Annotated in this window: 46 protein-coding genes and 4 tRNA genes (2 of these 50 cut by a window edge); 29 read left to right on the top strand and 21 right to left on the bottom strand. The window is 32.1% G+C overall.

Annotated features, from left to right (window positions below):
- The 3 genes in view from GQS57_RS11790 to aspS are tightly spaced (at most 49 nt apart) and all read right to left on the bottom strand, a layout consistent with a single transcriptional unit that may run on beyond the window.
- On the bottom strand, positions 1-898 hold the beginning of the coding sequence (locus GQS57_RS11790) for a DUF2339 domain-containing protein (RefSeq protein WP_165733048.1). The gene continues 1,574 nt to the left of window position 1, outside the view; only the first 898 of its 2,472 coding nucleotides appear in the window; it begins with the start codon at positions 896-898; the stop codon falls past the left edge of the window.
- A 49-nt stretch (positions 899-947) separates the two neighbouring features.
- On the bottom strand, positions 948-1,655 hold the full coding sequence (locus tag GQS57_RS11785) for a DUF6503 family protein (RefSeq protein WP_165733047.1): 708 nt from the start codon (positions 1,653-1,655) through the stop codon (positions 948-950).
- 47 nt (positions 1,656-1,702) lie between these two features.
- Positions 1,703-3,457 (bottom strand): aspartate--tRNA ligase, encoded by a 1,755-nt coding sequence (gene aspS, locus GQS57_RS11780; protein WP_165733046.1) that lies wholly within the window; start codon positions 3,455-3,457, stop codon positions 1,703-1,705.
- A gap of 572 nt (positions 3,458-4,029) precedes the next feature.
- Here aspS and GQS57_RS11775 point away from each other — a divergent pair.
- The 3 genes from GQS57_RS11775 (at position 4,030) to rsmI (ending at position 6,057) form a co-directional block, all read left to right on the top strand.
- Complete coding sequence (locus GQS57_RS11775) at positions 4,030-4,341, top strand: hypothetical protein (protein WP_165733045.1); 312 nt, start codon at positions 4,030-4,032, stop codon at positions 4,339-4,341.
- 113 nt (positions 4,342-4,454) lie between these two features.
- Positions 4,455-5,228 (top strand): hypothetical protein, encoded by a 774-nt coding sequence (locus GQS57_RS11770; protein ID WP_165733044.1) that lies wholly within the window; start codon positions 4,455-4,457, stop codon positions 5,226-5,228.
- Positions 5,229-5,385: 157 nt separating this feature from the next.
- The gene (rsmI, locus tag GQS57_RS11765) at positions 5,386-6,057 is read left to right on the top strand and encodes a 16S rRNA (cytidine(1402)-2'-O)-methyltransferase (protein WP_165733043.1); all 672 of its coding nucleotides are present in this window, start codon (positions 5,386-5,388) and stop codon (positions 6,055-6,057) included.
- 298 nt (positions 6,058-6,355) lie between these two features.
- On the opposite strand, the gene GQS57_RS11760 is transcribed toward rsmI, so the two are convergent.
- Both GQS57_RS11760 and GQS57_RS11755 read right to left on the bottom strand, forming a co-directional pair.
- Positions 6,356-6,553 (bottom strand): helix-turn-helix transcriptional regulator, encoded by a 198-nt coding sequence (locus tag GQS57_RS11760; protein WP_165733042.1) that lies wholly within the window; start codon positions 6,551-6,553, stop codon positions 6,356-6,358.
- Positions 6,554-6,964 (bottom strand): hypothetical protein, encoded by a 411-nt coding sequence (locus GQS57_RS11755; protein ID WP_165733041.1) that lies wholly within the window; start codon positions 6,962-6,964, stop codon positions 6,554-6,556.
- Positions 6,965-7,205: 241 nt separating this feature from the next.
- Between GQS57_RS11755 and GQS57_RS11750 the strand changes: the two genes are divergently transcribed.
- From GQS57_RS11750 to GQS57_RS11740, 3 genes are all read left to right on the top strand, one after another.
- Complete coding sequence (locus GQS57_RS11750; protein WP_165733040.1) at positions 7,206-8,192, top strand: aldo/keto reductase; 987 nt, start codon at positions 7,206-7,208, stop codon at positions 8,190-8,192.
- A 50-nt stretch (positions 8,193-8,242) separates the two neighbouring features.
- Positions 8,243-8,584, top strand: coding sequence for a HopJ type III effector protein (locus GQS57_RS11745; RefSeq protein ID WP_165733039.1), 342 nt, complete (start codon positions 8,243-8,245; stop codon positions 8,582-8,584).
- A gap of 99 nt (positions 8,585-8,683) precedes the next feature.
- Complete coding sequence (locus tag GQS57_RS11740; protein WP_165733038.1) at positions 8,684-9,262, top strand: uracil-DNA glycosylase family protein; 579 nt, start codon at positions 8,684-8,686, stop codon at positions 9,260-9,262.
- On the opposite strand, the gene GQS57_RS11735 is transcribed toward GQS57_RS11740, so the two are convergent.
- Positions 9,224-10,234: a hypothetical protein gene (locus tag GQS57_RS11735; RefSeq protein WP_165733037.1), complete on the bottom strand. Its 1,011-nt coding sequence runs from the start codon at positions 10,232-10,234 to the stop codon at positions 9,224-9,226. The two genes, GQS57_RS11740 and GQS57_RS11735, sit on opposite strands and share 39 nt — an antisense overlap.
- Before the next feature lie 196 nt (positions 10,235-10,430).
- Positions 10,431-11,021: a carboxymuconolactone decarboxylase family protein gene (locus GQS57_RS11730; RefSeq protein WP_165733036.1), complete on the bottom strand. Its 591-nt coding sequence runs from the start codon at positions 11,019-11,021 to the stop codon at positions 10,431-10,433.
- Between the two features lie 69 nt (positions 11,022-11,090).
- Here GQS57_RS11730 and GQS57_RS11725 point away from each other — a divergent pair, with 69 nt between their 5' ends.
- From GQS57_RS11725 to GQS57_RS11715, 3 genes are read left to right on the top strand one after another with little or no spacing between them, the layout of a single operon-like run.
- A complete protein-coding gene (locus GQS57_RS11725) occupies positions 11,091-12,101 on the top strand; it encodes a dipeptide epimerase (protein WP_165733035.1) in 1,011 nt (336 codons plus the stop codon).
- A gap of 2 nt (positions 12,102-12,103) precedes the next feature.
- Positions 12,104-13,135 carry an aminotransferase class I/II-fold pyridoxal phosphate-dependent enzyme gene (locus GQS57_RS11720; RefSeq protein WP_165733034.1) on the top strand — a complete coding sequence of 344 codons (1,032 nt, stop codon included), beginning with the start codon at positions 12,104-12,106 and terminating at the stop codon, positions 13,133-13,135.
- Positions 13,136-13,141: 6 nt separating this feature from the next.
- Entirely contained in the window at positions 13,142-13,798 is a 657-nt protein-coding gene (locus GQS57_RS11715) for a peptidoglycan recognition family protein (RefSeq protein ID WP_165733033.1), read from the top strand.
- Positions 13,799-13,883: 85 nt separating this feature from the next.
- On the opposite strand, the gene GQS57_RS11710 is transcribed toward GQS57_RS11715, so the two are convergent.
- Both GQS57_RS11710 and GQS57_RS11705 read right to left on the bottom strand, forming a co-directional pair.
- Positions 13,884-15,395, bottom strand: a complete 1,512-nt coding sequence (locus GQS57_RS11710) for a SusD/RagB family nutrient-binding outer membrane lipoprotein (protein WP_165733032.1) — start codon at positions 15,393-15,395, stop codon at positions 13,884-13,886.
- Between the two features lie 10 nt (positions 15,396-15,405).
- Positions 15,406-18,444, bottom strand: coding sequence for a SusC/RagA family TonB-linked outer membrane protein (locus GQS57_RS11705; protein ID WP_205860260.1), 3,039 nt, complete (start codon positions 18,442-18,444; stop codon positions 15,406-15,408).
- Positions 18,445-18,753: 309 nt separating this feature from the next.
- Here GQS57_RS11705 and GQS57_RS11700 point away from each other — a divergent pair, with 309 nt between their 5' ends.
- The gene (locus GQS57_RS11700) at positions 18,754-19,185 is read left to right on the top strand and encodes an OsmC family protein (protein WP_165733031.1); all 432 of its coding nucleotides are present in this window, start codon (positions 18,754-18,756) and stop codon (positions 19,183-19,185) included.
- Positions 19,186-19,198: 13 nt separating this feature from the next.
- Positions 19,199-20,884 carry a single-stranded-DNA-specific exonuclease RecJ gene (gene recJ, locus GQS57_RS11695; RefSeq protein ID WP_165733030.1) on the top strand — a complete coding sequence of 562 codons (1,686 nt, stop codon included), beginning with the start codon at positions 19,199-19,201 and terminating at the stop codon, positions 20,882-20,884.
- 268 nt (positions 20,885-21,152) lie between these two features.
- On the opposite strand, the gene GQS57_RS11690 is transcribed toward recJ, so the two are convergent.
- The 5 genes from GQS57_RS11690 to GQS57_RS11670 all read right to left on the bottom strand — a co-directional run bounded on the left by GQS57_RS11690 (position 21,153) and on the right by GQS57_RS11670 (position 30,703).
- Entirely contained in the window at positions 21,153-23,555 is a 2,403-nt protein-coding gene (locus tag GQS57_RS11690) for a helix-turn-helix domain-containing protein (RefSeq protein WP_165733029.1), read from the bottom strand.
- 356 nt (positions 23,556-23,911) lie between these two features.
- Positions 23,912-24,772, bottom strand: a complete 861-nt coding sequence (locus GQS57_RS11685) for an alpha/beta hydrolase (RefSeq protein ID WP_165733028.1) — start codon at positions 24,770-24,772, stop codon at positions 23,912-23,914.
- Positions 24,773-24,805: 33 nt separating this feature from the next.
- Positions 24,806-26,191, bottom strand: a complete 1,386-nt coding sequence (locus GQS57_RS11680; protein WP_165733027.1) for an aldehyde dehydrogenase — start codon at positions 26,189-26,191, stop codon at positions 24,806-24,808.
- Positions 26,192-26,566: 375 nt separating this feature from the next.
- Positions 26,567-27,778: a 2-oxoglutarate dehydrogenase complex dihydrolipoyllysine-residue succinyltransferase gene (gene odhB, locus GQS57_RS11675; RefSeq protein WP_165733026.1), complete on the bottom strand. Its 1,212-nt coding sequence runs from the start codon at positions 27,776-27,778 to the stop codon at positions 26,567-26,569.
- A gap of 189 nt (positions 27,779-27,967) precedes the next feature.
- A complete protein-coding gene (locus GQS57_RS11670) occupies positions 27,968-30,703 on the bottom strand; it encodes a 2-oxoglutarate dehydrogenase E1 component (RefSeq protein WP_165733025.1) in 2,736 nt (911 codons plus the stop codon).
- 195 nt (positions 30,704-30,898) lie between these two features.
- Between GQS57_RS11670 and GQS57_RS11665 the strand changes: the two genes are divergently transcribed.
- The 3 genes from GQS57_RS11665 to GQS57_RS11655 all read left to right on the top strand — a co-directional run bounded on the left by GQS57_RS11665 (position 30,899) and on the right by GQS57_RS11655 (position 31,906).
- Positions 30,899-30,972: transfer RNA gene (locus GQS57_RS11665), tRNA-Asn, on the top strand.
- A 468-nt stretch (positions 30,973-31,440) separates the two neighbouring features.
- Positions 31,441-31,514: transfer RNA gene (locus GQS57_RS11660), tRNA-Asn, on the top strand.
- A 170-nt stretch (positions 31,515-31,684) separates the two neighbouring features.
- Positions 31,685-31,906, top strand: coding sequence for a hypothetical protein (locus GQS57_RS11655; RefSeq protein ID WP_165733024.1), 222 nt, complete (start codon positions 31,685-31,687; stop codon positions 31,904-31,906).
- Positions 31,907-32,219: 313 nt separating this feature from the next.
- Here GQS57_RS11655 and GQS57_RS11650 read toward each other — a convergent pair whose 3' ends face one another.
- From GQS57_RS11650 to GQS57_RS11625, 6 genes are all read right to left on the bottom strand, one after another.
- Complete coding sequence (locus GQS57_RS11650) at positions 32,220-33,683, bottom strand: glutamate synthase subunit beta (protein ID WP_165733023.1); 1,464 nt, start codon at positions 33,681-33,683, stop codon at positions 32,220-32,222.
- Positions 33,684-33,687: 4 nt separating this feature from the next.
- Positions 33,688-38,199, bottom strand: a complete 4,512-nt coding sequence (gene gltB, locus GQS57_RS11645; protein WP_165733022.1) for a glutamate synthase large subunit — start codon at positions 38,197-38,199, stop codon at positions 33,688-33,690.
- A gap of 217 nt (positions 38,200-38,416) precedes the next feature.
- Entirely contained in the window at positions 38,417-39,658 is a 1,242-nt protein-coding gene (locus tag GQS57_RS11640) for an ammonium transporter (protein WP_165733021.1), read from the bottom strand.
- Positions 39,659-39,664: 6 nt separating this feature from the next.
- Positions 39,665-40,015, bottom strand: a complete 351-nt coding sequence (locus tag GQS57_RS11635; RefSeq protein WP_165733020.1) for a P-II family nitrogen regulator — start codon at positions 40,013-40,015, stop codon at positions 39,665-39,667.
- A 123-nt stretch (positions 40,016-40,138) separates the two neighbouring features.
- Positions 40,139-41,428, bottom strand: a complete 1,290-nt coding sequence (locus GQS57_RS11630) for an ammonium transporter (RefSeq protein ID WP_165733019.1) — start codon at positions 41,426-41,428, stop codon at positions 40,139-40,141.
- Positions 41,429-41,479: 51 nt separating this feature from the next.
- On the bottom strand, positions 41,480-42,475 hold the full coding sequence (locus tag GQS57_RS11625) for an outer membrane beta-barrel protein (protein ID WP_165733018.1): 996 nt from the start codon (positions 42,473-42,475) through the stop codon (positions 41,480-41,482).
- Positions 42,476-42,751: 276 nt separating this feature from the next.
- On the opposite strand from GQS57_RS11625, the gene GQS57_RS11620 reads away from it, so the two are divergent.
- Entirely contained in the window at positions 42,752-43,534 is a 783-nt protein-coding gene (locus GQS57_RS11620) for a tRNA pseudouridine(38-40) synthase TruA (RefSeq protein ID WP_165733017.1), read from the top strand.
- A 208-nt stretch (positions 43,535-43,742) separates the two neighbouring features.
- On the opposite strand, the gene GQS57_RS11615 is transcribed toward GQS57_RS11620, so the two are convergent.
- A complete protein-coding gene (locus GQS57_RS11615; protein WP_165733016.1) occupies positions 43,743-44,885 on the bottom strand; it encodes an acyl-CoA dehydrogenase in 1,143 nt (380 codons plus the stop codon).
- A gap of 92 nt (positions 44,886-44,977) precedes the next feature.
- Between GQS57_RS11615 and GQS57_RS11610 the strand changes: the two genes are divergently transcribed.
- The 14 genes from GQS57_RS11610 to GQS57_RS11545 all read left to right on the top strand — a co-directional run.
- Positions 44,978-46,042 carry an anhydro-N-acetylmuramic acid kinase gene (locus tag GQS57_RS11610; RefSeq protein WP_165733015.1) on the top strand — a complete coding sequence of 355 codons (1,065 nt, stop codon included), beginning with the start codon at positions 44,978-44,980 and terminating at the stop codon, positions 46,040-46,042.
- A 237-nt stretch (positions 46,043-46,279) separates the two neighbouring features.
- Positions 46,280-47,512: a Glu/Leu/Phe/Val dehydrogenase dimerization domain-containing protein gene (locus tag GQS57_RS11605; protein WP_165733014.1), complete on the top strand. Its 1,233-nt coding sequence runs from the start codon at positions 46,280-46,282 to the stop codon at positions 47,510-47,512.
- 267 nt (positions 47,513-47,779) lie between these two features.
- Positions 47,780-48,469, top strand: a complete 690-nt coding sequence (locus GQS57_RS11600; protein ID WP_165733013.1) for a MotA/TolQ/ExbB proton channel family protein — start codon at positions 47,780-47,782, stop codon at positions 48,467-48,469.
- 89 nt (positions 48,470-48,558) lie between these two features.
- Positions 48,559-48,951, top strand: a complete 393-nt coding sequence (locus GQS57_RS11595) for a biopolymer transporter ExbD (protein WP_165733012.1) — start codon at positions 48,559-48,561, stop codon at positions 48,949-48,951.
- A gap of 1 nt (position 48,952) precedes the next feature.
- Complete coding sequence (locus GQS57_RS11590) at positions 48,953-49,831, top strand: energy transducer TonB (RefSeq protein ID WP_165733011.1); 879 nt, start codon at positions 48,953-48,955, stop codon at positions 49,829-49,831.
- Positions 49,832-49,848: 17 nt separating this feature from the next.
- Positions 49,849-51,057, top strand: coding sequence for a folylpolyglutamate synthase/dihydrofolate synthase family protein (locus GQS57_RS11585; protein WP_165733010.1), 1,209 nt, complete (start codon positions 49,849-49,851; stop codon positions 51,055-51,057).
- Between the two features lie 59 nt (positions 51,058-51,116).
- Positions 51,117-51,194 (top strand) — tRNA-Val (locus tag GQS57_RS11580).
- A 124-nt stretch (positions 51,195-51,318) separates the two neighbouring features.
- Positions 51,319-51,396: transfer RNA gene (locus GQS57_RS11575), tRNA-Val, on the top strand.
- A gap of 118 nt (positions 51,397-51,514) precedes the next feature.
- Complete coding sequence (locus GQS57_RS11570) at positions 51,515-52,501, top strand: SDR family oxidoreductase (RefSeq protein ID WP_165733009.1); 987 nt, start codon at positions 51,515-51,517, stop codon at positions 52,499-52,501.
- Positions 52,498-53,781 carry a nucleotide sugar dehydrogenase gene (locus tag GQS57_RS11565; protein ID WP_165733008.1) on the top strand — a complete coding sequence of 428 codons (1,284 nt, stop codon included), beginning with the start codon at positions 52,498-52,500 and terminating at the stop codon, positions 53,779-53,781. The genes GQS57_RS11570 and GQS57_RS11565 overlap by 4 nt, the downstream gene beginning before the upstream one ends.
- Positions 53,782-53,783: 2 nt before the next feature.
- Complete coding sequence (locus tag GQS57_RS11560) at positions 53,784-54,716, top strand: Gfo/Idh/MocA family protein (RefSeq protein WP_165733007.1); 933 nt, start codon at positions 53,784-53,786, stop codon at positions 54,714-54,716.
- Between the two features lie 109 nt (positions 54,717-54,825).
- On the top strand, positions 54,826-55,947 hold the full coding sequence (wecB, locus tag GQS57_RS11555) for a non-hydrolyzing UDP-N-acetylglucosamine 2-epimerase (protein WP_165733006.1): 1,122 nt from the start codon (positions 54,826-54,828) through the stop codon (positions 55,945-55,947).
- Complete coding sequence (gene wecC, locus GQS57_RS11550; RefSeq protein WP_165733005.1) at positions 55,947-57,158, top strand: UDP-N-acetyl-D-mannosamine dehydrogenase; 1,212 nt, start codon at positions 55,947-55,949, stop codon at positions 57,156-57,158. The genes wecB and wecC overlap by 1 nt, the downstream gene beginning before the upstream one ends.
- A gap of 306 nt (positions 57,159-57,464) precedes the next feature.
- Positions 57,465-57,671, top strand: partial view of an adenylyltransferase/cytidyltransferase family protein gene (locus tag GQS57_RS11545; protein ID WP_165733004.1) — the 5' end (the start) only. Its footprint extends 225 nt past the window's final position; 207 of the gene's 432 nt are visible here — the first part of the coding sequence; the start codon lies at positions 57,465-57,467; the stop codon falls past the right edge of the window.

Below are 57,671 nucleotides of genomic sequence, written 5' to 3'. Positions count from 1 at the left end.
TTTTAAAATAAGAAATAGCAAGAATACCTAAATTTAAAATAGCGATATAACTAAATAACACCACATAATTTCCTTCGCCAGTACTTAACATAAAAGGAGCTGCAAAACCACCAATTAAAGATAAGACTGCTAATTCTTGTCTGTTATAAGAAACGGAAACTAAGGCACTAAAAGCCGTAATTACTGCCATAATACAAAAAGCAACGGTCTGGCTAAATAATTGGTATTCATGGAAAGCAATATAAATAGTAAGGTAAAAGACACTTATGGCTCCAGCTACTAAAACAGAACTAAAGGAAGCGTAATTTTTCTTTAATTTATGTGCAATCATCATTATTAGTGAACCACATAAAACACCTATTCCTACTCTTGCAGGTTCGTTAATCCAGTCTTTATCAATAGCAAACTTTACAAAGAAACTAATCCCTAAAACAAGAATTAAAACACCTATTTTGTTAATTAAATTCTCTCCAATAAATTTCTCTAAATCTGGATTCTTCTCTTTAAAAGCTGCTATCCAAGATTTTTTAGGAATTGCTTTTTCTTTCTTTTTCTCTTCTTTTGTATTTGGTTTTTTATCAGTAACTATTGGTGCAATTTTAGCATCAGTATTCAGAATAGGTTTTACTACTTCTGGTACTTCAGAAACAAAAATAATAGGTTCCTCTTTTGCTACAACAATTGGTCTTGTTTTTTCTAAAGGCTCAGTTTCTTTTTGAGAAACAGGTTCGCTTTTAGTTTTTAATACTTCTTCTTTAGAAGCTGATTTTTGCTGTAAGTCTCGTAATTTATCATCTAATTGAAAAACAGAAGTCTGTAAATCTTTCAATTTAGAACTAATATTTTTGTTTGTAATTAGTAGATAAATAATGATAAAAATGAGTAATACTATTTCCATACTTAACAACATGTTTTTTCTATGATTAGAATAAAGTAAAGGGTTTCATTTATTTTTGTGAAGATAAAATATCGGTTGCTAAATAGGCATTGTTTTTATTATAATACCAAGCTCTATTTTTAGGAATCTTAATTTCATTGATGGTTTCTAAACCAGAAAGTAAAATGTATTCTCCGCTATCTTTTGCTTCTTTAAAAAACTGATACACTTCCATAGCACATGTTTCTGGGTCAAAGTAAAAGTACCAAGTATCTTTACCAACTTCTTTATTGTAGGTAGCTTTTAAAACCAAATAGTCTTTTCCTTTAAAGTTCTTTTTTTCTACTTTTTGATCAATAACGGTTCCGTTATCTTTTAACTTCATTGGTAAACCGTACAAATATGTATAGTAGTTTTTTAAAAAACTAGCACGTATAATGTCTAAATTATACTTCTTTTTAATTGCTTCAGATGGATTGTTATCACCATTAAAAGTAAAGCTAGAAGTATTTTTATCTAGAATATATTCTGTAGTAATTGTATCTCTAGTAGCTATTACAGAAAAATATTCTTCGGGTAAATTAATTTTGATAACACTTTTTCTTGGAGATTTTTTAGGAACATTCATGGTAACAAATAATTCACCATTAAAAGTAGCCCAATTTCCATTAGGATCATGAAACTGAATTGCTTTTTCTAACAATTCATCACCTGTAATTTCTTGAGAAAAAGAAGCGATAGAAATAAAAAGGAGTAAAAATATAATTCGTCTTTTCATAGCGGAAAGGATTAAAAAAATCCCGCAAAAGCGGGATTTTAAATTATTTATTTTTGGATGTTTAATTTCAAGCTTAATTCTTTTAATTGATCATCATCTATAAATGCAGGTGCATCTATCATAACATCACGTCCAGAATTGTTTTTTGGAAATGCAATAAAATCACGAATTGTTTCTTGTCCGCCTAAAATAGCAACCAATCTATCCAATCCAAAAGCCAATCCACCGTGAGGAGGCGCTCCGTATTCAAAAGCATCCATTAAGAAACCAAACTGCGCTCTAGCATCTTCTTCAGAAAAACCTAAATGTTTTAACATAGTTGCTTGCATTTGCTTGTCGTGAATTCTAATAGAACCACCACCAATTTCATTTCCGTTTAATACTAAATCGTAAGCGTTTGCTTTTACAGCACCAGGATCTGTGTCTAACAATTCCATTTGCCCAGGTTTAGGCGATGTAAATGGGTGATGCATTGCATGGTAATGCCCAGTTTCTTCATCTAATTCTAATAAAGGAAAGTCGATTACCCAAAGCGGAGCAAATACTTTAGGATCTCTTAACCCTAAACGTGTTGCCAATTCCATACGTAAAGCAGATAATTGTGCTCTTACTTTATTTGTTTCACCAGATAAAACACACACTAAATCACCAGGTTTTGCACCTGTAATTTCTGCCCATTTAGCTAAATCTTCTTGGTCGTAGAATTTATCTACAGAAGATTTAAAAGATCCATCTTCGTTTACACGCGCGTAAATCATTCCTAAAGCACCAACTTGCGGACGCTTAACCCACTTAATAATATTGTCTATTTCTTTTCTTGTGTATGCATTTCCACCAGGTACAGCAATACCAACTACTAATTCTGCGCTATTAAAAACGCCAAAATCTTTATGTTGTGTAACTGTGTTTAACTCGCCAAACTCCATTCCAAAACGGATATCTGGTTTGTCATTTCCATACAATTTCATTGCATCGTCATATAACATTCTCGGGAATTTCTCCACCTCAACATTATTTACTTCTTTAAGTAAGTGACGCGTTAATCCTTCAAAAATATTTAAAATATCTTCTTGCTCCACAAATGCCATTTCACAGTCAATCTGTGTAAATTCTGGCTGTCTGTCTGCACGTAAATCTTCATCTCTAAAGCATTTTACAATCTGAAAATATTTATCCATTCCACCAACCATCAACAGTTGTTTAAAGGTTTGTGGAGATTGAGGTAACGCATAAAATTGACCTTCATTCATACGAGAAGGAACCACAAAATCTCTTGCGCCTTCTGGCGTAGATTTTATTAAATAAGGTGTTTCAACTTCAATAAATTCAGCATCAGATAAATACTTTCTAACTTCCATTGCCACTTTATGACGGAAAATTAAACTGTCTTTTACCGGATTTCTACGGATATCTAAATATCTGTATTTCATTCTAATATCTTCACCACCGTCCGTTTTATCTTCAATTGTAAAAGGAGGCGTAACAGATGCGTTTAAAATTTCTAACTTAGAAACCAACACTTCTACAGCACCCGTATCCATTTTAGAATTCTTAGCTTCACGCTCAATAACAGTACCAGTAACTTGTATTACAAACTCTCTACCTAAAGACTTTGCTTTTTCAATCATTTCTTTTGGCGTACGCTCTTCATCAAAAATAAGTTGCGTAATTCCGTATCTATCACGTAAATCTACCCAAACCATAAACCCTTTATCACGGCTTTTTTGTACCCAACCTGCTAAGGTTACCTCTGTATTTATATGCGATGCTCTTAACTCGCCACAAGAATGACTTCTATACATTTCTTTATTTTTATATTCTTATCTGCCATTTTCTAAAAGGCAGAAGTCTCATTAATTGAAGCTGTAAAAATAATCATTTTCTATTGAATATGAGTTTTTTGGGCGTTCATTTCTAAAGAGAAATATCCCGCTTTCCGCACTCGCTTTTTTTATTCCGAAAAAGAATAAAAAAGAGCTCAAACATTATTTTATACTGAGCGTAGTCGAAGTACTGCAATCGGTAACGCAAAATCCGTCTAATGCTCTTTATTTATGTAACGTATTGGTGCCTTTTTTTATAGATAAAGCTATTACACGTATCAATTTTTTTTATGAAATAAGAATTTTAAAAAGGACAATATTACGTGTAAAGCAACTTAATCTAAAATTATGAAATTAAATTTAAAATATTGATAATGAGTATTTAAGTTTAAAATGATGTGGCAGTATGACGAAAAAATGTTATCTTAAGGAATTGGAAAAATGAAAAGTTCAGACTAAAATAAATGTTTCCTATTTATTGAGATTACAAATATGCATTAGAAGGTCTGTATTAGTCATATAGAAAGTATAATCTTTTAAAATAGCATCTCATGAAAAAATTAGTCATCACACTTATAATTATTCTGTGTAGTTTTTCTATAAAGGCACAAAATCCGAATCTTGTTGGCAGCTGGCTTATAACCAAAGTAGAATCAGCTAACAATACGGAACATCCATTTAAGATTATAGAGTTTGCAAAAGGCGGAAAAACATTGATGAAAGGTAAATTGGTTGCAATTTGGCGTTACAATAGTAAAAGGAATGAAATTAAAATGAGATCTAATGTTGAGGTAGATTTTAATGGCATCAGTAAAATTGTAAGCAGTACCAACAAAGAGCTTGTATTAGAAAAAGAGGCATAAGTACAACCTATTTAAAGCTGAATTTTAATGAGATTGCTAAAGAAAATGCAGAGTCTAAATTCATCGGAACATGGACCATAGTAAATGATTTTGAGGATACTCAATTGCTAAAAATGGAACTACCAGATACTTTTTCATTTTCTACAATTTCTTCAATAGGAAAATTAAAATCAACAATAAATGGTACTTGGATGTACAACTCTAAAGAAAAAGCAATCACTTTTATAGGCGAATCTAAATTGTTAAGGGGGAAAAGTTTTCTAAAAGAACAATCAGAAAATACATTTATACTAAATAAAAGCGGAAAAGAAATCACAGCTAAAAAAGAAAAAATTGCTGCAAAAGATATTTCATCCACTAGTTTAGAACGTTTAACTTTTAATATTAATAATTTTCCAGCAAGATCAAACGAAAGTTCTCCTTGGTCAGATTTTGATTCTTTATTAGTCAAATTAGAACATGTAAACTATTTAAAGTATAAACGAAGTATGTTAATACCAAGCACAAAAAGTTTTAAAGAAGATATTTTACTGTCTAAAATCACTATTAATAAAGAAAGAAAAAGTATCACCTTAGATAATTTAATCATTACCGAAAAGGACACTCTAAAAGATACTGAAAGTTTTAAAGGAGGTCTATTAAATATGAAAAATGATTTTTTTCCTCAAGAAGATCTAGGCCCGTTTAGAGTAATAGCCACAGAAACGATAAAAGTGTTTGCAGGAGAATTTAAATGTAAAGTTGTGGAAGGTTTTTACGGAGAAGCAAAACTTAAATATTGGATGATTATAGACAAACCAGGTGTTTACGCTAAGGTAATTCGTGAAAACATAAACATTTTTGATAAGTTAGATTATCAAATACTAGAGTTGATAGAATTAAAATAAGAGTAATAAATAGTTTATGTTTTTGTCGTTTAAATCACTTTCTAAAAAAGAGACAACTTATGTAAGTGCCACTATTTCTGTAAAAGTCTATTTAAATTCAACTATTTGTTTTTGAGTCCAATTTGAAACCTTAAATTTGAAACTTGAAACCGAAACAATGAGCAAATTATATTTAGTGCCTACTCCAATAGGTAATTTAGAAGACATGACTTTTAGAGCAATAAGAATTCTAAAAGAAGTAGATTTTATTTTAGCAGAAGATACACGTACAAGTGGTAAACTTTTAAAACACTTTGAGATTGCTACACAAATGCACAGTCACCACATGCATAACGAGCACAAGTCTTTAAAAGGAGTTGTACAAAGAATACAAAACGGAGAAACTTGTGCCTTAATATCAGATGCCGGAACACCTGCAATTTCAGATCCTGGTTTCTTACTAACCAGAGCTTGTGTAGAAAATAATATAGAGGTAGATTGTTTACCTGGAGCAACTGCTTTTGTACCCGCTTTAGTAAATTCTGGTTTGCCAAATGACAAGTTTGTGTTCGAAGGTTTTTTACCAGTAAAAAAAGGAAGACTAACACGTTTTTTACTATTGGCAGAAGAAACAAGAACCATGATTTTTTACGAATCTCCACATAAATTAGTAAAAACGTTAGGGCATTTTGTAGAGTATTTTGGTGCTGACAGACAGGTTTCTGTAAGTAGAGAATTAACAAAAATGTTCGAAGAAACGATTAGAGGAACTGCAACTGAAGTTTTAGCACATTATACTGCAAAACCACCAAAAGGTGAAATTGTGGTTATTGTAGAAGGGAAGAAGTAGATATTTTACTTACCTCAGGCCTCACAGGTTTTTAAAACCTGTGAGGTCTTTGAACAACATTTATCCATTTTTTATTGAAATCAAAAATGTCATTTCGAAATGAGTTTTTTAACGATTGAGAAATCTATAGATTCATTTTTGTAATATTACCTTTATCCTAAAAGGGTGTACCTATTTCTAAAGAATCAACCAAATTATTTCTAGAAACCAAATAATGAAAAGTAAAATAAGCTTTATCATTTTATTAAATTATCAGCCAAAGGCTGAGGTTTTTATTATTGTTTAAATAAAAAAGAAATTAATCTTCTTCAATATCAAACAAATACTCTACAGTTACCTCAAAAAGACGCGCCATTTTAATTGCTAAAGTTACAGACGGATTAAATTTATTATTTTCTATTGCATAAATAGTTTGTCTAGAAACATCAACCTTTTTTGCTAAATCAGCTTGAGTTAAATTATGTCTTGCACGCTCTACTTTTATTAAGTTTTTCATTTAGTAAATACGTTTTTTAAGTGCGAAAATTATGAGATAAAACCAAAGAAAAAGAATAATAAAATAATCTAAGGTTAACTTTATCTCTTCTGAAATTGAATAAGAAATTATAGTTATTGCTAATCCAATGAAAGACGTTAATTGAAATGATTCTAGTCGTAATTTATTGATATAATCATCTTCTATTTTTTCCCTAGACATTAAATATATAACCATACCTAGAATTGAGCCAATCTCTAATAGGTGAATAACTGAATTGGAAAATAAGTTTTCAAAATAATTAAATTTTGTGGCATCTAGTGCTCTAGTAAATCCCATCATAAAATCCTTATAGCCAGAAATTATAAAACCAACAGTAAATATTAATAATCCTAACTTTTTACACCAATTGGGTAACATTTTAATTTTCATAATGCTATTATTTTTATACAAATGTAAACAATACTTTACATTAAAATAATAAAAGTTGTCTTTTTTTGTTGTTTATGTTTGACGAATTAAAAAAAATAAGTGACCATCCAACAACTCAAAACAAAACTAAAAGTAAGTCCAATAGAAAATAATTTCACAGAAATACTGTAAAAAATTAAGAATTTCTATAATTTTACGACAAACACTTTTACAGGTATAATTATCAAAAAATATAATAAGAATGAATTACAGGAAATTAGGAAAAACGAACTTAAACATCTCAGAAATAAGTTTAGGAACCTGGCAAGTTGGTGGAAAATGGGGAAGTGACTTTAGTTTCTCGAATGCAGAAAAAATTATTAATACAGCCATTGATAATGGAATTAATTTTATTGATACTGCAGATGTTTATAGTGATAGATTAAGTGAAAAAGTGGTCGGTGAAATTGTACGTGCAAGTTCTGAAGAAGTATTTATTGCTACAAAATGTGGTCGTCAATTAAATCCTCATGTAAATGCATCATACACAACTGCTGCTTTAAGAAAATTTGTGGAAGATAGTTTATCTAATTTAGGCGTTGATAGAATTGATTTAATTCAATTACATTGTCCTCCAACAGAAGTATACAGTCGTCCAGAAATTTTTGGTTTATTTGATGATTTAACTACAGAAGGTAAAATTAGAAATTACGGAGTAAGTGTAGAGAAAGTTGAGGAAGCTTTAAAAGCAATAGAATTTGAAGGAGTAAGTACTGTTCAACTTGTCTTTAATATGTTTCGTCAAAAACCGAGTGAAATATTTTTTGAAGAAGCAAAGAAAAAAAATGTTGGACTTATAGCTCGTGTTCCATTGGCTAGTGGTTTGTTAACAGGGAAATTCACTAAAACAACAACGTTTAACAAAGAAGATCATAGATTCTTTAACCGTGACGGAGCTGCCTTTGATAAAGGAGAAACGTTTTCTGGTATAGATTATAATTTAGGTTTACAGGCTGTAGAAGAGTTAAAAACAATTTTTAATGAAGACGAAAGTCTTGTGCATAAAGCATTACAATGGATTTTGTCTTTTAATGAAATAAGTTGTGTAATTCCTGGAGCTTCTAGCGTAGAGCAATTAGTTTCTAACTTAAATACAAGTAGTATAAGTCCGATTTCGGATACCCAATTAGCGCAAACAAAAAGTATTTACGATAAATATATTAAAGCAGAAGTGCAAGATTTATGGTAAAATAGTTAGAACAAACCTAAATAGAATTAAACATTTTACAATCTTTAGATATGATAATACAAGAGTTTAAAACAAAACTAAAAGCAAATCCAACTTCAATCTTATTTGTAGAAACCATGCAAGTAATTGAGGATAACTATAATTTTACTCCGACTACTTTTACAAACGGAGATATTAAAAACAAAGCAGGAGAAAATTCTGGTTCATGTAAGTTATTTGCATTTGCTAAAATTCAAAAAATGACAAAAGAAGAAGCTTTATTTTGTTTTGGAGAACACTATAAAAATGTTTTAGAAGATGAAAATGGAGACTCCCACCAAAATATCAGAAATTTTATGAAGTCTGGTTTTGATGGTTTGTCTTTTGAAAGTGAAGCTTTAGAGTTAAAGTAAGATTTTTTTAGAGTTCGATTGTCATTTCGAAATGAGTTTTTCAACGATTGAGAAATCTCACTACTCATTTAAAAAGATAATTTTGACTATTTTTAGAGAATGCAATGCCTTTTATCAGAAATAAAAAAATGCACTATTTGCGAATCACATTTAGATTTGGGGGCAAACCCTGTAGTTACAGGTCATAAAAAATCTAAAATTGTAATTATTGGTCAAGCACCCGGAACAAAGGTTCATAAATCGAGCATTCCTTGGGACGATGCTAGTGGTAAGCAATTAAGAAAATGGCTCAATGTTTCTGATGAAGATTTTTACAATGTAGAAAACTTTGCCATTGTACCCATGGGTTTTTGTTATCCTGGAAAAGGAAAAAGTGGAGACAAACCTCCTAGAAAAGAATGTGCTCCTCAATGGCATCAACAAATATTTGAGTTAATGCCAAATTTAGAACTGATTATTCTAATTGGAATGTACGCTCAGAATTATTATTTAAAAGATAAAGCGAAACGTACGCTCACAGAAACGGTAGATAATTATCCGGAGTATTTGCCTAAATACTTTACATTACCACATCCTTCTCCCAGAAATCGGTTTTGGTTGACTAAAAATCCTTGGTTTGAGAAAAATGTAATTCCGGAATTAGAAAATAGGGTTCAAAACATCATTAGGAGAAAATGAAAGAGAAAGTCTTGTTTTTCGATTTTCAATCTTTTGATATAAAGTATTAAAAAACTTTTGTCTTTCTACAGAGGCATCACCAGAAAGGTTGTTAGAAAACTCTATTTGCGTTTTAAAATGTTGTTCAATCTGGTTTGTTGTATTTTCATCACTTATTCTAAAATAACTTAAATTAGTATAGGGCACAAAAATCTTTTTTTGGGTTTCAGATTTCATAATTACCGTATTTAAAAGTGGAACTAAATTGTTGTGGTATAATTGGTAACTACTTTCACTATGGTTTCTTTTTTGATTTTTAGCTTGTTCTTCAATTACCTTTAAAGATTCTACCAAACTATCAGCAATCATTATTGACTCTGGTTTTGTGGTAAGACCTATGTCAAAAAAATATTGAATTTGATTTAAAATATTATCTATCGTAGAATCACTCCATATTTCTGTTAATGATATTTTATTGTATCCTTTTAAAAAAGTCTTGTGTTTTTTTAAAATTTCAGAAGAGGGCGTAAATTCCGAAAAAGGCATTTTTTTAATATTAGAATCCTTAGTAGATATATTAATTAAAGCAAATATTCTAAACATAGAAAAAAAACCACTGCCCGCATGATATAGAGGATAGTCTTTAAGAGAGTTTATTAATAATGCTTCTCCCGATTCCTGTAATTTTTCAATTTCATTAGATGATTTATCTAAAAAAGTTTGTAAATAATCATCTTCAATTAAATGATGAGTTTTCTCTACAATAATCCTTTTACTATTATTGGTGGATAATAATAAGGTGTTTAAATCTATATTGTAATGATTTGCGAGTTTTAAAGTTTCAGCTAAATTTAAGGCTGTTTTTCTGTTAACCCTTCTATATGCAGCATCATAACTTAAGTCTAAAACCTCTGCAATTTTATCTATAAAAGAAACGTTTTTAGGGAGTTTCTGTTTAATGTAATTAAATAATTTTTCTTCTGAGCTTTTCATTTAGGCCTTTTTTTCGTACTTAAAAATCACAAAAAAAACATTTATTTTTTGTGAAATACACAATTTTAAAACTAATGTTTTCTTTACTTTTGTGTACTAAATTTGAAAAGGTTGGGGGACCTTAATAATTTATTTTGAATCTCCTCACTTTTATAGTGAGGAGTTCTTTTTTTTTGAAAAATAAATGTACTGCTTTTTATTGATGTTTACCAACTTCAAAACCATGTTTTCCTAAATATTGATCTCCGCTTTCAATAGCATCTTTTTCTAAAGTTGTTCCCATAGAATCATTCCAACGATTTAAGTATCCAAAAAGGGAAATAACACCTAACATTTCTACAATTTCACCTTCATCCCAATACTTATATAATTCATTTTTAATTTTTGCATCCACTGCATTTGGCACCATAGAAGCAGCTAAAGAAAAATCTAATGCAGCGCGTTCAGCATCAGAAAAAGCAGGGTGTGTTTTGTATTCCCAAATATTATCTAATTGCTCTTGTTCTGCTCCGTAACGTTCTGCAGCTCTAATGGCGTGCGCTTGGCAATATCTACAACCGGTAGCATTACTAGAAACCCAAGCAATCATTCTTTTTAATGCAGATGTTACCCTGCCTTCATTTGCCATAACAGCCTTATTTAAGTTGATGAAAGCTTTAGAAATTGCGGGTCTGCGCTGCATTGTTAAAACAGAATTTGGGCAAAAACCTAAGGTCTCATTAAAGAATAGTGCTAATTCTTTTGTTTCTATATCGTGTTCTGAAGATAATGGGGTTACTAATGGCATATTTATGATTTTAAATTTATTTATGGAATTCTATTTTTATAACTTTACGATAAATATAACTGTAAAAAAATGGAAATAAAACTGCATTCTTATAATCTTCAATTAAAACACACTTTTACAATCTCTAGAGAGTCTCATGACTTTCAGCCAAGTTTAGTTGTAGAGTTAATTTCAGATGGATTTTCTGGTTTTGGAGAAGCAACTTCAAATCCTTATTATAATATTACTGTCGAAAACATGATGGCTACTATTCAGCAAAACTTACCTTTTATTAAGTCTTTGTCGGGAGAAGAACCTGCTGATTTTTGGCAAAAGTTACAACCTTTATTTGCTAAAAATATGTTTGCATTATGTGCTTTAGATATTGCTTTTAATGACTTAAATGCGCGTAAACAAGGAAAAAAACTATATGATGTTTGGGGTTTTAATACCGATAAAAACCCAATGACAGATTATACCATTGGTATCGATTCTGTAGAGAAAATGTTAGCGAAGATGAAAGAACTTCCTTGGCCAATTTATAAAATAAAATTAGGGACTAAAAATGATATTGAAATAGTAACTGAATTAAGAAAACATTCTGATGCAATTTTTAGAATTGATGCAAATTGTGGTTGGACTGCAGATCAAGCAATAGAGAATTCTTTTAAATTAAAAGAATTAGGTGTAGAGTTTTTAGAGCAACCTTTAAAAGCGGATGATATTGAAGGTGCTAAAAAATTATTCGAAAATTCTGCTTTACCAATTATTGCAGATGAAAGCTGTATTGTAGAAAGTGATGTAGAAAAATGTTTTGGTTTGTTTCATGGTGTAAACGTAAAGTTGACAAAATGTGGTGGGGTAACGCCTGGTAAAAGAATGTTAGAAAAAGCCAAAGAATTAGGCTTAAAAACAATGGTTGGTTGTATGACAGAGTCTACCGTAGGTATTTCTGCAATAGCACATTTATTACCGCTTTTAGATTATGTAGATATGGATGGTGGTTTGCTATTGAAAAAAGACATTGCTAATGGAGTTACCATAGATAATGGTGTAATTTCTTATGCTGATGAAAATGGAACTGGAGCTTCATTGTTATAAATATGCAATTAGAAAAAGTACCAACTACAACAGCTTTTTTAAACGGAAAAGAATACTTGTATTTTAGTGGCACTTCTTATTTAGGAGCTGCTGCTTTACCTGAGTTTCAAGAATTACTTTTTAAAGCTATTCAGAAGTGGGGAGTTTCTTACGGAAGCTCTAGAAGTGCAAATATAAAATTAGCTGTTTATGAAAGAGGTGAAACTTACTTGGCTAATTTTTTACAAACAGAAGCTGCTGTAACAGTTTCATCAGGTACTTTAGCAGGTCAATTTGCTATAAAAACATTAGGGACGTTTGTAGATGCTTTTTATTTTATGCCAAAAACGCATCCGGCAATTTTGCCAGAAAATGCGTTGTCTGTTTTTAGTGATTCAGAATTACACTCATCTTTAAAATCAATAAAAAATAAAAAAATAAGCATTGTTTTAGACGGAATTGCAGCATTTGAAACAACACCGTTTTCTTTCGGTTTTTTAGATGAAATTGATATTTCTAATACTATTTATTTGGTGATTGATGAATCTCATAGTTTAGGGGTTTTAGGCAAGAATGGAAACGGAATTTCAGAACTTGTACCAAAAAGAAAAAATATAAAAGTGATTATTAGTTCTTCTTTAGGAAAATCTTTTGGAGTTAATGGAGGTATAATTGCAGGAGATTTAAGTTTTATCAATCTTATCAAAAAAGACAATCTTTTTATTGGTTGCGCAGGTATGAGTCCTGCTTTTTTGGAGGTTTTTATAAATGCACAAGAAATTTATAAAAAGCAATTGGTAAAACTGAAAAGTAACATGGAGTATGTGTATCATCAATTAAAAGATAATACTGCCGTTACTATTGATAACTCTTATCCTGTTTTCTTTCATTCTGATGAAAAAATAGAACAAATTCTATTGGATAAAAATATTTTAATAACCTCTTTTTATTATGCTACAAGCACAAAAAAGTTTAATAGAATTGTTATCAATGCAAATCATACGAAAGCGCAATTAGATTTTTTAATTAACTCAATTAATATTAAAGTAAAATAATTAGCAATGAAAAAAATATACCTTTTATTACTGTTTATTAGTGTTGTTTCTTGTAAAGATGATCTTAAAATTATAGACAAGCCAATTGAGTTTGGAGAGTTAAGAGAGCAGTTAACTTTAGAGTACATGGAATCTCATTATGGGATTGTTCAAGATTCCCCAACAATTGAACCTAAAATGGTTGTGATCCATTGGACTGCAATACCAACATTAGAAAAATCTTTTGGTGCATTTGTAAATACCAAAATAGGGGACCACAGAACAAAAATTAATACAGCTAGCCAATTAAATGTTTCTTCTCAGTTTTTAGTTGATTTAGATGGAACTATTTATAGGTTAATGCCAGAAAACTTTATGGCAAGGCATGTAATTGGTTTAAATCATTGTGCTATTGGTATAGAAAATGTTGGAGGCACGGCATCAAAACCTTTAACCGAAAAACAATTAGAAGCGAATATTAAGCTTGTTACTTATTTAAAAAATAAATACGAAATTGATTACGTTATTGGTCATTATGAATATACTAATTTTGAAAACCATGAGTTATGGTTGGAAAAAGATAATGGTTATAGAACAGTAAAAACAGATCCAGGAAAAGATTTTTTAACGAAAGTTAAAAATGCTACAAAGAGCTTAGGGTTTAGAGAAGTTCCTGTTAAATAATATTTAGCAAAACAAATAGAAGAAAAAAAAGCATCAGAAATTATTTCTGATGCTTTTTCTATTTTACTTAATAAATTATAGTCGATTACTCAGCTACATTCCACCATACAGGTGTTGTTAATCGAACACTAGCTGTGTTGTCTGGCATGTTTTCGTAATTTCTATCCTCTTCATTATATTCATATACCATTGCTTGAATCCAATCATTTTCACCAGGGAAAATAGCTAAATTTACATTTATTGGTCTTTCTAAACCAGGATAAATTGTGTTACTATAATCCATTCTTCTTAAATCAACCCAAGTTTCTGGATCAAACAACAATGTAATGTATTTCTGAATCATAATATGTGATAATGTAACACCAGATTCTCCTACTTCAGCATCCATCTTAGCTAAATAATCAGTTGTTTCAGTAGCAGTTGCTTCTGCTTTTTCAAAATCTGCCTGAATTCCAGCTTTCAGAGCTGTATAAGCACCAGAATTATCTCCTTTTCTTAATCTAGCTTCCGCTTCTATGTATTTTACTTCACTATAAGTCATCATGTAAGTTGGTGCAGTAGGACTGGTGTAAAAACCACCATTTCCAACAGAATAATCATCACCACCATCTTCATTATTAGGTAAAGGTCCTTCTCCAGTTCTAACACCTTGGTAACCTCCATTTACAGCTTCTGGCACAATGATTTTAAGACGAGGATCTTCAAAAGGAACATCTAAATCTAATGAGTTTTTTAATAACTCTACAAAAAAGTGAGAAAAATAATCTACCCTAGAGCTTCCGTAACCTCCTGTAGCATATGGTTGTCGATCATTTTCTGCTTCTCCACCACCATAACTTCTCATTGCATTATCTGCATTAGATTGTAAAGCTTTAGAACACGCTTCTATAATTGCATCTGCGTCATATGCCATGTCTCCAGAATTTTTCTTAGATAAATGGTTTAAATAACGAGCTTTTAAAGCGTAGGCTAATCTAATCCATTGTTCTTTATTTCCATTATAAAAAACATCACCACCATTGGAATTTAATTCAATGTCACTTGGTTGATTAATTTGTACAATTGCTTCATCTAACATTGTGATGATTCCTTGATACACCGCTTTTTGAGTTTCAAATTTAGGAGTTAAGTTTAATGAAGATTTTCCGTCATAAGTTTCTGTAAAAACAATATCTCCATATTGGTCTGTTGTTGTACCAAAACCATACGATCGTAAAATTTTACCAACAGCGATAAAGTTTGGAGAATTATGCTTTTCACCTAAAACTATTAAATCTGCAGTATTTGGTAAAGAATACACATATGCATTTTGCCATAAAAAGTAACTTCCTGTAGTCATAAAACTACTCCAAGTCTCTGAATAATAGTTGGGAACGTTTTGTGCACCGTGTTGAGTGATGCCTAAAACTTCTCTACTACCTCTATAGATAACACCAGTAAACATGTTTTCTATAGCACCTTTTATACGGTATTGAGGTTCTAATGATTCTGTTGTTGGTGCTGTTACAGAGCTATTTACATCGAAATAATCTTCTGAACATGATAAAAAGACCACACTAACTAATAGTATAAAAATTGTATATTTTAAATGTTTCATTTTTTATATTTTAAAAAGTTAATTTAAGACCAAGATCAAAACCTTTAGTATTTGGGGTACCAAGATTATCTACACCAACAGAACCAGCTCCAGGAACTCCTCCTCCAAATGCATTTATTTCAGGATCTACACCACTATAATTAGTAAAGGTTAATAAGTTTCTACCTGTTAAAGAAAATTCTAAGTTAGAAACAGGTAAACGCTCTAACAATTTTTTGCTTAACTTATAATTTAAACTTACATATCTTAAACGTGTATAAGAACCGTCTTCAACAAAGTTCTCTGAGTTTAAAGCATAATAATTTTGATAATACTCTTGGTTTTTTGTTACCGAAATATCATTTGCTGTTCCATCTGCTTTTACTCCAGAAATAATTGTTGTTTGCCCTCTATCTAAAGTACTTGTACCTACACCATAATAAGCCAATGCAGATGCAGTAGCATTATAAACAGTATTGCCTTCTACAATGTCTAATAAAAATGATAACCCAAAGTTTTTATATCTTAAAGTACTTGAAATACCTAATGTAAAATCTGGTTGTCTATCAACATCCGCATAGGTTTCGTCTGTTAAAGTTGGGTAACCGTCAGTTCCTATTAAAACTTCACCATTTTCGTTTTTGATAGCTCTCTTTCCTCTAAGCGAGAATAAAGACGCATCTAAAACACCTGCACCTGCAGCAGAGTTTAAAAATGTCCAAGAATCAGATAAATAAACCTCGTTTAGTTCTCCTGGTAAATCAATAACTGTTGTTACGTTACTACCAAAATTAAAATTCATGTCCCATTGAAATTCAGATGTAGATGGCATTAATTTTACAGATAATAACGCTTCTATACCCTTATTTTCTATTTCTCCACCGTTTAAGGTTGCGTAAAAAGTACCTGCTGTTGGAGGAACACGTATATCTGACAATATTTGATTATCTGAAATACTCTTATAATACGTTGCATTAAAACTTAATCTATTATTTAAGAAACTAGAATCGAAACCAAATTCCCAACTATTGGTAAACTCTGGTTCTAAAGCAGCATTACCAACATCTACTCCGTTGTATGCGTAACCTGTACTACCAAGTCCATTAATCTGAGTTACCAAGTAACTTTCTAATTGACCAATTGGTGCATCTTTACCTACTTGAGCCCAAGTACTTCTTAATTTTAAATAATTTAATCCATTACCTTCAGATTTAATATCAAATAAATCTGTAAGAACAGCAGATGCTCCTACGGAAGGGTAAAAGAAAGATCTACTCTTTGATGGTAGTGTAGAAGACCAGTCATTTCTACCAGTAACATTTAAAAATAATGCATCTTTATATCCTAATTTTATTTCTCCGAAAACTCCCACATTTCTTTTTCTAGCAATACGCTCTAATATGGTTTGATTTTCTGTTGAAACATTACTGATATTATAAATACCTGGAGCTAAAAAACCATTACCAGTTAAGTAGTCTGTTTTTACATTACTATCTTCTATAGTATTACCCGCTAATAAGTTCAATTCAAATTTCTCTGATAACTTTTTAGTATACGTTGCTATAAAATTTGAAGTATATTTTTTATACAATCTTTCGTATTGAGAAATATAACCTTCATCTCTAGATTCGTTTAAAGAACCATTTGCGGTTATTCTTCTACTGTGTTGATCGTAAATATCTGCTCCAAACTTATAAGATAGATTTAAATTTTCGTTAATAGCATAATCTAGTCCTATAGAACCAATAAATCTGTTTAACTCATTTGTATTTGGGCTGTTATCTAAACTCCAATAAACATTGTCAGATTGTTGACCTGTATAAAAACCTTTTTGAGTACCGTTTGCATTTGTGTAATCATTAATATCTACATTAGAAGGATAATTTAATAAACTAGTAATACTACCACCAGTTGCATTTCCTTGTAGGGTACTTTTAATATTTGTTCTAACATAGTTACCTAAAACAGATAAAGTAAGTTTCTCTGAAATTTTCGAATTTTGATTAATTCTAAAAGTAGTTTTATTGTAAGAAGTAGATGGTATAATTCCTTGATTATCTAAATTACCTATAGAAAAATACGTATTTCCTTTAGCATTACCTCCTGTATAACTTGCAAAGTAATTTTGCGAAATTCCTGTTTTATAAAAGTCTTTTATATGGTTATATGTTTTTGTACCAGGAGATATTGCTTCTCCCCAAGAAAGTGGACTTTCTAAATTATAATTAACACTACCATCGGTCTGAACAATTTGTTCACCTTGACCATACATTTGTTGAATGTCTGGAGTTCCCATAACATTGTCTACAGAAAGAGATGAAGACAGAAAAACTTTACTCATACCTTCTTTTCCTCTTTTGGTTGTAATAATAACAGCTCCTTCTGCGGCTTGTATACCGTATAAAGCAGCAGCGGCAGGCCCTTTAAGAACCGTAATGCTTTCAATATCTTCTGGGTTTAAATCAGACGCTCTATTTGTACTTGCAACTTCAGAACTAGAATCTGTAGAATTGTCTATAGGTAATCCATCAACAATCATAAGTGGTTGGTTATTTCCTGTTATAGAAGTACCTCCACGAATCATAATTACAGCAGAAGACCCAGGTGCACCACCAGAACTAGTAACTGTAACACCAGAAACTTTTCCTTGTAAAGAGTTTACCATATTACTTTGGTTTCCTTCTAAAAGTTCTTCAGATTTTAATGCTTGTGCAGCGAAACCTAAAGATTTTTTTTGTCTTTTAACACCGAAAGAAGTTACTACTACCTCATTTAATACATTAGTATCTTCTTCTAATACAACATTTAATGTAGCGGAATTTACTTGAACTTCTTTTCTTTTAAAACCTAAAGAAGTAAAGACAATTGTTTCTCCTTTTTTTGCTGTAATAGAATACATTCCATTAAAATCGGTACTTGTACCTATTTTAGTGCCTTTAATTAACACACTTACCCCTGGTAATTCTCCTGTGTTATCTGTTACTTTTCCTTTGACATTAATTTCTTGAGATTGAATATTTAATGTAACCATAAAGATAAGTGAAACTGTAAAAAAAAGTTTTTTTATCATAAAAATGTTTTGTTGGTTAATATTTTGATAAAATTAGCTAAAAAAAAGATAATTCTCTTAAATAAATTAATAAAACAGCAGAAAAAAACAAAAAACAGCATTAAGTGTGCAAAAGGTCATGAAAAAATGAGAATCTTCTAAAAATAGACTTAAAATTAAGAGTTATTAAAAATAGCATAAAGACTGTACTTTTTAAAAGAAACATTCTAATTATTTTAACCATTAACTACTGTGTGTTTTCTTATTTTTGTAAGAATAAGCACAGATTACTATTTCAACTTTTAAAAATCTATACTAAAATCATTTAATATGACTACAAATATTGTAAGAACTACCTGGAAAGAAAACATGCAATTTGAATCTGATAATCCGAGTGGGTTAAATTTAACAATGGATGCTGGCGAAGAAAGTGGGGGAGAAGGAAAAGGGTACCGACCAAAAGCTTTAATGTTAGCTTCATTGGCGGGGTGTTCTGGTTTAGATGTAGTGTCATTATTAACAAAAATGCGTGCAGAAGTTGCTGATTTTAAAATTGATATAACTGCAGAGTTAACAGATGAACATCCAAAGTTTTATAATAAAGTAAAAGTAGATTATCATTTTACTGATACAGATTTAAAACCAGAAAAAATTCAGAAAGCTGTAAATTTATCGGTAACAAAATACTGTGGTGTTATGGAGATGTTTCGTCAATTTGCTGAGGTAGAAATTGAAATTCATTTACATAAAATTGAAAATTAAGAGATAAATAGCAATGAGATGGACGTTAAAACCAAAAGCAGATAAAGAAAAGGTAGAAAAATTAGCAGAAGAATTGCAGGTTGATAAAACCATAGCCGCAATTCTATGTCAAAGAAATATTGAAACTTTTGAGGATGCTAAAAATTATTTTCGTCCAAGTTTAGATGAAATTCATGATCCTTTTTTAATGAAAGACATGGATCTTGCAGTTGCAAGAATTGAAACAGCAATTGCTAACAACGAAAATATCTTAGTTTTTGGTGATTATGATGTAGACGGAACTACAGCAGTTTCTTTGGTTGCGTCTTATTTAAAAACGATTCATCCAAACATTGCCACTTATATTCCCGATAGATACGCCGAAGGTTATGGAGTTTCCTATATGGGAATTGATTTTGCGCATGACAATGATTTCTCCTTAATTATTGCCTTAGATTGCGGAATAAAAGCCATCGATAAAGTTGCTTATGCAACAGAGAAAAATGTAGATTTTATTATTTGCGATCACCATAAACCTGGTGATGAAATTCCGAAAGCAGTAGCCGTTTTAAATGCAAAAAGAGACGATTGTTTTTATCCGTTTGATGAGCTTTGTGGTTGCGGAGTCGGTTTTAAATTGATTCAGGCTTTGGGAAGTTCTAGAGGTCAAACCATAGAAGATTTTGTTCCGTATTTAGATTTGGTTGCTACGGCAATTGCTGCAGATATTGTACCTATGAATGGCGAAAATAGAGTTTTGGCGTATCATGGTTTACAAGTTATTAATCAAAGTCCGAGAAACGGAATAAAGGCAATTATTCATCAAACTAAAAAGTCTGAAATGACAATTACCGATGTTGTTTTTACCATTGCGCCAAGAATAAATGCTGCTGGTAGAATGAAACATGGTAATTACGCAGTAGAATTATTAACCGAAATGGATTTTGATTCGGCAGTGGAGTTTGCTGCTGCTATAGAAATTTTTAATGCAGACAGAAAAGATTTAGATAAGAAAATTACAGACCAAGCTTTAATCCAGATTATTGATAATGAAGAAGAAGACCGTTTTACTTCGGTTGTTTTTCAAGAAGATTGGCATAAAGGGGTAATAGGTATTGTTGCTTCTCGTTTAATTGAAAAATATTACAGACCCACTTTAGTTTTTACCAAAAGTGGCGATAAACTAGCGGCTTCCGCACGTTCTGTAAAAGGTTTTGATGTTTATAATGCATTGCATGCTTGCGAAGAGTTTATAGAGCAATTTGGCGGACATAAATATGCCGCAGGTTTAACTTTAGCACCAGAAAACTACGAGAACTTTAAAAATAAATTTGAAGAAGTTGTAAAAGCTACAATTGATAAAGAGTTGTTAACTCCGGAGATTTCTATAGACGCAGAAATAGATTTGTTAGATATTACCCCAAAGTTTTTTAGAATTATTCAGCAAATGGCACCTTTTGGTCCTATGAATATGCGACCGACTTTTAAAACAAGTTGTGTAAGAGATAATGGTTACGGAAAACAAGTTGGAGCGGATAAAACACATTTAAAACTAAATGTTTTTCAGGGTGATAATAAAAGAACTTTTAATTCTATTGGTTTTGGTTTAGGTGATAAAATGGAGTTTGTTCAGAATGATTTTGATATTGTCTACGGTTTAGATGAAAACATCTGGAATGGGAATAAATCGATACAATTATTATTGAAAGATTTAAGATAGATACCAATTGTCATTCCGACAGAGAGACGCAGGAACGACGAGGAATCTAGAATTTTCGTATTTGTAATTTAGATTCCTAAATCGGCAAAAAGCCTTATTTAGGACTTACATTCTAACTTTTTAAATATTCATTTCAATAAAAAACCCACTCCTAAATTAGAAGTGGGAAAATTGCTATGAAAAAGAAAATGATAAGAAAGTATCTTACCATAATCATTAAGACGATCCTTTTTATTAAAACTTACACTTTTTTTTAAAATAATTTAAATTAATTTTCCATTGACATTAAAACCATTCTTAACTCCATGAAAGTAAAAGATTTATCTACTTTTTCCTTTAGATCTGTTAAGCTTTTAAATTCGGTGTCTTCTATCGCATTTACAATCTTCTTATACTTTTTAGTGTCAATTAACTCTAAAATGTCAACATCTCCAGAAGGAATGTAACTAGCCAGGTGACTTTCTATAGTTCCGGTAGTTAAGCTTCTTTCTTTAACGATTTCTTTAATTGAAAGCCCAGATTTAAACAACTCAAAAGTAATTTGTTTGGTAGGTTTTTTATTTTCTTTCTTTTGCTCGTTTAATTTATTGATTCCGTTTTTTTTACAATAATCTTCAATTACTTCTAAAATTTTCTCACCATATTTTGTTACACGAGTTTTTCCCATTCCAACAGTGCCTAACAATGCTTTTTCTGTTCTAGGTAAGTCATCGCACATGGCGTATAAAGCTTCTTGTGTAAATATTTGAAAATGCGGAATTCCTAAATCTTTAGAAATATCATCTCTTAATTGGCGTAATTTTAATGCTAAAATTGGGTCGCGTTTAGAGGCTACTGTTTTCTTTTTAGTTGGTGCCGATTTTTGTAAAACAGCATTTGCTCTTACTTTTAAATAGTCTCGCACTTTAAAACCATTATTTATTTTTTGAAGGGCAAACAGTTTTTCTAATAGCTTTTCTTGTAAGCTGTCAAACTGTTTCGTAAAATCACTTTTTACAGTTTTATTGTCTGTAGAAAATTGAATGGCATTTAAAGGTTTTAATATATTTCCTTTTGTTTGTGTAACAAAATAATCTACTGCTTTTGTAAAACGTTCTTGAATTTGAGAACTATTTTCTGGCAAGACATTGTCTTCACAAATTTGCGCTAACTGATTTTTAAATCCGTTAGAAACTTTCATTAAAGCGACTACTCCATCATCTTTTATGGTTTGTAAATGATCTATAACATCTCCTTTTATACTTGTATGATTTTTATAAAAAATATCAATTAATCTAGAAATTGGGTATAAAAATGGTTGATAATCGAATAACTCAGAAATTAAATTTAGCTGAAAATGTCTTTCAGATTCGTTTAAAACATGTTCATCAGGGTGATTTTCTTCTACACTTTCATTAAAAACACTAACGGTTCTGTCATTAATGATTGCACTGCTGGTAATTGGTGTTTTTAAAACCAAACCTTCTAAAGAAGTACATCTACTTAAGGCAACATACGTTTGTCCGTGGGCAAAAGAAGCTTCTGCATCTATAATGGCTTTTTCGAAGGTTAACCCCTGACTTTTATGAATGGTAATTGCCCAAGCCAATCGTAAAGGAATCTGAGAAAAAGAACCAATTACATCTTCTTTAATCTCTTTAGTTTCGTCGTTTATAGAATAATTTACATTATCCCAAGTTTCTCTTTCGGTAACAATCTCATCAATTTCATTGGGACATTGTACTGTTACATTTTGTAGAGAAATATCTGTTATAATTCCTATTTTTCCGTTGTAATATCTCTTATCTGGAGAGGAATCATTTTTGATAAACATTACTTGCGCTCCCATTTTTAACTCTAACTTTTCATCATTCGGAAAAGCATTATCATTGAATTTACCAGAAACATCAGCTTTAAAAAAGTAACTTTTGGTGTTCAGTTTATTTAATTCTGAACTGTTAATTAAATTTGCTCTATTATTATGTGTTGTTAAGGTAATATAACCATCATCTTTGGTAGGAGAGAAGGTAGGATCGTAATTGCTATTTAAAATTTCAGCAGATTTTTCTGATAAGGTATCGGTTCTAATTTCATTTAAAATGGTAATGAAATCTTCATTTTTCTGACGATAAATATGTTTCAATTCTATGGAAACAACATCTGCTTCTTGATACGCTTTAGAGCTAAAAAAGTATACAGTATTATAATGTTGTTGCAACAAACTCCATTCATTTGGCCTAACTACTGGAGCTAATTGTTGTAAATCTCCAATCATTAAAACCTGTGCACCACCAAAAACTTTATTTCGGTTTTTATATCGACGCATCACTTGGTCTATTCCGTCTAATAAATCGGCACGAACCATAGAAATTTCATCAATAATTATCAAATCTAATGATTTTATAATATCAATCTTCGTTTTAGAAAACTTACGTTGCTGGTTTGTATTTGCAATTTGATCTGGTAAAATAGGACCAAAAGGCATTTGAAAAAAAGAATGAATGGTAACTCCTTTTGCGTTAATTGCTGCAACACCAGTTGGTGCTACAATAACCATTCTTTTTAAAGATTCCTTTTTAATTTGATGTAAAAAAGTAGTTTTCCCTGTACCTGCTTTTCCTGTAACAAAGATATTTCTATCTGTTTTATCAATAAATTGTAATGCAAGTTCTAGTTCAGGATTTTTAGACATTTTTTACTTTTTGGTGCAAGGTAAATAAACATTATTATAAATAATAAAATAATTATTCTTGATTTAATATGTAATTTAACCAATTTTTAAAGAATACTATTGTTTACCTTTTTCGCCATTATAGTGATACACTTTAATGCTGTTTATTTTAGGTTGTTAGGATCTAGTTGTTAGAATAGCCAGCAAACAAGTTTAGCCCTGATTGAGCCTTTCGTCAAGCTCAAGACAAGCTATTTGTTTGAGCTCTTTTTTGAGGAACGAAAAGAAAGCGAGTAGCGAAAGCAGGAAATGGCTTGAAATAAAAAATCCCAAGCAAAAGCTCAGGGTTTTATTATAAATAAGTAGTAGAAGAAACGCTATTTATTAACATCTATAAATTTAAGGATCTCTTTATAATTTTTATTCCATGGCCAAAAGAATTGGCTCATCATTGGTATGTGTTTTTTCTCTTGAAAATTGATGTGAACGCTTGGTTGAAATTTATGTAACTTTTCTACAAATTCTTTATTTTGAGAAATAATTGATGGAAATGTTTTTGTTCCGGTTATCATAAATATAGGTGGTGTTTTTTCTGATACAAAATAAATTGGTGAAGCATCTTTCCAATTTTCTTCTTTGCTTGTCCAAGTTACATCATAATTATGTTCTTTAGTTGGTGGATATTTCTTTAAATAAGAATACATATCTAATCCTGCTGCATCATTTAAAATGATTCCTTTAATAATGTCTTTATTGTTTAAATATTTAGGATTCGTCCCTACCAATGCAATTAAATGTCCGCCTGCAGAATGGCCCATTAAAAATATTTGTTCAGGGTTTCCGTTGTACTTTTCGATATTTTCATAAGTCCATTTTATGGCAGCAGTAACTTCTTCTGCCATCGTATCGTAATTACCATTAGGACTTAACGTGTAGTTGGGAATAACAGTTACCACACCTTTTTTGGCGAAATTTCTACCTAAAAATCCGTAAATTCCTTTTTCACCTTCATTCCAATAGCCACCATGAATAAAAATTACAACAGGATTGTCTTTTGATGTACGAGTTTTATATACATTTAACTCAGGAAAAGATGTTACTAAAGCTTTTGATTCTTTTATATAAGAAATATCACTTATCTTTTTGGAGGCACAACTAGATAAGAAAAACACACAAAAAACTACAGCGAGTCTTTTATAATAAATAGGTTTACGAATTGATGCTATTAATTTGTTCATTCCTTTTTAAATTTTATTATGCTTTAAGCAATTTTAAAGAAGTTTTTTAATGATGTTAAAGTATTTAAAAGGGATGTATTTTAAAGGTAAATCTATCCAAGTTGGGTTGGTTACAACAGCTCTTTTATGGCTAAAAGCAAAAAAACTGTATTGTCCGTGGTAGTTTCCTAATCCGCTATTTCCAACACCTCCAAAAGGTAAATGATGGTTGCTTACATGCATTAATGTATCATTTATACAAGCGCCACCAGATGAGGTTTTTGCTAAAACATCTTTCGCATTTTTGTTTTTCCCAAAATAATAGAATGCCAAAGGTTTTTCGTTTTTGTTGATGTAATCTATAGTTTCATTAATATGACTAAAACTCATTACAGGTAATATTGGTCCGAATATTTCTGCTTGCATGATTTTAAAATCAGGCTGAACGTTATCAATAATAGTAGGAGCAATAAACTTCTCTTTCATATCGATTTCTCCACCTGTATGTATCGTTCCTTCGTTTAATAAACCACTCAAACGCTCTACTGCATCTTCATTTACAATACGCGGGTAAAAACGACTTTGTTTAATATCATCAATATCATCACCATACATTAATTTGATGTTTTCTGCAATTTTGTCTAATAATTCAGCTTTAATGGATTCGTGTGCAAAAAGATAATCTGGCGCAATACAAGTTTGTCCTGCATTAATTAATTTTCCCCAAATAATTCGTTTTGCGGCAATGTCTATATTGGCATCAGCATCTACTATACACGGACTTTTTCCACCCAATTCTAAAACGACTGGTGTTAGATTTTCTGCAGCAGCTTTCATTACTACTTTTCCTACTCTAGGACTTCCGGTAAAGAAAATGATATCGAAACGTTGTGCAAATAATATGGTGTTGGTTTCTTTTCCTCCATGGACAACACTAATGTAACTAGAGTCAAAGTTTTCTAAAATCATCTCTTCCATAACCTTTGCAACGGTTGGTGTGTCTGGCGACGGTTTTAGTACGCTACAACAACCTGAAGAAATTGCACCAACTAAAGTGTTAATTAGTAATTGAAAAGGATAATTCCAAGGAGCAACAATTAATGCTGTACCCAAGGGCTCATAAATAATTTTACTAGAAGCAGGGATTAAATGTAGCGAAGAGGTAACCTTTTTAGGTGCTGCCCATTTTTTTAAATGTTTAATATGGTTGTCAATTTCACCAATAACAATACTTATTTCTGTTAAATAAGCTTCTTCTGGCGATTTATGTAAATCTTTCCATAAAGCAGTTTCAATTTTTTCTTGATATTGAAAAATTGCTTTTTTTAACTTTTTAAGTTGTGTTAATCGAAAGCCAATATTTTTTGTTTTATGAGTAGAAAAAAAGGCTTTATGTGCTGCTATATTTTTAAGAATAATATCTTTTGATGTTTCTTTCATGGTAATATGTATAATTACGGATTGTTGAAATATTTAAGAATTGTAAGACCATTCTTCATTACTAAATTAAATAGAAATTTGTGGAATATTACTTTTAATTGCTACTATTTTTTTGTCGTTATTAAGTTTTGATTATTACATCAAAAATTTAGTTCTATTATTTGAATTTTAAAATAAAGAAAAGTTTCAAAAATAAATTAGTTATCAAACAAGTCTAGCCCTGATTGAACGGTCTGTGTGAGCTCTTTTTTGAGGTACGAAAAAAAAGCGAGTAGTGAAAGCAGTAAATAGCTACAAATAAAAAAACCTTTCTGATTTCTCAAAAAGGTTTTAAATATCTAAAAGTTTAAATTTCTAATTATTTAGAAATCGAACTTACATTTCTAATGCTTTTGCTGGATTGTTGTCCATCAATAACTCAACTGGGTTTTCTAAAGCTTCTTTAACAGCCACTAAGAAACCAACAGATTCTCTACCATCTACAATTCTATGATCGTAAGATAAAGCAACATACATAATTGGCTGAATTACAATTCCACCATTTACTGCCATTGGTCTGTCTACAATATTGTGCATTCCTAAAATTCCACTCTGTGGAGGATTTAAAATAGGAGTAGATAACATAGAACCAAATACACCACCGTTGGTAATTGTAAAAGTTCCACCAGTCATTTCATCAATAGTAATTTGACCGTCTCTAGCTCTAATTGCTAAACGTTTTACTTCAGATTCTACACCTCTAAAAGATAAGTTTTCTGCATTTCTAATAACAGGAACCATTAAACCTTTTGGTCCAGAAACTGCAATAGAAATATCTTGAAAATCATTTTTAATTTGATAATCTCCATCTATCATAGAGTTTACATCTGGAAATAATTTTAAAGCTCTAACCACGGCTAAAGTAAAGAAAGACATAAAGCCTAATCCAACACCGTGTCTTGCTTTAAAAGCTTCTTTGTATTCTGTACGTAAATCAAAAATTGGTTGCATGTTTACTTCGTTAAAAGTAGTTAACATAGCCGTTTCGCTTTTTACAGCTACCAAACGTTCTGCAACTTTTCTACGTAACATAGACATTTTCTTACGCTCAGTTCCTCTAGAACCACTAGCAGGTTGCGTTCCCATAGAAGGTACTGCTTTTACAGCATCATCTTTGGTAATTCTACCATCTTTTCCACTACCTTTTACAGCAGAAGGAGCAATTCCTTTTTCAGCTAAAACTTTTTTAGCAGCAGGAGAAGCTGTTCCAGTTGCGTATGTAGCAGCTTTTTGCGCTTCTTTTACTTCAACTTTCTTTTCTTCTTTTGGCGCTTCTGTTTTTGCAGGTGCATCACCTTCTGGTTTTGCAGCACTTGTGTCAATTAAACAAACAACTGCACCAACGGCAACTGCGTCACCTTCTTCTGCTTTTAAAGTGATAATTCCACTTTCTTCAGCAGGCAATTCTAAGGTTGCTTTGTCAGAATCTACTTCTGCAATTGGTTGATCTTTTTCTACATAATCACCATCTTCTACTAACCAAGTTGCAATTTCTACTTCTGTAATTGATTCCCCCGGAGAAGGAACTTTCATTTCTAAAACACTCATGCTTTCTTAATTTATTAATACCAAACTTAATACGGTACGCTATTTAATTATTTTTTTATTTTATTTATTTGGGCGTTTTAACAGGCTTTCCATTATATCTTTTTTACTTCTGTTCTCGATAAATTTGCAAAAGAGCAAATTCACTCGAACTGACAGTAAAAAAGGATGTCATCTCAATCCTTAACGCTTTTACTCGGTGTCAAATACACTGTCTATAACAGCTTTATGACGTTTTTTAAATCTTGTACTAGAACCAGCTGCAGGTACTGCATAGTATTTACGAGAACGAACTGTTAATTTTACCAACTCAAAACGTTCTAACATATAACTCCAAGCTCCCATGTTTCTTGGTTCTTCTTGTGCCCAAATGTATTCTTCTACATTAGGATATCTGTCTATTACTTTCTGTATTTTCTCTAAATGTAAAGGGAATAATTGCTCTATTCTTACCAAAGCAATATCATCTCTTTTTAAATTTTCTCTTTCTTCAAGTAAATCATAATAGAATTTACCCATACAGAAAACTATTTTCTTTACTTTTTTAGGTGCTAGTGTATCATCTATAACTTCTTGAAATTCACTAGTAGCTAAATCTTGAATCGTATTAACTGCTTTTGGATGACGTAATAAACTTTTAGGTGTAAATACAATTAAAGGTTTTCTATACGTACGTTTCATTTGTCTACGTAACAAATGATAAAAGTTAGAAGGTGTTGTACAATTTGCAACCGTCATATTATCTATGGCGCATAATTGTAGGTAACGTTCTATTCTAGCAGATGAATGCTCAGAACCTTGCCCTTCATAACCGTGAGGTAATAAGACTACAATTCCGTTTTGTAATTTCCACTTATCTTCTGCAGCAGAAATATATTGGTCAAACATAATTTGTGCACCGTTAGAGAAATCTCCAAACTGTGCTTCCCAAATTGTTAATGTATTTGGGTTTGCCATGGCGTAACCATAATCAAAACCAAGTACACCGTATTCAGACAATAACGAGTTGTAAATCGTCATTTGTCCTTTATTATTAGGGTTTGTATTTAATAAGTTGATACGTTCTTCTGTAACCTCATCACGTAAGATAGCATGTCTGTGAGAAAATGTTCCTCTTTCTACATCTTGTCCAGAAATACGAATATTATATCCTTCTTCCATTAAACTTCCGTAGGCAAGAGTTTCTGCCATTCCCCAGTCTAAGTTATTCGTTTCAAAAGTCATTTTAGCTCTACCAGCTAAAATACGTTCTGCTTTTCTAACAAAGTTAGCTCCTTCAGGAACTGTAGAAACAATCTTTGCTATATTTTTTAACTTATCTTCTTCGTACGTTGTATTATCCGTAAGTAACATGGTGTCCAGGTCTTCACGCTCATATCCTTCCCAGGTAGATTGCATAAATTCTCTTACGATAGATTTTTCTACTTTCTTAGCCTCCTCAAATTCTCTTTCAAGCATTTGTTTAAATTCGGTAGTAATTTCTTTTAAGTAAGAGCCGTCTATAGAGCCTTCTGAAAGCAATTGTTCTGCATAAATATCTTTTGGATTTTTATGTTTAGAGATTGCTTTGTATAATGTAGGTTGTGTAAAACGAGGTTCATCTCCTTCATTATGACCATATTTTCTATAGCCTAATAAATCGATGAAAATATCTTGTTTAAACTTCATTCTAAATTCTAACGCCATTTCCATTGCATGACAAACAGCTTCTGTATCATCTGCATTTACGTGTAATACTGGCGATAAAGTTACTTTTGCAACATCTGTACAATACGTACTAGAACGTGCATCTAAATAATTAGTTGTAAAACCAATTTGATTATTTACAACAATGTGAATTGTACCACCTGTTTTATAACCATTTAATTTTGCCATTTGAGTTACCTCATATGCAATACCTTGACCTGCAATTGCAGCATCTCCGTGAATTATAATTGGTAATATTTTGCTAGCATCACCATTATATTTTCTATCTATTTTAGCTCTTGTAATTCCTTCTGTTACTGCAGCTACAGTTTCTAAATGAGAAGGATTTGGAACTAAATTCATTTTTATTTCGTTACCGTCTCTAAAAGTTTTACTTAACGTTAAACCTAAATGGTACTTTACATCTCCATCGATGTCTTCATCTTCGAAATCTTTCCCTTCAAATTCACTAAATAAATCTCTAACAGGTTTTTTAAAGATGTTAACTAAGGTGTTTAAACGCCCTCTATGCGCCATTCCTAAAACACATTCTTTAACTCCGTATTTTTCTGCGGCATCTCTTAAGATAACACTCATACCAGGAATTAAGGTTTCTCCACCTTCTAAAGAAAAACGTTTCTGACCTACATATTTAGTCTGTAAGAAACTCTCAAAAGTTACTGCTTGGTTTAGTTTTCCTAAAATATATTTTTTAGCCTCTATAGAGTAGTTTGGATGGTTGTCGTTTTTATTAAAACGTTCATGCCACCATTTTAATTTTTCTGGGTTACGCATATACATGTATTCTACACCAATAGAATCACAGTAAATACGTTGTAAGTTTTTTATAATTTCAGAAAGTTTTGCTTTTCCTAAGCCTAAAACTTCACCTGCAGAAAATTCTTTATCTAAATCGATTTCGGAAAGTCCAAAGTTTTCAAGATCTAAAGTAGGGTAATACTGTCTTCTATCTCTAACCGGGTTTGTTTTTGTAAATAAATGACCACGTGTTCTGTACCCATTAATTAAATCGACAACAAAAAATTCTTTACGAACTTCTTGAGGTATTTCTGATGAAACTTCTTCTTCATCTTTTAAAGAATAATTCTCATTTGCTAAATCATATCCCTGAAAGAAGCTTCTCCAGCTTGGTTCTACGGCATCTGGGTTTATCAAATACTTATCATATAAATCAGCTATAAAGCCTGTGTGTGCTGCGTTTAAAAACGAAAATTTATCCATATTATAGTTTCTACTTTTTTAAAGTATGTAATGCAGAATCAAAAATACAAATTTTGTAGTAAACCCGTATTATTTATTGATAATAATACAAAATACTTTTTTTTGTTTTTTTTTAATCTTTTTTTAAAAATTGTTTGGTGAAGTTAAAAAAGGATGTATATTTGCACTCGCAAAACACATTTATGTGTCGCAAACTCCTTCTTAGCTCAGTTGGTTAGAGCATCTGACTGTTAATCAGAGGGTCCAAGGTTCGAGTCCTTGAGAGGGAGCAAAAAAGTCTTATCTTTATTGATAAGGCTTTTTTTTTGTTCTAAACTTTTTTAGATTCAGTTTGTGTTGACTAAAGATCATAGATGTTTAGTACAAAAAATGGATTAGCACAAAAAGTTGTGGAGTAAACTAAAAAAGAAGAACTTTGACTTTTAAATTACTTCTTTTTTGGATACTTCAATTGAACGAATCAAGTCCAAAATTGTGGGACTTGATTTTTTTGTATAAATATTAAGGTACTAACAATTGATTGTCACTTTGCGTTTACTTTAGTCAACTGAATAATTAGTGGTGTAGAACCTAAGAATTATGTATAAATATTAGAAAGTTAAAGTCGAGAGATTGTAGATTTTTTACTAGACATAAAATACTTTCTTTTTAGTGTAAAAAAAAATTAATAAACACTTGTGCAAGTAATAAAAAGATTTATATTTGCAGTCGCTAATCGCATTATATGTGAAGCAAACTCCTTCTTAGCTCAGTTGGTTAGAGCATCTGACTGTTAATCAGAGGGTCCAAGGTTCGAGTCCTTGAGAGGGAGCAAAAAAAGTCTTATCTTTATTGATAAGGCTTTTTTTTTGTGTCTATATTTTTTAAATTTAGACCGTTGTGGAGTAGTTGATTGCGTTATTTGATTTTATGCGAAGTGGTAAATGTTTTTATTTTTTTAGTTTTTTTCTTTTAGGCCTTGTGTTCTTTGTAGAGTTTCTTATGAATTCAAAAGAAGGTGAAATTGATGATGGTGGAATAAGTAATCGATTAACTGAGGCTGATGAAGTGATAGAGGTGAATGATAATTTACTATTAGTAGATGAGCCTATAAAAGAAGTGGAAAATATACCGTTAAAAATTTATACGCCAACTAAAAACAAGTGGTTGAATCCGACAGATAATTTGGGAAATTTGAAAAAGGAGTTGAAAATGATTAAGTGAACACTTGATTAGTGTAGTTTATACTGATAATGGCTTTTGCTTACTTCTGTTTTTTATATTGAATGCCGCGTGAAGGATAGTAATGAAAAGCCCGCAGTGAGGCACGATCGAGGACTTGTAATGGATAGCCTGACCATTTTTAAGCTAAATGTTTGTTGTTATAAATGATGTTCTTTTAAAAATGGGCACGCCCAAAATATTGTTACTACTTTAATGCAAAAAAAACTCATCAATAATTAAATTGATGAGTTTTGATATATTCTCGACACAATTCCGAAAATACGGAATCATTAGAGTTGATAGTTTGGATAAATTACATAGCAACTAAATCGCCAGTAACATCTTTAGAAGGTAATTCTGTTTTACCCATTAAAAATAAATCCACTTGTCTTGCTGCTTCTCTTCCTTCAGAAATTGCCCAAACAATTAAAGACTGTCCACGACGCATATCTCCCGCTGTAAAGATGTTTTTTACATTGGTTTGATATTTTCCGTATTCTGCTTTGTAGTTAGAGCGAGCATCTGTTTTAAGACCTAATTTATCTGCTAAAGTACTTTCTGGACCTGTAAAACCTAATGCTAATAAAGCTAAATCACAAGGCCACGTTTTTTCTGTACCTGCAATCTCTATTAACTGAGGTCTTTGACCTGGAACCATTTTCCATTCTACATTAACTGTTTTTAAAGCAGTTAATTTTCCGTTTGCATCTTTAACAAACTCTTTGGTGTTAATTAACCAATTACGATCTGCACCTTCTTTGTGAGAAGATGAGGTCTTTAATTGTAAAGGCCAAAAAGGCCAAGGAGTTGTTGGTGAACGGTGTCCTGGAGGTTTTGGCATAATTTCAAAGTTTACCACAGATTTTGCTCCGTGTCTGTTTGAAGTTCCAATACAATCAGATCCTGTATCTCCACCACCAATTACAATTACATCTTTATCTGTAGCTAATATTTGGTCTTTTACTTCTTTACCAAACACAACTTTTGTTTGTTGTGTTAAGAAATCCATTGCTTGTACTACACCATCGGCATCAATACCAGGGGTTGGTAAGCTACGTCTTTCTGTTGCACCACCACATAATACAATACTGTCAAAAGCTTTTAATTCTTTTACACTATAGTTAACACCAACGTTTACGTTTGTTTTAAATATAATTCCTTCTGCTTCTAAAATAGCAACTCTTCTATCGATAATTCCTTTTTCTAATTTAAAATTAGGAATTCCGTAACGTAGTAAGCCACCAACTTCATCATCTCTTTCAAACACGGTAACTGTATGACCAGCTCTGTTTAATTGCTGTGCTGCTGCTAATCCTGCAGGACCAGAACCAACAATTGCAATTGTTTTTCCTGTTCTGTTTTTTGGAGGTTGAGGTTTTATCCAGCCTTCTTTAAAGGCACGTTCTACAATGTTTTTTTCAATATTTTCAATAGAAACGGGGTCTTCAATAATACCTAATACACATGATTGTTCACATGGAGCAGGGCATAAGCGACCTGTAAATTCTGGAAAATTGTTTGTAGAATGTAGTATCCATGAAGCTTTTTTCCATTCACCTTGGTGTACCATATGATTGAAATCTGGAATTAGATTTCCTAATGGGCAACCACTATGGCAAAAAGGAATACCGCAATCCATACAACGTGATCCTTGTTTTGTTATTTCTTCTTCAGAAAGTGGAACTGTAAATTCTTTATAATTTTTTACACGATCTTTTACGGAAGTGTATGTTTCATCCTGTCTTTCAAATTCTTTAAATCCTGTTATTTTTCCCATGACATTATGCTATTGTTAGTTCTTCGAACATTGGTTCTTCTGTTTCTATACGTTTTAAGGCTTTCTTGTATTCAATTGGCATTACTTTTACAAAGTTTTTTAAGCTTGTTTCCCAATCTGCTAACAATTCTGCACCTCTTTTACTGTCTGTATATAAAACATGTTTTTCTATTGTTGCTTTTAATTCAGCAGCAACTTCTTCAGAGATTTCTTCGAACTCAATAGTTTCTGTATTACAAAGTCCGTTTATAAATGTATTGTTAGGGTCATATACATAAGCGATACCACCACTCATACCTGCAGCAAAATTTCTACCTGTTTTACCTAAAACAACTACTTTACCACCGGTCATGTATTCACAACAGTGATCTCCAACTCCTTCTACAACTGCTGTTGCACCAGAGTTACGAACTGCAAAACGTTCTCCTGCAATTCCGTTTATATATGCTTCACCGGCTACGGCTCCAAACATACAAACGTTACCAACAATAATGTTGTTCTCTGCTAAAAAGTCTGCTTTTGCAGGTTTCTTAACGATTAATTTGGCTCCAGATAAACCTTTACCTAAATAATCATTTGTATTACCGTCTAAAGTAAATGTTAATCCATGAGCTCCAAATGCTCCAAAACTTTGACCTGCAGAACCTGTGAAGTTTATGTTTAGTGTGTCTTCAGGTAAACCTAAATGACCATATATTTTAGAAATTTCATGACTTACAATTGCTCCAACAGTACGGTTTGTATTTTTAATTGGATATGCTAAATTCATTTTCTCTTTTCTATATAAAGCTCTGTGAGAATCTTTTAATATAGTAAAGTCTAAAACTCCTTCTAAGTTGTGGTCTTGTTTTTCAGTATTCTTAACAATCATGCTTCTATAAGCAGTTGGTCTGTGTAAAATACTAGATAAATCTAAACCTTTTGCTTTATAATGGTTTATCGCTTTGTTTGCGTTAATTTTATGAGTCTGACCCACCATTTCGTCTAGTGTTCTAAAACCTAGTTGTGCCATAATTGCTCTTAATTCTTCTGCAATATAGAAGAAGAAGTTAATTACGTGTTCTGGTGTTCCTTTAAAGTTTTTACGTAACTCTTTATCTTGAGTTGCAATACCAACCGGACAAGTGTTTAAGTGACATTTACGCATCATAATACAACCTGAAGCAACTAAAGGAGCGGTTGCAAAACCAAATTCCTCAGCACCTAATAAAGCTGCAATGGCAACATCACGACCTGTTTTTAATTGTCCATCACATTCTACAACAATTCTACTTCTTAAATCATTAAGAACTAAAGTTTGTTGTGCTTCAGCTAAACCAAGTTCCCAAGGTAAACCAGCGTGTTTTAATGAGGTAAGAGGAGAGGCTCCAGTACCACCGTCGTAACCAGCAATTAGTACAACATCTGCTTTTGCTTTGGCAACACCAGCAGCAATAGTACCAACACCAACTTCAGAAACTAACTTTACGTTAATTCTAGCGTCTCTGTTTGCGTTCTTTAAATCGTAGATTAATTGTGCTAAATCTTCAATTGAATAAATATCGTGATGAGGAGGAGGAGAAATCAATCCAACAAAAGGAGTTGAGTTTCTTGCTGCTGCAATCCAAGGTAATACCTTTGATCCAGGTAATTGACCACCTTCACCAGGTTTGGCTCCTTGAGCCATTTTTATTTGTATTTCTTTTGCACTAGATAGATAGTGAGAAGTTACTCCAAATCTACCAGATGCTACTTGTTTAATTGCAGAGTTTCTGCTGTCTCCATTGATGTCTTTTTGAAAACGTTTTCTGTCTTCTCCACCTTCACCAGAATTAGATTTTCCTCCAATTCTATTCATAGCAATTGCTAAGTTTTCGTGTGCTTCTCTAGAGATAGATCCGTAAGACATGGCACCCGTTTTAAAACGTTTTACAATATCTGTCCAAGGTTCTACTTCTTCTAATGGAATTGGATCTAAGTTGTCAAACTGAAACAAACCACGAATTGTCATTAAACTTTCTGATTGTTCGTTAATTGTTTTAGCGTATACATCATAACTCGCCTGATCACTTAAACGAACTGCTTGCTGTAGTTTAGCAACTGTCGTTGGATTAAATAAGTGGCGCTCACCATTTCTTCTCCATCTATAATCTCCACCAACATTTAAACCTAAGTTTTTGTCAATTTGATTATCTGGATATGCTTGTTTATAGCGTTGGTCAATTTCTTTTTCAACTTCATATAAACCAATACCTTCAATTCTTGAAGCGGTGTATGGGAAATATTTTTCAACAAATTGCGAGTTAAAACCTACAATTTCGAAAATCTGAGAACCTCTATAAGAGTGTAAAGTAGAGATCCCTATTTTGTTCATTACTTTTAAAATTCCTTTACCAATTGCTTGGTTGAAATTATCAACAGCTTTTTGCTCGTCTATACCAGTTATGAAGCCTTCTTTAACTTGCATTCTGATAATTTCATTAACCATATATGGGTTTACAGCACTAGCGCCATAACCAAATAAAGTTGCAAAATGATGCGGTTCACGTGGTTCTGCAGATTCAATAATAATATCGAAATAAGAACGCTTACGTAAACGGTTTAATTGATGATTTACAAAAGAACATGCTAATAAAGCAGGGATAGGAGCAAACTCTTGGTTTACGCCACGGTCTGATAATATAATGATGTTGTTTTTTTCTTCAATTGCTTTTTCTACCTGAATAACAATTGCGTCTAAAGCATCTTCAAGTCCGTTTAATCCTTGTGCTTTTGGATATAAAATTTCAATAGTCTTCGCTTTGAAGCTTTCAATATCTATATTTCTTATTTTTTCTAAATCGGCATTAGAAATAACAGGGTTCTGAATTCTTAGTTTTCTACACTGTCTGTTTGTAATGCTGAAAATATTTCTGTCTTTTCCTAAATTTAAACTAATGTCAGTTACAATTTCTTCACGAATTCCATCTAAAGGTGGGTTTGTAACTTGTGCGAATAATTGTTTAAAGTAGTTTGATATTAATTGAGGTCTGTCTGATAAAACAGCTAGAGGAGTATCAATTCCCATTGATCCTAAGGCTTCTTTTCCAACAATTGCCATTGGTGTAATTACTTCTTGAATATCTTCAAAAGTATAATTAAATAAACGTTGACGCGTTTTTACGTCAATGGTTTCAATTGGACAAGTTTCACCATTATAAGGAACATCTTTTAAGTGTAAACGAGATTTGTCTAACCATTCTTGATACGGTCTTTCAGAAACAATTTTACTTTTTATTTCTTCATCCTGAATAATTCTACCTTCATTCATGTCTACCAAGAACATTTTTCCTGGCTCTAATCTTCCGTGTTCTTTTACGTCTTCAGGGGCAACATCTACAACACCAATTTCTGATGACATAATTAAGCTACCACTTTTTGTAACCGTATATCTAGATGGTCTTAAACCATTTCTATCTAATAAAGCTCCAATATAATCTCCATCTGTAAAAGGTACAGATGCAGGTCCATCCCAAGGTTCCATAATACAACCATTATATTCATAAAAAGCTTTACGCTCCTTAGACATGGTTTTATGTTTTTCCCAAGCTTCAGGAATCATCATCATCATAATTTCTGGTAATGAACGACCGGTGTGGGTTAATAACTCAACCACCATATCCATAGAAGCAGAATCTGATTTTCCTGGTAAAATAATTGGGAATAATTTATCTATTTGTGGTCCAAAAACATCACTTTTCATGATTTCTTCTCGAACTCTCATTCTACTAACATTACCACGTAAAGTATTAATTTCTCCATTCTGACACATGTGTCTAAATGGTTGGGCTAACTCCCAAGTTGGCATTGTGTTGGTAGAAAAACGTTGGTGTACTAATGCTAAACGTGTTACTAAATCTATTTCTTGTAAATCTAAATAATAAGGTCCAATATCTTCTGGCATAATAATACCTTTGTAGATAATTGTAGTTATAGATAAACTTGGAATGTAAAAATATTTGCTTTCAGAAATCTTAGATTTTCTGATAGTATGTTCTGCTATTTTTCTAGCAGCATATAATTTAGCTTTAAAGGTAGCTTCGTCAATTTCATCTGTTTTACCTATAAATAATTGTTCAATATTAGGTTCTGATGCTAAAGCAATTTCTCCTAATTGAGAAGGGTCTACAGGAACTTCTCTCCAACCTAAAATGGCAAGTCCTTGTTGTTTTATTTCTTCTTCAAATGTGGTTTTACAGAAATTATATTGGTTACTAACCTTTGGAAGAAACACCATTCCAACTGCATATTCGCGTTGTTCGGGTATAGGAAAATTACAGACTCGTTTAAAGTAGTCATGAGGTATGTCTATTAAAATTCCGGCTCCATCTCCTGTTTTTCCATCTGCACTAACACCTCCTCTATGTTCTAGTTTTACTAGAATTTCTAGGGCGTCGTGTATAATTTGATTTGTTTTATCTCCATTCAAATTACAGATAAAACCAGCACCGCAATTTTCGTGTTCAAACTCTGGTAAGTATAATCCTTGTTTCTCCATATTGTGTTCAATTATATATACAAATCTATGTATTTTATTGAAAAGGATTCAGTATTCTCGCTGTTTTAATGTGATTTTTATGATGAAAACAATAAAACCGTGTAAAAAGATTACTTATGACAATCTAAGGGAATTTTATTATCATATTCATAAAATAAGAAAAAAAGTCCACAAATTTTTAAATTTGCAGACTTTTAACATCATTTTAATTAAGTGACTAGTGCTCGTTTAGACGAAAATCAGGGTATGCATCCATACCATGTTCATGAACATCTAATCCTTCTAATTCTTCTTTTTCACTAACTCTAATTCCTATTGTTTTCTTTAGAGTGTATATAATGATAAACGAAGTTGCTAAGCAAAATACTGCGTAAGAAGCTACTCCAATTAGTTGACTAATAAATTGATCTACACCTGCAAGGTTGCCAAATAAACCTACTGCTAAAGTTCCCCAAATACCACATATTAAGTGCACTGCAATAGCACCAACCGGGTCATCTAATTTTAATTTATCTATTAAACTAACTGCAAAAACAATAATTGCACCAGCGATAGCGCCAATTAAAATAGCGTCTGTAGGAGACATTTGATCTGCTCCTGCAGTAATACCAACTAATCCTCCTAAAATACCATTTAAGAACATTGTTAAATCTAGATTTTTATACATTATAGTAGAAACAATAGCGGCTACAACTCCACCTGCAGCAGCAGATAAACAAGTAGTTACTAAAGTTAAAGATGTTAATCCTGGATCTGCAGATAAAACAGAACCACCATTAAAACCAAACCATCCTAACCAAAGGATTAAAACACCAGCAGTTGCTAAAGGTATGTTATGACCAGGGATTGCTTGTATTTCTCCTTTTTTGAATTTTCCTATTCTAGCTCCTAATAAGCAAACAGCTACAACGGCTGCCCATCCACCAACGGAGTGTACTAATGTAGAACCTGCAAAATCATAAAAAGGCGTTGATAATTGGTCTAAAAATCCACCACCCCATTTCCAAGAACCTGCAATTGGGTAAACGATACCTACGTATATTACGGCGAATATCATAAATGGAAGAATTTTCATTCTTTCGGCAACAGCACCAGAAACTATGGTTGCGGCAGTTGCAGCAAACATTCCTTGAAATAAGAAATCAGTCCAATATGTGTAACCTTCATTGTAAGTAAGGTCTAAAGCGCCTTCTGCTGTTAATGGAGATGATAATCCAAATCCTGCAAAACCAAAAATTCCAGAAGAGCCTTCTGCGAAACCAGGGTACATTAAATTAAAACCTACCAATGCATATAGTAAAAGTCCGGTTGTTATGATGAATATATTTTTAAAAAGTATGTTAAGTGTGTTTTTCTGTCTCGTTAAACCAATTTCTAAGAATGCAAAACCTAAGTGCATAAAGAAAACTAGTGCTGTACAGATCATCATCCATACATTGTTAATTGTTAATAATTCCATGTTTTTTTATTTTGATTTTTTCTTTAAAGTTTCACCACCTTTTTCTCCGGTTCTTATTCTGTATACTTCTGTTACGTCTGATACGAATATTTTACCATCACCAACTTCTCCTGTTGCTGCTGATTTAAGTAAAGCGTCTATGGTTATTTGTTCGAAATCATCATTTACTACTATAGATACGTGTCTACGTTGTATGTCGCTAGTGCTGTAGCTTACACCTCTGTATACGTGTCCTTCTTTTTCGTTCCCTAAACCAGTAACGTCCCAATAAGAAAAGAAATTTACATCTACTGCGTGTAATGCTTCTTTTACAGCGCTGAATTTGGATTTTCTTATAATCGCTTCTATTTTTTTCATGATATAGTTAATTGTTAATTATTTATTTAGTTTATTAGCTTTCGTGTTAAAATCACACAACTTACTTTGGTAAGTTATGTGATTTTTTAAAAATAATAATAACTAAACTTTTATTTTGATATTTTATTTATCGTCAAACTCTCTTTGTCTAACTCCTGGGTATGCGATAGATCCATGTTCGTGAACATCTAATCCTTCGATTTCTACTTCTTTACTTACACGTAATCCCATTGTTGCTTTTAAAATTCCAAGAACAATAAATGATAAGCCAATTGCCCAAGCAGCATATGCTAATACTCCAGTTGCTTGAACTCCTAATTGAGCAGCGCCACCACCATTGAATAATCCAATAGCTGTATCTCCGTCAACTCCCCAAAGACCTATAACTAAAGTTCCCCATGCACCGGCAACACCGTGTACAGAAGCAGCTCCAATAGCATCGTCAATTTTTAATTTCTTTTCTATAATTTCAATTGCAAAAACTACAATGATACCTCCAATTAAACCAGCAAGTACAGCGCCTCCAGCGGTCATGTTTCCACAACCAGCAGTAATACTTACCAAACCAGCTAATACACCGTTAAGAGTTTGTGCTAAGTTAGGTTTACCGTACCAGATCCAAGTAGTGATTAATGCTCCTAATCCACCAGCAGCAGCTGATAAGTTTGTGATTAATACTACGTTTGATGCAGCAATAGAGTCAGCGCCACCCCAAGCTAGTTGAGATCCACCATTAAAACCAAACCATCCAAACCAAAGGATGAATACGCCTAAAGTTGCTAATATTTGATTATGACCAGGAATAGGTAATACTTTTCCATCTACATATTTTCCAATTCTTGGACCTACCATAAAAGCGGCAACTAAAGCAGCCCATCCACCTACAGAGTGTACAATTGAAGAACCTGCAAAATCGATGAATCCCATTTCTGTTAACCATCCACTACCTTGCCATTGCCATCCTCCAGAAATTGGATAAATAACAGCGGTCATTACAATAGAGAAAATAATATATGTAGAGTATTTTGTTCTACCTGCAATTGCACCAGAAACTATAGTTGCAGTTGTTGCAGCAAACATAGTTTGGAAAAATAAATCTGCTCCTTCACCTTGAAATAAACCGCTCCAGAAGAACCATCCGTTAGAAGTGTCTCCGTACATTAAAGAGTATCCAACTAACCAAAACGTTAATGAGCCTACACAAATATCTAATAAGTTTTTCATTGCAATGTTAACTGCATTCTTAGATCTTGTCATTCCGGATTCTACTAATGTAAATCCTGCTTGCATTAAGAAAACTAAGATACCTGCAATAAGCATCCAGAGCATTCCCATGTCTCCATTTATTTGTTCAACAGCTTTTGAAACTTCTGTAACTGGTGTGTCTTGAAATAGTGTTAAAAATAAGCTCATATAAATTTAAAGTTTTAGTTAGTAAGGTGATGTGTTGATCTTTGTTTTTTCTTAGAAAGAATATACCGCTGCCATTGTTAAGGTAGAAGTGTTTTTCTCTGTTGGAAAAGCTTCGATAATATAATCGTCAGAATTATCAAATCTTAAATCAGTTATAAACTTTAAGTTGCTTGTTAAGTTAATGTTAGAGGTTAAAGTGAAAGCTGTTACATTGCTATCTACACTTCCTGCGCTAGTTGTAAAAAGTTCTGGTCTTAATCCTAAAGAGAATTTGTCAGAAAAAGCATTTTGTAAGTATAGTGCTACACCTTGGTATCCTTCGTCGGCGTCACTAGAGTTTGCGTAAGCTGCATTTATACCTACGTAAAAAGCGTCTGTTAAATCGAAACCACCTGTGTAGTCTAAAAACATCCAGTCTGTTGCTCCTCCAGCACTTACTGCTCCAGTAATAAAGTTTAAGTATTGACCTTTGTATCCTACTTGAGCTCCTAATTGGGTGTCGTCAGTAAGGTTTCCGTCTGCACTAGAAATACCGTGTGCGTTTGTTACAGCTAACATGAAAGATAAGTCTTCAGAAACTGCGTAGTCTGCTTTTATTCCTGTGTGAGAAAAAGGACCTGCATTAAATAAGTAAGATACAGTGTAGTTAAAGTTTGCTGAAGGATTGATAACTTCATATCCTAAAAATGTGTTGAACTGACCTGCGGTAATTGTTAATTTATCAGATACGTTGTAGTAAGCATATAATTGATTAATTGCTCCTGCCATGTTTGCGTCATCTGCTCTTGGTCCAAAAGCGATATCTGCAACAACACCAGCTTTACCTTTTTCGTAAGCAAATACGGTGTTAGCAAATCCTAAGCCAAATGCATTTGCATTTTCTGGAGCTGCAATTAATATTCCTGGTGTTCCAGGGTCTCTTGTAAAGTTAGTTGTGCCGTATACATCTACTGTACCGCTTAATGTAAAAGTTCCTTTGTCTTCGTTTTCTTGAGCTGTAGTTATTAGGCTAGTAGCTAATAATAATGTGAAAATTACTTTTTTCATAATGTTTCTTCTTTTAGTGTTAAGTGATTTTTATATTAATTGAACTGGGTCAAAAGTAAATATTAAATTTAAACTGACAAGGGGGTGGTTTTTCAAAATAGTGTATTTTAGATGTTGTACCCTCAAAAAAACAGGGGTCAAACTGAGATAACTTCATTTTAAGGTTTTTGAAGGGTTTGAAATATCGGGTATGTAAAAATGTGTATCATAATTTTAGGATATCCATAAAAATGTGCCTTTTGTGAAAAAAAATGCAATTATTGTATATTCGCACCTATGAAATATTCATTTTCTTATATAGTTAGGTTACAATTTCTTGGTTTCCGATTTTCTGGATGGCAAAAACAAACAAATGCTAAAACTTTGCACGATATGGTAGATAAAACCTTGTCTTTTGTTTTTGAAGAGACTAATTATAAGACCATTGGGGTAGGCAGGACGGATGCTAAAGTTTCTGCAAATACATATTATATTCAGATGTTTACAGATAAAATAGTGAAGGAAGATACTTTTATAGCTTCTTTAAATGCTAATTTTTCTCCAGACTTTAGGGCTATTTCTATACAAAAGGTAGATAGAGGTTTTAACGTGATTAATGCTCCGAAGATTAAAGAGTACCATTATTACTTCTCTTTTGGTGAGAAAAACCATCCTTTTTCTGCGCCTTTTATTGTAAATGTTGATGGAAATCTAGATTTAGAAACGATGGAAGAAGCGGCGAGGTTGTTTGCTGGTGAGCATTATTTTCATAAGTACTGCACAAGGCCTTCAGAAAAAACGATATTTAAAAGAATAATTGACTCTTGTGAAATTATAGAGAACGATGTTTTAACGGCTAATTTTTTTCCAGAAAAGTCTTATATATTTAAGGTGAGAGGGAAGGGGTTTTTGCGTTACCAGATTCGATTAATGATGGCGACGTTATTTGAAGTTGGAAAAGGGAATTTAGATTTGCAGTTTATTGAAGCTTCTTTAAAAGAAGATAATGATAGAAAATATATGAGAAATAATGCGCCCTCCTCTGGTTTGCAATTGTATGATATTGAGTTGGAGTTGTAAAAGTGATATTTTTTGTTTTGTAATTAGCGTAAGTTGTTAATGGTAAATTCAGAATGACAAGATTGGTTAACTAAAAAAGAATTATGAGGTCTGGGATTAATATAAAATAGTTTTAGATAAACGAGTCTAATTTGAAAGGTTGTGTCCAAAAGAAAAATCCACCTTTTAAAAAGATGGATTTTTGTACCTTATATATATAAGGAGTGATTTAACCTTTGATAATTCCACGAGAAATTACAATTTTCTGAATCTCGGAAGTGCCTTCATAAATCTGTGTGATTTTTGCGTCTCGCATTAAGCGTTCTACGTGGTAGTCTTTTACAAAACCGTTTCCTCCGTGAATTTGAACCGCTTCTACGGTGTGTTCCATAGCTACTTTACTAGCGTATAATTTTGCCATTGCGCTAGACATATCGTAGTTATTGCCTTGGTCTTTGTCCCAGGCTGCTTTTGTAACGAGCATTCTTGCTGCTTCTATTTCTGTGTGCATATCGGCTAATTTAAAAGCAATTGCTTGGTGGTTGCAGATTTCTGTACCGAATGCTTTTCGTTGTTTAGAGTATTTTAAAGCTAATTCGTACGCGCCAGCTGCAATACCTAAAGCTTGTGCTGCAATACCGATTCTTCCTCCAGAAAGTGTTTTCATAGCGAACTTAAAACCAAATCCATCTTCACCAATTCTGTTTTCTTTTGGTACTTTTACATCGTTAAATTGTAACGTGTGTGTGTCTGAACCACGAATTCCTAATTTGTCTTCCTTCGGCCCTACGTGAAACCCTTCTGTTCCTTTTTCTATTATAAAAGCATTGATGCCTCTGTGTCCTTTTTCTCTGTCTGTTTGTGCAATTACTAAATAAACATCTGCGCGACCACCACTTGTAATCCAGTTTTTGGTTCCGTTAATTATATAGTGGTCTCCTTTGTCTATTGCGGTTGTTGCTTGAGATGTTGCGTCAGAACCTGCTTCTGGTTCGCTTAAACAAAAGGCGCCAACAAATTCTCCTGTGGCTAATTTTGTTAAATATTTTTGTTTTTGTTCTTCACTAGCATATGCTTCTAATCCGTAACATACTAAAGAGTTGTTTACTGATACAATTACAGAAGCAGAAGCGTCAATTTTAGAGAGTTCTTCCATTATTAATACGTAAGAAATAGCATCCATACCGCTTCCTCCGTATTTAGGATCTACCATAATTCCTAGAAAACCAAGATCTCCCATTTTTTTTACCAACTCATTTGGGAATTCTTGTTTGTTGTCTCTTTCTATAACGCCTGGTAGTAATTCTGTTTGCGCAAAGTCTCTTGCGGCATCTCGAATCATGATGTGTTCTTCTGTTAAACTAAAATCCATCTGTATGTATATTTGTTATATTCGTAATATTTGATTCCAAAGATATCGATTTCGTAACATATTATCAATAAGGATTTGTTATTTTTACAGATATGAATATAAGTGAAGTTTTTATAATAGGATTAATGTCTGGAACGTCTCTAGACGGTATCGATTTGGTGTATGTGAAATTTGATAAAGAAAACTATCAAAATTTTGATATTATACACTCAAAAACTGTGTCGTATTCGAAAGAATGGAAAGCTACTTTACAAGATGCTATTCATTTTTCTTCGGATGATTTAAAGGTTTTAGATGTTGATTATGGAAAGCTCCTTGGTAAGGAGATTACTGCTTTTGTTGATGAATTTCAGATTGAAAAAATCGATTTTATTGCATCTCATGGGCATACAGTTTTGCATCAACCAGAAAATGGAATTACACTTCAGGTGGGAGGTGGACAAACAATTGCTGATGCAACAGGTCAAAAAGTTATTTGCGATTTTAGAACACAAGATGTCAATTTAGGTGGACAAGGAGCACCTTTGGTGCCAATTGGAGATGAGTTGCTTTTTTCTGATTACGATTATTGCTTAAATTTAGGTGGTTTTTCTAATATCTCATTTCATGAGGATGGAAAAAGAATTGCATATGATGTTTGTCCGGTAAATATTGTGCTGAATAAATATGCAAAGGAATTAGGTTTTGAATATGATGATAAAGGACAAATTGCAGCAAACGGAACTTACCTGATGCAATTAGAGTCAGATTTAAGATTGTTGGATTATTATCAGCAACAACCACCAAAATCTTTGGGTTTAGAGTGGGTGCAAAAAGAAATTTTTCCAAGATTAGAATCAGAGAAACGAAAACCAGAAGATTTATTAAGAACTTTTACAGATCATGTTGCTTGGGCACTTGCAGAAGTGTTGCCTGAAAACGCGCGGGTTTTGGTTACTGGTGGCGGTGCTTTTAATGAGTATTTAATAAATAAGGTAAAGGAAGAAAAAGAAATAGATCTTATTGTTCCTAATCAGCAACTTATAAATTTTAAAGAAGCACTTATTTTTGCTTTTTTAGGTTTGTTAAAAAGTGAGGGTAAAGTAAATTGTTTGAGTTCTGTAACGGGGGCGAGTAAAGATCATTCTTCTGGAGAAGTTTTTTATCCGAAGTTATAAAAAGATGTATTTATAAAAGTGGTTGTTTTAAGGTGTTTTAGGAGTCAATTCTTATTAAAATAAAAAATTTGAACAATCGTTTTTTTACTGTAAGTTTGTATAGTATCAGCATAATAAGAAATTAATAAAATTTTAACAATGAATCAACTTTAACTTTTCCCCTGAAGGGGATTTTATAGCAAAAATAAAATTGTTTGAAAAAGCAAAAAGAAAAGTTCATCTATTTAAAATTTTATAATGAAAGAATTATTAAAAATATACGAGAATAAGCAGCCGGAAATCGTTTTTAACTGGAAAGATTCAGAAACGGAGGCAGAAGGTTGGGTAGTGATAAACTCTTTAAGAGGTGGTGCTGCCGGCGGTGGTACAAGAATGCGTAAAGGGTTAAATATGAATGAGGTTTTGTCTCTAGCCAAAACAATGGAGGTGAAATTTACAGTTTCTGGTCCTGCAATTGGAGGCGCAAAATCGGGTATTAATTTTGATCCGAGCGACCCGAGAAAAAGAGGTGTTTTAGAACGTTGGTATAAAGCAGTTACGCCGTTGTTAAAACATTATTACGGAACAGGTGGAGATTTAAATGTAGATGCAGATAAAGATGTGATTCCTATTACAGAAAGTTGTGGAGTTTGGCACCCTCAAGAAGGAATTTTTAACGGACATTTTAAACCGACAGAAGCAGATAAAATAAATAGAATTGGCCAATTGCGAATGGGCGTAATTAAGGTGATTGAAGATAAAACTTTTTCGCCAGATTTATCTAGGAAATATACAGTGGCAGATATGTTAACTGGTTATGGAGTAGCAGAAGCAGTGAAGCATTATTATGCTATTTACGGAGGAGAAATAAAAGGTAAAAGAGCAATTATTCAAGGGTTTGGAAATGTAGGTGCTGCGGCAGCTTATTATTTAACGCAGTTGGGTGCTAAGGTTGTAGGGATTATTGATAGAGATGGTGGTGTTATAAGTGAAGAAGGGTTTACGATGCAAGAAATGACTGCTTTGTTTTTGATGAAAAACGGAAATCAGTTGGTGTCAGAAAATATGATTCCTTTTGAAGAGATTAATGAAAAAATATGGAGTTTGCCTGCTGAAATATTTGTACCAGCTGCAGCTTCTAGATTGGTTTCTCAAGATCAGGTTCAGCGTATGATAGATACTGGGTTAGAAGTAATTTCTCCGGGAGCAAATGTTCCGTTTGCAGACAAGGAAATTTTCTTTGGTCCAATTATGGAGTATACAGATAATCATTTAAGTTTATTGCCCGATTTTATTTCTAATTGTGGTATTGCAAGAGTTTTTGCGTATTTAATGGAGGCGAAAGTAGCTTTGCCAATGCAGGATAAAGCAATTTTTAATGATACCTCTAATATTATAAAGAAAGCGTTGCAGCGAACTTTTAAAAGGAGTGCTTCTAAAACAAAAATTTGTTCAACAGCATTTGAGATCGCTTTAAAGCAATTAATTTAAAGTTAATAGTTAGATTTGTATTCTAAAATTCGGTTGTGCATTTCAATAAAAATCTGTTAATTCGATGTTTTTATCAAAATGTATTGCGGCGAATATTGTAGATGTTTATTTTAGAATGCGCAGCGGGTTAGTAGATGAAATAATTAAAAGAATGTCATTTTGTAATATGGCATTTTTTTTGATGTAAAATAAAAGCGATTATTTTAAGTTGAAACAATTTAAAAATAGAAAGATCGTTACTTAAATAGAACTTAAAAATAGAATTAAATGTTGTTATTTTTTCAAGAGAATAAAGAAGTTTTAGAAGAGGTTGTTTCAGAAGAAAAAACACTTTCTATCTATAAATTAATTATGGATGGTGGTTTGGGAGGGCAAATAATCTTGGCACTACTTTTTGTGCTGTTGGCTATTGCAATGTATATTTATTTTGAAAGGTTCTTTGCTATAAAAGCAGCATCAAAAATGGATGAAAATTTTATGAATCAAATTAAGGATTTTGTTTCTAACGGGAAATTAGAATCTGCAGATGCGCTTTGTAAAAGTAAAAATACACCAACAGCAAGATTAATTGGAAAAGGAATTTCTAGAATAGGGAAGCCTTTAGATGATATTAATACGGCAATTGAAACTGCAGGAAAGTTAGAGGTGTATCAATTAGAGAAAAACGTGAGTGTTTTGGCAACGATTGCTGGTGCGGCACCTATGATTGGTTTTTTAGGAACTGTTATCGGTATGATTGTTGCAATTCATGAAATTGCAAATGCAGGTGGTCAAATAGATATTAAATTACTTTCCGATGGTTTGTATACGGCAATGACAACTACCGTTGGAGGATTAATTGTGGGGATTATTGCGTACATAACTTATAATCATTTAGTAGTAAGAACAGATAAGGTAATTTATCAAATGGAAGCAAAGTCTGTTGAGTTCTTAGATTTATTAAACGAGCCAGTATAGAGTAATTCAAAATTTAAGATTCTGGATTCAAAGTTTATGAAAATTAACAAAATCCTTGAATTTTAAATTTAAAACCTTGAACATAAAGTATGAATTTACGCGGAAGAAATAAAGTAGATCCAACATTCAATATGTCATCAATGACAGATATTGTTTTTTTATTGTTGATATTTTTTATGTTGACTTCAACCTTAGTAACGGTTAGTGCAATAGATGTTTTGCTGCCAAAAGCTGGAGGTAAAACAGAAAATAATAAATCTGTTGCAGTGTCTATTACAAATGAGTCGTTGTTTTATATTGATAAAACAAAAGTGAGTTCAGCAAGTTTAGAAAGTGAAATTCTAAAAAGTGTTGGTGCTGATAAAAAGAAGACCATTATTATTAGAGGAGATAAGGATGTACCTTATAAAAATGTAATGCAGGTAATTGATATTGCAAATAAGAACAAGTTAAAAATGATTTTAGCTGTAAAAGGCAAATAAAATGCAAATACTAAATACATCACATAAGCGTAAATCTGCTGTAATTACAGCGGTTATTCTGGTGCTTATCATCTTCGGGATTCTAAATTACGGAATGAGTTATTTAGATCCTCCAGAAGAATACGGTTTGGCTATTAATTTTGGAACATCAGAAGTTGGAAGTGGAGAGCCTGTAGAGGATACAAAGAAAATTTCTGCTCCAGAAGTTGTTGAGGAGGAAGTTGTGGAAAAAGAGGTGGTGGAAGAAGTAGTTAAAGAAACTCCGCAAGAAGTAGTTAAAGAAGATATTATTACAGAAGAGACTTCTAAAGACGTTCCGGTTGTAGAAAAGATAAAAGAAGTAGTAAAAGAGCCTGTAAAAAAAGTTGTAGAAAAAAAGATAGAAGTTGTAAAACCTGTTGAAAAGGAAGTCGTAAAAGAAATTCCGAAAGAAAAGCCAAAACCATCTAAAGCAACTCAAGATGCTTTAAATAATTTATTAAACGGAAATTCTTCCGATGGAAAACCACAAGGAGAAGGAGATGATGCTAAGCCAGGTGTAAAAGGAAAAGAAACTGGAGATCCGGCTTCTTCTAAATACTATGGAAATACCGGAAGTGGTGATGGAGGTGATTATAATTTAGCGGGTAGAAGAGCACTTTCTAAGCCAAAAGTGCAACCCGATTGTCAGGAAGAAGGTACTGTGGTGGTGCAAATTCAAGTTAATAAAAATGGAAAAGTAATTTTCACAAAACCAGGATATAAAGGAAGCACGAATACAGCTCCTTGTTTACTTAAAGCGGCAAAAGAGGCAGCTCTAAGAACTACCTGGAACCCTGATGAAAAAGCACCCGCAAACCAAGTTGGGACAATTATTTATAAGTTTACCTTGTCTAAATAATCACGTATTTTTACAACATGAATTATCAACAAACATTAGATTGGATGTTTGCGCAATTACCTATGTATCAAAAAGAGGGTAAAACGGCATTCAAAAAAGATTTAACCAACACTTTAGCGCTTTCAAAAGAATTGGATTTTCCAGAAAAGAAGTTTAAATCTATTCATGTTGGTGGTACCAATGGAAAAGGCTCTACAAGCCACATGTTAGCTTCTATTTTACAAGAAGCAGGTTATAGAGTAGGTTTATATACTTCACCTCACTTAAAAAACTTTACAGAACGAATTAGAATTAATGGCCTTGAAATTCCTGAAACAAAAGTTTTATCTTTTATAAAGGAACATAAAGGTTTTTTAGAAACACAAAGATTGTCATTTTTTGAAATGACGGTAGGTTTGGCTTTTGATTATTTCGCAGAAGAAAAAGTAGACATTGCTATTGTTGAAGTCGGTTTGGGAGGACGATTAGATTCTACAAACATTATTACTCCAGAGGTTTCTGTAATTACGAATATAGGTTTAGATCATACGCAGTTTTTAGGTGAAACGCTACCTGAAATCGCTTTTGAAAAAGCAGGTATTATAAAAGATAATATTCCTATTGTAATTGGGGAGGAGCAAGAAACGGTTAAAGAGGTTTTTATCGCAAAAGCGGAAGATTGCAAAGCGTCTATTTCTTTTGCTTCGGATGATGGTAAAAGTTACATAACAGATTTGTTGGGCGATTATCAGAAGAAAAACACAAAAACAGCAGTTGCAGCTATTAAAAGATTAAAGAAGTTTTCTGTATCAGAAGAAAATATAGAAAATGGATTACTTAATGTGGTAAAAAATACAAGTTTAAAAGGTAGATGGCAAATTTTACAAGAACAGCCAAAAGTAATTTGTGATACTGCACATAATAAAGATGGTTTAAGTATTGTCTTAAAACAGTTAGAAAAAGAATCATTTAAAAAGATACATTTTGTTTTAGGAGTTGTTTCTGATAAGAAATTAGAAGAGGTTTTACCACTTTTTCCTAAAGACGCACATTATTATTTTTGTAAACCAGATATTCCAAGAGGTATGTGTGAAGCTGTTTTGCAAGAACAAGCAAAAGAATTTCATTTAATTGGAAAAAAATATCCTTCGGTAAAAGAAGCGTTTGAAGATGCGTTACTAAATGCAAATCAGGGAGATATCATTTATGTAGGAGGAAGTACTTTTGTGGTGGCTGAAATTATTTAAATAAAATATCATTTTTTACTTGGTAGAACTAAAATAAGTTCTATATTTGCAACCGCTTAGGGCAATTAGCTCAGTTGGTTCAGAGCATCTCGTTTACACCGAGAGGGTCGGGGGTTCGAATCCCTCATTGCCCACCAAAGCAAAATCCTTCACATTTATGTGAAGGATTTTTTGTTTTTAGATAGTTTTTTAAATAAAAATGAAATTGTTTTTCATTTTGTTTGGTAAAACTAAATAAAGTATTATATTTGCAGCCGCTTAGGGCAATTAGCTCAGTTGGTTCAGAGCATCTCGTTTACACCGAGAGGGTCGGGGGTTCGAATCCCTCATTGCCCACCAAAGCAAAATCCTTCACATTTATGTGAAGGATTTTTTGTTTTTAATAGGTTTTGGTAAAGTAGCCAATGATTCTTTTGTTATATTTGTTTCTTTATAAAAAATAGCTAAAAGAGTTTTAATGGATATAAAGTTATCAGGAAAAAAAATACTTGTTACAGGTGGAGCTGGTTTTATAGGTTCTAACCTTTGCGAGGTTTTACTTGAGAAAAAGAATACAGTGGTTTGTTTAGATAACTTTTCTACAGGAAAAAGAGAAAATATAGAGCCTCTAAAAGAAAACCCAAACTTTACGTTGATTAATGGAGATATTAGGTGTTTAGAAGATTGTATGTTGGCAGCTTCTGGTGTCGATTATATTTTGCACCAAGCCGCATTAGGTTCTGTGCCAAGATCAATTAAAGATCCTATTACCACAAATGATGTTAATGTTACCGGTTTTCTAAATATGTTAGTAGCGGCAAGAGACAATAATGTAAAAAGATTTGTTTTTGCAGCAAGTTCATCTACGTATGGAGATTCTGAATCGTTACCAAAAGTAGAAGATGTAATTGGGAAGCCGTTGTCTCCTTATGCAGTTACCAAATATGTTAATGAATTGTATGCCGATGTTTTTGGTAAAACGTATGGTTTGGAAACAATTGGATTAAGATATTTTAATGTTTTTGGTAGAAAGCAAGATGCGAACGGGGCGTATGCAGCTGTAATACCTAAGTTTGTAAATCAGTTTATGAATTTAGAATCTCCGATTGTAAATGGAGATGGAACTTTTTCTAGAGATTTCACCTATATAGATAACGTTATTCAGGCAAACTTACTCAGTTTAGTGGCGGATAAAGAAGCTGCAAACGAAATATATAACGTAGCATTTGGAGATCGGAATACTTTAATAGATTTATGTGATTCTTTAAAGGAGTTTTTATCGAATTACAATCCGAAAATTAAGGACGTAGAAGTGGTTTTTGGTCCTAATAGAATTGGAGACATTCCGCATTCTCACGCAGATATATCAAAAGCTAAGAAATTATTAAATTATAATCCAAAATTTTCTTTAAAAGAAGGATTAAAAGAATCAATAGATTGGTATTGGGAAAACTTAAATAAATGAGTAAAATTAAAATAGGTATTATTGGTTTAGGCTATGTAGGCTTGCCATTAGCTAGACTTTTTGCAACAAAATTTTCTGTTGTTGGTTTTGATATTAATCAGCCTAGAATAGAAGAGTTAAAATTAGGGCAAGACAATACAAGAGAAGTTTCTAAAGAGTTGTTGTTAGAGGTTATAAATGAAGAGAATTCAGATGAAAAAGGATTGTTTTTTGCATCTAATTTAGAGGAGTTAAGGGCTTGCAATTATTTTATTGTTACGGTTCCTACGCCAGTAGATAAAAATAACAGACCTGTTTTAACGCCTTTAATAAAAGCGAGTGAAACCGTAGGTAGCGTAATGAAAAAAGGTGATATCGTTATTTATGAATCTACCGTGTATCCAGGTGCAACAGAAGAAGATTGTGTGCCTATTTTAGAAAGGGTATCTGGTTTGGTTTTTAACAAAGACTTTTATGTTGGGTATTCACCAGAAAGAATCAACCCGGGAGATAAAAAACATACCGTAGAAAAAATATTAAAAGTGACTTCTGGTTCTACAAAAGAAGTAGGCGAGAAGGTAAATAGTTTGTATGCATCTGTAATTACTGCAGGGACGCATTTAGCGCCTTCTATTAAAGTTGCCGAAGCTGCAAAAGTGATCGAAAATTCTCAGCGAGATATTAATATTGCATTTGTAAATGAGTTAGCTAAAATTTTTGGTTTGATGGATATCAATACGCAAGATGTTTTAGATGCAGCAGGTACAAAATGGAATTTTTTACCTTTTAAACCAGGTTTAGTTGGTGGACATTGTATTGGCGTAGATCCTTATTATTTAGCCCAAAAAGCACAAGAATACGGGTATCACCCAGAAATTATTTTGGCTGGTAGACGTGTGAATGACGGAATGGGAAGGTATGTAGCTTCGGAAGTTGCTAAGTTGATGATTCAGAGAGATATTGAAGTAAAACGAGCTGAAGTTTTAGTTTTAGGAGTTACTTTTAAAGAAAACTGTCCGGATGTTAGAAATACAAAAGCGGTAGATCTTATTTATGAATTGCAAGAGTATGGATCTAATGTAACCATTTTTGATCCTCATGCAGATGTAGCTCAGGTTTATAAAGAATACAAGCTAGATTCTAGTTTGACTTTGCCTAAAAAGAAATTTGATGCTGTTATTTTAGTTGTGGCACATAAAGAGTTTCTTAACTTGGATTTTGCTGAATTAAAAAAAGAAAAATCAATTGTATACGATGTGAAGAATTTTTTAGATTCTAAGCTTGTAGATAAATCACTATAGAAATGAAGAATTTTGCATTAATTGGTGCTGCAGGATATATTGCACCAAGACATTTAAAAGCGATTAAAGAGACCGATAATCAACTAATTGCGGCTTTAGATAAATTTGATAGTGTTGGTGTAATGGATAGTTTTTTTCCGAAAGCAGATTTTTTTGTAGAATTCGAAAGATTTGATCGTCATATAGAAAAATTAAAAAGAGGAGGTACGCATTTAGATTATGTAAGTATTTGTACGCCAAATTATTTGCACGATTCTCATATTAGAATGGCTTTAAGAAGAGGTGCAGATGCAATTTGTGAAAAACCGTTGGTTCTAAATCCTTGGAATGTTGATGCTTTAAAAGATATAGAAAGAGAATCTGGTCAGAAAATACATACCATTTTACAATTAAGATTGCACCCAAGTATTATTGCTTTAAAAAACAAAGTTGCTTCAGAAAATAAAGCAGGTAAATACGATGTAGATTTAACGTATATCACTTCTAGAGGAAGATGGTATGACATTTCTTGGAAAGGAGATGAGAGTAAATCTGGAGGAATTGCGACAAATATTGGAGTCCATTTTTACGATATGTTGTCTTGGATTTTTGGAGAAGTACAAGAAAACATAGTACATCTTAGGGAAAAAGATAAATCTGCAGGATATTTAGAGTTTAAAAATGCTAGAGTGCGCTGGTTTTTATCAATAAATGAAGATGATTTACCGCAAGAAATTAAAGAAAAAGGACAAAGAACTTTTCGATCTATTACTATTGATAACCAAGAATTAGAGTTTAGTGCTGGTTTTACAGATTTACACACTACAAGTTATCAAGAAATACTAAAAGGAAATGGTTTTGGACTTCAAGATTCTGAGGAGTCTATTAAGATAGTTCATAATATTAGAAATGCTGCTATTAGTACAATAGGTGAAAAACATCTGTTTGTTAAGTAATAGGGGTTTTCTAAACAAAATTAACTTACATATAATTTGTTGTTATTAAAGATTATGCTGTTTTTTTAGAAGGAAGCATCATAATATCAAATTATTTTGAATAAAAATAATGAAAAAAAAGAACCTTTTAATTTTCGGAACAAGGCCAGAAGCAATCAAAATGGCACCTTTAGTAAATCAGTTTTTAGCAGATAAAAGGTTTGAAACTAAAGTTTGTGTAACTGGACAGCATAGAGAAATGTTAGATCAGGTTTTAAGTTTTTTTGATATTACTCCAGATTTTGATTTGTGTTTAATGAAACCAAATCAAAATTTATACAACTTAACAGGAGAAGTAATCTCTGGGTTAAAACCTATTTTAGAAACGTATAAACCAGACTATGTTTTTGTTCACGGAGACACCACCACCACAATGGCAGCAAGTATTGCAGGCTTTTATTCTGGAGCAAAAGTATGTCATGTAGAGGCAGGTTTACGAACCTATAATATGTTATCGCCCTTTCCAGAAGAAATGAATCGTCAGGTTGCAGGAAGAGTTGCAACGTATCATTTTGCACCTACAATAAAATCCAAAGAAAACCTTTTACAAGAAAATATATCCGAAGAAAATATTTTAATTACTGGTAATACAGTTATTGATGCTTTGTTAGAAAGTTCTAATAGGGTAGATGGTTTAGATAATGATGATGTTAGAGAAATTAAACGTAAAGTTAACTTTGATAAGAGAATCATACTAGTTACAGGTCATAGAAGAGAAAACCACGGACAAGGATTTATAAATATTTGCGGAGCACTTAAAGAAATTTCGATTAATAATCCTGATGTAGAGGTTGTGTATCCAGTTCATTTAAATCCGAATGTTTTAAAGCCGGTAAATGAGTTGTTAGGTGATGTAAGTAATATTCATTTGGTAAAACCATTATCTTATCCATCATTTGTTTGGTTAATGAATAAATCGTACTTAATAATAACAGATAGTGGTGGTGTGCAGGAAGAAGCGCCTAGTTTAGGGAAACCCGTTTTAGTGATGCGAGATACAACCGAAAGACCAGAAGCAGTAGAAGCTGGAACCGTGATTTTAGTTGGTACAGATGAAGCTAAAATTGTAAAAGAAGCGCAAGAATTGTTAGATGATACCCAAAAATATCAATCTATGAGTTCTTTACATAATCCTTATGGAGATGGTAAAGCGTGTAAGAGAATTATTGAATTTATTTCAAATTTAGAGTAATGAAAAAAGTAGAAGTTGTAACGATAGGTTTAGGATATATTGGTTTGCCAACATCCGCTTTAATAGCACAAAGCGGAATTCAAGTTCATGGAGTTGATGTTAACCAAAACGTTGTAGATATTATTAACCAAGGTAAAATACATATTGTAGAACCGAGTTTAGATATTGCTGTAGAGGAAGCTGTAAAAAAAGGTTTTTTAAAAGCAGATATAAAACCAGTTGAAGCAGCTACTTATTTAATTGTGGTGCCTACTCCTTTTAAAGGGAATCATGAACCCGATATTTCTTATGTAGAATTAGCAACTAAAAATATTATTCCGTTTTTAAAAGAAGATGATTTATATATTATAGAATCTACTTCGCCAATAGGAACAACAGAAAAAATGATGAGTCTTATATATTGTATAAGACCAGAATTAAAAGATAAACTGCATATTGCTTATTGTCCGGAAAGAGTTTTGCCTGGTAACGTAATGCATGAGTTGGTGTATAACGATAGAGTTATTGGTGGGGTTGATGAAAAATCGACCCAAAAAGCAATTGATTTTTACAAGCAATTTGTAAAAGGTGCTTTGCACGCCACAAATGCAAGAACGGCAGAAATGTGTAAGTTAACAGAAAATTCTTCTAGAGATGTGCAAATTGCTTTTGCAAATGAACTTTCGTTAATTTGTGATAAAGCTGATATAAATGTTTGGGAATTGATAGATTTAGCAAATAAACACCCAAGAGTTAATATATTACAGCCTGGTTGTGGTGTTGGTGGACATTGTATTGCAGTAGATCCTTATTTTATTGTATCAGATTATCCAATGGAATCTAAGATTATTGGTACCGCAAGAGAGGTAAATAATTACAAGTCTTTTTGGTGTGCAGAGAAAATTCAGAATGAGAAATTAAAGTTTGAGTTAAAGCACGGAAGAAAACCAAGTATTGCCTTAATGGGTTTAGCATTTAAGCCTAATATTGATGATTTGCGAGAATCACCTGCAAAATATATTGCTCAAAAAGTTTTACAAAATACCAACAATGAAGAGTATTTTATTGTTGAGCCAAATATTACAGAACATAATGTATATAAAATAACAAATTATAAAGAAGCTTTTAAAAAAGCGGATATTGTAGCATATCTTGTGGCGCATAATGAATTTAAAACATTGCCTACTGCAACCGATAAAGTGGTTTTAGATTTTTGCGGTATTATTAAATAGTAAGCTTATTAAAGTATGCTAATTATTAAATAATTATTCTGAAAGAGTTGTATTCAATTTTACAGAATTTCATTGTTTTTTAAGTCTAAAGAGATTCATGATTTTTATTGATTTTAAGTAGTGTTATTTGCTGTATTTAAAAAAGGTAAATCTCTTTTTTGCTACTAATAAAAATACATTTATGTTGTTGTTAATTAGGTGTGTAGGTGTTTTTTTATTTCAATGAAACTAAAGAAACTAAAGAAAAAACTACTGTATAATAAATTATTAAAAAATTACCATATATTTGTCAAAAAAAAGAAACTTATGAAAGTGGGAATTACCTTTAGTGCTTTTGACTTATTCCATGCAGGACATGTGAAAATGTTAGAAGATGCAAAAGAACAATGTGATTATTTAATTTGCGGTATACAGACAGATCCTACTTTAGATCGTCCAGAAAAGAATATGCCAGTACAATCTGTTGTTGAAAGATACATTCAATTAAAAGGTTGTCGCTTTGTAGATGAAATT

This window comes from Polaribacter sp. 20A6, assembly GCF_011378915.1.
GTDB classification, from domain to species: Bacteria; Bacteroidota; Bacteroidia; order Flavobacteriales; family Flavobacteriaceae; genus Polaribacter; species Polaribacter sejongensis.
This window is presented reverse-complemented; position numbering and strand designations above follow the sequence as displayed.

What these genes read in the sequence shown, in the direction of transcription:
- GQS57_RS11705 (WP_205860260.1), bottom strand. Translation starts at nt 18,444, where the DNA reads ATGATAAAAAAACTTTTTTTTACAGTTTCACTTATCTTTATGGTTACA.
- gltB (WP_165733022.1), bottom strand. Translation starts at nt 38,199, where the DNA reads ATGGAGAAACAAGGATTATACTTACCAGAGTTTGAACACGAAAATTGC.
- GQS57_RS11615 (WP_165733016.1), bottom strand. Translation starts at nt 44,885, where the DNA reads ATGGATTTTAGTTTAACAGAAGAACACATCATGATTCGAGATGCCGCA.
- GQS57_RS11610 (WP_165733015.1), top strand. Translation starts at nt 44,978, where the DNA reads ATGAATATAAGTGAAGTTTTTATAATAGGATTAATGTCTGGAACGTCT.
- wecC (WP_165733005.1), top strand. Translation starts at nt 55,947, where the DNA reads ATGAAAAAAGTAGAAGTTGTAACGATAGGTTTAGGATATATTGGTTTG.
- GQS57_RS11720 (WP_165733034.1), top strand. Translation starts at nt 12,104, where the DNA reads ATGCAATTAGAAAAAGTACCAACTACAACAGCTTTTTTAAACGGAAAA.
- GQS57_RS11730 (WP_165733036.1), bottom strand. Translation starts at nt 11,021, where the DNA reads ATGCCATTAGTAACCCCATTATCTTCAGAACACGATATAGAAACAAAA.
- GQS57_RS11710 (WP_165733032.1), bottom strand. Translation starts at nt 15,395, where the DNA reads ATGAAACATTTAAAATATACAATTTTTATACTATTAGTTAGTGTGGTC.
- GQS57_RS11755 (WP_165733041.1), bottom strand. Translation starts at nt 6,964, where the DNA reads ATGAAAATTAAAATGTTACCCAATTGGTGTAAAAAGTTAGGATTATTA.
- wecB (WP_165733006.1), top strand. Translation starts at nt 54,826, where the DNA reads ATGAAAAAAAAGAACCTTTTAATTTTCGGAACAAGGCCAGAAGCAATC.
- GQS57_RS11655 (WP_165733024.1), top strand. Translation starts at nt 31,685, where the DNA reads ATGAATTCAAAAGAAGGTGAAATTGATGATGGTGGAATAAGTAATCGA.
- odhB (WP_165733026.1), bottom strand. Translation starts at nt 27,778, where the DNA reads ATGAGTGTTTTAGAAATGAAAGTTCCTTCTCCGGGGGAATCAATTACA.
- GQS57_RS11650 (WP_165733023.1), bottom strand. Translation starts at nt 33,683, where the DNA reads ATGGGAAAAATAACAGGATTTAAAGAATTTGAAAGACAGGATGAAACA.
- rsmI (WP_165733043.1), top strand. Translation starts at nt 5,386, where the DNA reads ATGAGCAAATTATATTTAGTGCCTACTCCAATAGGTAATTTAGAAGAC.
- GQS57_RS11595 (WP_165733012.1), top strand. Translation starts at nt 48,559, where the DNA reads ATGAATTTACGCGGAAGAAATAAAGTAGATCCAACATTCAATATGTCA.
- GQS57_RS11590 (WP_165733011.1), top strand. Translation starts at nt 48,953, where the DNA reads ATGCAAATACTAAATACATCACATAAGCGTAAATCTGCTGTAATTACA.
- GQS57_RS11670 (WP_165733025.1), bottom strand. Translation starts at nt 30,703, where the DNA reads ATGGATAAATTTTCGTTTTTAAACGCAGCACACACAGGCTTTATAGCT.
- GQS57_RS11605 (WP_165733014.1), top strand. Translation starts at nt 46,280, where the DNA reads ATGAAAGAATTATTAAAAATATACGAGAATAAGCAGCCGGAAATCGTT.
- GQS57_RS11785 (WP_165733047.1), bottom strand. Translation starts at nt 1,655, where the DNA reads ATGAAAAGACGAATTATATTTTTACTCCTTTTTATTTCTATCGCTTCT.
- GQS57_RS11725 (WP_165733035.1), top strand. Translation starts at nt 11,091, where the DNA reads ATGGAAATAAAACTGCATTCTTATAATCTTCAATTAAAACACACTTTT.
- GQS57_RS11760 (WP_165733042.1), bottom strand. Translation starts at nt 6,553, where the DNA reads ATGAAAAACTTAATAAAAGTAGAGCGTGCAAGACATAATTTAACTCAA.
- GQS57_RS11770 (WP_165733044.1), top strand. Translation starts at nt 4,455, where the DNA reads ATGGAACTACCAGATACTTTTTCATTTTCTACAATTTCTTCAATAGGA.
- GQS57_RS11735 (WP_165733037.1), bottom strand. Translation starts at nt 10,234, where the DNA reads ATGAAAAGCTCAGAAGAAAAATTATTTAATTACATTAAACAGAAACTC.
- GQS57_RS11740 (WP_165733038.1), top strand. Translation starts at nt 8,684, where the DNA reads ATGCAATGCCTTTTATCAGAAATAAAAAAATGCACTATTTGCGAATCA.
- GQS57_RS11640 (WP_165733021.1), bottom strand. Translation starts at nt 39,658, where the DNA reads ATGGAATTATTAACAATTAACAATGTATGGATGATGATCTGTACAGCA.
- GQS57_RS11690 (WP_165733029.1), bottom strand. Translation starts at nt 23,555, where the DNA reads ATGTCTAAAAATCCTGAACTAGAACTTGCATTACAATTTATTGATAAA.
- GQS57_RS11745 (WP_165733039.1), top strand. Translation starts at nt 8,243, where the DNA reads ATGATAATACAAGAGTTTAAAACAAAACTAAAAGCAAATCCAACTTCA.
- GQS57_RS11715 (WP_165733033.1), top strand. Translation starts at nt 13,142, where the DNA reads ATGAAAAAAATATACCTTTTATTACTGTTTATTAGTGTTGTTTCTTGT.
- aspS (WP_165733046.1), bottom strand. Translation starts at nt 3,457, where the DNA reads ATGTATAGAAGTCATTCTTGTGGCGAGTTAAGAGCATCGCATATAAAT.
- GQS57_RS11600 (WP_165733013.1), top strand. Translation starts at nt 47,780, where the DNA reads ATGTTGTTATTTTTTCAAGAGAATAAAGAAGTTTTAGAAGAGGTTGTT.
- GQS57_RS11565 (WP_165733008.1), top strand. Translation starts at nt 52,498, where the DNA reads ATGAGTAAAATTAAAATAGGTATTATTGGTTTAGGCTATGTAGGCTTG.
- GQS57_RS11700 (WP_165733031.1), top strand. Translation starts at nt 18,754, where the DNA reads ATGACTACAAATATTGTAAGAACTACCTGGAAAGAAAACATGCAATTT.
- GQS57_RS11625 (WP_165733018.1), bottom strand. Translation starts at nt 42,475, where the DNA reads ATGAAAAAAGTAATTTTCACATTATTATTAGCTACTAGCCTAATAACT.
- GQS57_RS11775 (WP_165733045.1), top strand. Translation starts at nt 4,030, where the DNA reads ATGAAAAAATTAGTCATCACACTTATAATTATTCTGTGTAGTTTTTCT.
- GQS57_RS11560 (WP_165733007.1), top strand. Translation starts at nt 53,784, where the DNA reads ATGAAGAATTTTGCATTAATTGGTGCTGCAGGATATATTGCACCAAGA.
- GQS57_RS11680 (WP_165733027.1), bottom strand. Translation starts at nt 26,191, where the DNA reads ATGAAAGAAACATCAAAAGATATTATTCTTAAAAATATAGCAGCACAT.
- GQS57_RS11620 (WP_165733017.1), top strand. Translation starts at nt 42,752, where the DNA reads ATGAAATATTCATTTTCTTATATAGTTAGGTTACAATTTCTTGGTTTC.
- GQS57_RS11630 (WP_165733019.1), bottom strand. Translation starts at nt 41,428, where the DNA reads ATGAGCTTATTTTTAACACTATTTCAAGACACACCAGTTACAGAAGTT.
- recJ (WP_165733030.1), top strand. Translation starts at nt 19,199, where the DNA reads ATGAGATGGACGTTAAAACCAAAAGCAGATAAAGAAAAGGTAGAAAAA.
- GQS57_RS11685 (WP_165733028.1), bottom strand. Translation starts at nt 24,772, where the DNA reads ATGAACAAATTAATAGCATCAATTCGTAAACCTATTTATTATAAAAGA.
- GQS57_RS11750 (WP_165733040.1), top strand. Translation starts at nt 7,206, where the DNA reads ATGAATTACAGGAAATTAGGAAAAACGAACTTAAACATCTCAGAAATA.
- GQS57_RS11635 (WP_165733020.1), bottom strand. Translation starts at nt 40,015, where the DNA reads ATGAAAAAAATAGAAGCGATTATAAGAAAATCCAAATTCAGCGCTGTA.
- GQS57_RS11570 (WP_165733009.1), top strand. Translation starts at nt 51,515, where the DNA reads ATGGATATAAAGTTATCAGGAAAAAAAATACTTGTTACAGGTGGAGCT.
- GQS57_RS11585 (WP_165733010.1), top strand. Translation starts at nt 49,849, where the DNA reads ATGAATTATCAACAAACATTAGATTGGATGTTTGCGCAATTACCTATG.